Raw genomic sequence first — 55931 nt, forward strand, 5'->3', positions numbered from 1 at the left:
AGGCTTGCAAGCGACCGTGACGGAGGAAGACGCGCCGTTCGAGCCGGAAGCGGGCGCCTACGGCGGCGGCCATGGCCACCACGACGGCCACGGCCAGCATTTGCTGGCACCCGTGCCGCTGCGGCAGAAAATCCACCGCCCCAGTGATACGCCGGGCACCGTCTGATGCAGGCCTCGGCCCTGCTGCATCTGCTGCAGTTCGCCAGCCCGGCCTTGCCGATCGGCGCCTACAGCTATTCGCAGGGGCTGGAAGCGGCGCTGGAGTCCGGCCTGGTGACGGATGCAGCCACGGCGCGCGAATGGATCGCGCAGCATCTGGCGCAGGTAGTGGCGCGCTGGGAAGCGCCTTTGTGCTGGCGCTTGATGCAGGCGTTTGCAGCGCAGGATTTGTGCGCCGTGCAGCGCTGGAGCGAGCGTTTCATCGCTTCGCGCGACACGGCGGAATTTCGCGCCGAAACCATCCAGATGGGGTACTCATTGACCAAATTGCTGGCCGAACTGGGCGTGGCCGACGGCGTCTTGATCGACATGCTGCAGGGCCAGCCGGAGGTGGCGCTGCCCACCGCGTATGCGTGCGCCGTGGCGGCGCTGGCGATTCCGCGCGAAGAGGCGCTGCTGGCCATGCTGTTCGCCTGGGCGGAAAACCAGGTGCTCGTCTGCGTGAAATCCGTGCCGCTGGGGCAGGTGGCGGGCCAGCGTTTGCTGCTGTCGCTGCGGCCCGACCTGGAAGCGGCAGCCCTGACGGCGCAAACCTTGGCAGACGACGAGATGGGCAACTGGGCGCCGGGCCTGTCGCTGCTGTCGATGCGCCACGAAGTGCAGTACAGCCGACTGTACCGCTCCTGAACACTACCACGAGAGACTACAACATGACATCGATTACCTCAAACCCCCTGCGCGTAGGCATCGGCGGCCCCGTCGGCTCGGGCAAGACGGCCCTGTGCGAAATGTTGTGCAAGGGCATGCGCGAACGCTACGACATGGCCGTCATCACGAACGACATCTACACCAAGGAAGACATGGAAATCCTGCTGCGCGCCGACGCCTTGCCGGCCGAGCGCCTGATGGGCGTGGAAACGGGCGGCTGCCCGCACACGGCCATCCGCGAGGATGCGTCCATCAACCTGGAAGCGATCGCGCGCATGCAGGCCGATTTCCCGAATCTCGACCTGATCCTGGTCGAGTCGGGCGGGGACAATCTGGCCGCCACCTTCAGCCCGGAACTGTCGGACTTGACCATTTACGTGATCGACGTGGCCGGCGGCGAAAAAATCCCGCGCAAGGGCGGACCCGGCATCACGCGCTCCGATTTGCTCATTATCAACAAGACGGACCTGGCGCCGTACGTGGGTGCCAACCTCGACGTGATGGCGCAGGACGCCAGGCGCATGCGCGGCGAACGCCCCTTCGTATTCACCAACCTGCGCAGCGGCGATGGCGTGCAGGTGGTCATCGATTTTATCCGCGAGCAAGGTTTGCTCGATCAACCAGGCAAGGAGCTGCAATGAGTGCAAGACTGATGACAAAAACGGCCGCCGTGGCGGCCTTGTGCTTGCTGGCCTTGCCGGCCATGGCCCACCCCGGCCATGGCGACAGCGTGGGCTTCCTGGCCGGTTTTGCCCATCCATTCACGGGTATCGACCATTTGCTGGCCATGCTGGGCGTGGGTCTCTGGGGCGGCCAGCAGCGCCTCAGCCTGGCACAGCCCGCCACGTTTGTCGGCATGATGCTGCTGGGCGCGCTGGCCGGCATGGTCGGATTGACGGTGCCTGGGCTGGAAACCGGCATCGCCGCCACGGTGGCGCTGGCGGGACTTGCCATCGCGCTGGCGCTGGCCTTGCCGAACTGGCTCGGTATGTTGCTCGTGGGTATGTTTGCGCTGGCGCATGGCAATGCGCATGGACAGGAATTGCCGGCCGCCTCGGCCGCGTGCGGCTTCCTGCTGGCCTCGGCCGTGCTGCTGTGGGCGGGACGCTGCATCGGCCAGGTACTGGCCGAGCGCCTGTTGCGCGTGGCCGGCGTGGCCTTGACGGCCGCCGGCGTGGTGCTGATGGGGGTTGCTTGAGCGGCTTAAGCGCCGGGGCGCTTGTCGGACAGCACGATGGGCGCCGCCTTTTCCGGATGTAAACCCTGGTGGCCCGCATACACGGCGGCAATCGCCGCCATGTCGGCGTCCTTGTCGCCCGTCAAATACAGATGGTCGACGACGCCCAGCACCTTGTTCGGGTAATCGATGTAGACGAGCAACAACGGCACCTTGGCGGCCAGCGCCAGGTGATAAAAGCCGCTTTTCCAGTTCGGACGGTAGCTGCGCGTCGCTTCCGGCGTGATCGCCAGCCAGTACCAGTCGGCGGCCAGCATGCGTTCGGCCTGGCGCTGTATCGTGCCGCTGGTGGTGCTGCGGTCGACGGGTTCGCCGCCCAGGTAGCGCAGCACCTTGCCCATGGGGCCGCGGAACAGCGAATCCTTGGCCAGCCAGCGGAACGGCAGCGACAGTGCCCATTTGCCGAACAGGCCCACCATGAAATCCCAGTTGGATGTGTGCGGGTAGACGACGGCGATGCCGCGCGGCCCCGGCAGGGGACGGAAGCGCATGCGCCAGCCAAACAGGTGCAGCACGCGCAGCGCGCTGCGCTGGTGCCAGGTTGGCAAGTCGCCCGCTTGTACAAATAAATCGTCCATTGATACCCTTCAGTGACACTGTTCTTAATGGGATGGCGCTGGTGGCCATTTTCCTTGAAGCAAAATTCTGCGCAGGCATTCTATACGGGGCTGGCGGTGGCGACAAGCAGCCGAGGCCGCTATTCATGCGGTGTCGGGGCTGGTTGTACTGTCATTTTACCCATGCTTGCCTCCTGTGCCGGGCACTAAATGCACAGTATGTGGTCAAAACTTGACGTAATGTTGATTCATCCGACAGGGAGCCATGGCATGAAAAACAGTGTCAATGATGTACATGGAAACAATGTCCGAACGGACAAAGTGATGGCAGAGCTCGTCGAGCGTGGCGTGGCGTTTCATCACGCCCTGGGCCGCACGGTCGCGATGGCCTACTTGCGCGAGCACGCGGTGCCGGCCGAGGTGATACGCCGTGTTTTCAGCAGCGTACAGGCGCGCCGTCCGGCCCGGCCGGCACGGCGCCGATGGCGCTGAGGGGCAGGCAACAGCGACAAGTGCCGCTGCCACCGCTCAGGGGGCTGCTCAGGATGCCATTTATGTTGTTTAAGCCCGTGCCGCCAGTGCCGGGTAGTCCGTGTAGCCTGCGGCGTCCGGCGCGTACAGGGTGGCCGGGTTCAGCGGATTGAGCGGCGCATCGCTGTGCAGGCGGATGGGCAGGTCGGGGTTGGCAATGAACCACAGGCCGAAGGCCACGGCATCGGCTTCGCCCTTGGCCAGCAAGGCTTCGGCCGCCGCCTTGTCCATTTTCTCGTTGGCAATGTACACGCCGCCAAATTCCTGCTTCAGGTAGGGGCCCAGGCGGTCGTCACCGAGCGCTTCGCGGGCGCAGATGAAGGCGATGCCCCGTTTGCCCAGTTCGCGCGCGACATAGCCGAAGGTGGCGCGCGGGTCGGAGTCGCCCATGTCGTGCGCGTCGCGTCGCGGCGCCAGGTGCATGCCGACTTTGTCCGCGCCCCAGACGGCGATGCACGCGTCCGTCACTTCCAGCATCAAACGGGCGCGGTTTTCAATCGAACCGCCATAGTTGTCGGTGCGCAAGTTGGTGCTGTCTTGCAGAAACTGGTCGAGCAAGTAACCATTGGCGCCGTGGATTTCCACGCCGTCGAAGCCGGCTTTTTTCGCATTTTCTGCGCCCAGGCGATACGCCGCCACGATGCCTGGAATCTCTTCCGTGTCCAGTGCGCGGGGCGTGACGAATTCCTGTTGCGGCCGCACCAGGCTGACATGGCCGGCCGGCTTGACGGCGCTGGGCGCCACGGGCAAGTCGCCATCGAGGAAGAGGGGAGCGGAAATGCGGCCCACATGCCACAGTTGCAGGACGATCAGGCCGCCCGCCTCATGCACGGCGCGGGTGATGTGTTTCCAGCCTTCCACCTGTTCGTCGGACCAGATGCCCGGTGTGTCGGCATAGCCCACGCCCTGCGGCGTGACGGCCGTCGCTTCCGAGATGATCATGCCGGCCGAAGCGCGCTGCGTGTAGTACTCGGCCATCAGGGCGTTGGGCACGCGGCCCGGGTTGCCGGCGCGCGAACGCGTCAGCGGCGCCATGATGATGCGGTTTTTCAGTTGCAAGCTGCCAATGGTGATGGGGTCGAATAAAGTTGCCATGATTGTCCTTGTGAGTGCCGCTCCGGCGGCGTTGAGATGGTGATGCTTACAAACCTTGCTGCATGTGTTCCAGAAAAGCCTCGATGGTGGCTTCATTGCGCTTGAAAAAGCTCCATTGGCCAACTTTCCTGGTGGAAATCAAGCCGGCCTTTTGCAAGGTGGCCAGGTGTGCCGAGACCGTCGATTGCGACAGCCCCAGCCGGCGGTCGATCAGGCCGGCGCAGACGCCGAAGTCGAGCGGATGGTCTTGTTCGCAAAAATACTGTTCCGGCTCTTTCAGCCACTGCAGGATCTGCCGCCGTACGGGATTGGCCAGCGCCTTGTGGATGGCGTCGATGTCCATGCTGTTTCTCCTGGTCGATGTTCGTCTTCAAACGATATATGTATCGTCTTTTGTGAATTTCAATATCGGTATATTACGATATAAGTAAAAAACGTGCTGGCCAGTGGATTTTTCAGGCAGGGCTCAGGCGAAGTGGAACAGCAGCAAGGCGATGACGGCGGGCACGGTTTGCAGGTAAAGGATGCGCGTCATGACGGTGGCGGCGCCCCATACGCCTGCCACGGCGATGCATGCCAGGCCGAAGACGGTGAATGCCTGGGCGATGGCCGCGTCCGGGTGGAAAAAGCCCAGCGCCAGGGCGGCCACGAGAAAGCCGTTGTAGCAGCCCTGATTCGACATGGCGGGGCGCACGATCTCCGCTTTTTCCTTGCTCAGGCCAAACACCTTGCGTCCGCGCGCATCGAACAGCACGGTTTCCAGCAGCACGATGTAGACGTGCAGCAGCAGGATGAGGGCAGTAAGGATTTGGGCCAGCAGTAGCATCATTTTTCCCGAGAGTGAGTGGATGCCCAATTATGCTTCTATCAGCATATTTTTTGGCAACAGCGGCAGAAAAATGTTCTGGCGGCAAGAGTTTTCACCCAATGGTATACTTTTCCCTTTGCTCCTGTGGGGACGACCCCGCTCGATGTGGGGGCTGTATGGCGGGGACGACCCCGCCGCCTCGGGAGAAATAGATGGCGTGGATCATTCTGGTATTGGCGGGTTTGCTGGAAATCGGCTGGGCCATCGGCCTCAAATATAGCGCCGGTTTTACGCGCCTCGTGCCCTCCGTCTTGACGGCGGTGTCCATGCTGGGCAGCGTGGTGATGCTGGGCCTGGCCTTGCGCACCTTGCCGCTGGGCACGGCCTACGCCATCTGGACCGGCATCGGCACCGTGGGCACGGCCATCTTCGGCATCATGGTGCTGGGCGAACCGGCCAGCGCCGCGCGCATCGCCTGCATCGCCCTGATCGTGTCGGGCATCCTGGGCTTAAAACTGCTCAGCCCACAATAAAGGATGCCCGCATGAGTCTCGCCATGACGTATTTCTACCTGGCTATCGCCATCATCGCCGAAGTCATCGCCACCAGCGCCTTGAAGGCGTCTGAAGGCTTCAGCCGCCTGTGGCCCAGCGTCATCACCGTGATCGGCTACAGCATCGCCTTCTGGTGCTTGTCGCTGACCCTGAAGGTCATTCCTACCGGCATCGTCTACGCGATCTGGTCCGGCGTGGGCATCGTGCTCATTTCCGCCGTGGGCTGGTTCTGGTTCAAGCAAAGCCTCGATACGCCGGCCTTGATCGGCCTGGGGCTGATCATTGCCGGCGTGCTCGTCATCAACCTGTTTTCCAAGTCCGTCGGCCACTAATTAAAAGCTGCTGGCCACCCGCGCCAGGTAATACCACTCGGCATTGGCTTGCGCGTTGACGTCCGGGAACAGGATGTAGGCGTCGAATTCGGCCGTCACGGGCGTGCCGTCCGCGCGCACGCCGATCTGCTCGCCCTGTTTTACCTTGTCAAAACTGGACCAGGTCTTGATGAAGCGGTCGTTTGCATGCAGCTTGTCGTGCACGACGACCATGTTCAGCGCTTCCATGTCGGCGTCGGCGATGGGTTCCGGTTGCGGTGCATCAATGAAGCCTAAAAAGGCCAGGGTATTCTTGATGGCGCGGTAGGCGACGTCCGGCGCGGCCGGGTCGGCGTGCTGGCCGCATTCCAGGGTCAGGGCGTAGCCGCCCGTCGAGCGCATGTATTCGGTCGTGCCCACGCCATAGCGCAAGACTAGGCCCACCTGGTCGCTATTGCCCAGGCGGCGCTGCACGCCCTGGCCATACGCATGCAGCCAGCCGTCGACAAAGCGGCGCACGCCCAGGCGGCGCGCCAGCGCGCGTTCCTTGTCTTCATGCTGGAACGGTTGCAGCGGGCCATCGTTGTTGCGCGGCCCCACCATGACGAAGGGCTGGCTGTCGGCATTGAACGAGTGCAAGTCGAGCAGCACGTCGTGCTGGCCCAGCAATGGGCACAGCCAGTTGGCGATGCGGTCTTCGAAATCCTGCGGATTGTCGTTCGGAAACAGATTGCGGTTCAGGTTGCGGTCGCCGCTGCGCACGCCCTTGGCGTAGGCCAGCGGGTTGGTGATGGGCACGAAGGTGACGCTGCCGGCCACGATGGAGAGGGCGCCGCTGTCGAGTTCAGCCATCACGCGGTGGATGCCCTTGGTGCCGCAGGTTTCATTGCCGTGCACGGCGCCCGTGACGATCAGGCGCGGGCCGCTGCCCTGGCCCGTGTAGTTGATGGACTTGAAGTGGAGTGCGCTGCTCATGCTGGACATATCCTATGCTGTTGCGGGAAGGGAAAGCGGGGTCGGCATATTTTAGCGGGATTCGCCGTGCACGCCTGCAAAAATGTGGCCATGGTGCACTCTGGCGTGGCATGATCGGCGCCACCGTTGTTTCCCTTGCCGATTCCATGTCCAGTACGTCCCATCCTTCCCGCCTGTATGGCCTCGACACCTTGCGCGCGCTGGCCATCGTGCTCGTCTTCATGAACCATTATTTGCTGTTCGTCAGCGAGGGCGGGGCGTTTGGTTTCTGGGGAGAAATCGGCTGGGTGGGCGTGGACTTGTTCTTTGCCCTCAGCGGCTATCTGATCGGCGACCAGATCTTTGTCGCCTTGCGCAGCGAGCATGGATTTTCCTTGCCCCGCTTCTATGCGCGGCGCTTCCTGCGTACCTTGCCCAATTTCTATGTCGTGCTGGCCCTGTACTATTTGTGGCCCGCGTTCCGTGGCGACAGCGCGTTATTGCCCCTTTGGAAATTCCTGACGTTTACGCAAAACATCAACCTGACGCCGGGCACGGCGTTTTCCCATGCGTGGTCGCTGTGCGTGGAAGAGCAGTTTTATGTGCTGTTGCCGGCCGTGGCGCTGGCGATCGCCGCCTGCCGCAAGTCCTTGCTGTGGGCGTGGCTGGCCGTGGCCGCCAGCTTGATTTTCGGCATGCTGGTGCGCGCGTATCTGTGGGAGGAGTACGTACAAGTGCCGCGTGGCGGCCTCGGCTATTACAAGTATATTTATTACGCGTCGTGGTGCCGCTTCGACGAGCTGGTGGCGGGCGTGGCGCTGGCGCTGCTGAAAAACCACCATCCTGCCGCCTGGGTGCGCCTGACCGCCTACGGCAACCGCACCTTGCTGGCGGGAATCGCGGGCACGGCGCTGATGTTTTACGTGTTTCTCACCGATCACTATGGTTATGCGGTGACGGTGTTCGGCTATCCGGCCCTGGCCGCCAGTTTTACCTTGCTGCTGATCGCCGCGCTCAGTCCCGGCAGTGCGCTATATCAACTGCGCGTGCCTGGCACGGCCAGTCTGGCGTTGTGGTCATATGCGATTTATCTGTTGCACAAGCAACTGTGCATCCTGCTGCGCCCGGTCTTGCAGGAGATGGGGTATGGCCCGGACGGCGCGCCGGCGATACTGATCAGTATCGTCGTCAGTATCTTTACGGGCTGGCTCCTGTATACATTGGTGGAAACGCCGTTCATGCGTTTGCGGGCGCGTTATGTGCCGGCTAATCACCGCTGAGGTACGGCGTTTCCCGCAGTGGACTTTGCCAAGGCTGCATCATGCATGTTTAACGCCGGCCCAAGCCCGAGCCAACCCTCGTGCCAGCGCAGCAAAATATATCGTCGAATTTTTTAACGGATTTCATTTTTTCAAGCAAGCTGGTCTTGAGTATTTCTCCCTTTTCTTTATCGCTTTTGCTCATGTGAGATAGTGCCTCATTGATTTGTGGCCAATCGCAAAAGGTGTCATGTGGCGCGCAAAAAGAGTGCCATGCATAGGCCTCGGCAATATCGTAGACCTTGGACTTCTTGTCTACGTAGTACAGGAGTACGTTCATCTCTGCCTTTGCAAATCCCCGTTCCGCAGCGCCGCGAAATAATTGCAGCAAGTCCGCATCGCGCGCGCCTCCGCGGAGCTGCAAGACGCTGGCAAGGTGGAACATGGATGGCGGGAAAAATTTCGCGGCGGATTTTGATAGGTAGAACACCGCTGCGTCGAGGTCGCGATCCTCGCAAGCGCCGAGGTAGGCCTTGATACCCATCAAGTGCTGAGCCTGCGTATCACCGCTGTCGGCGCGCGTCTTGACGAGTGTGTGTGATTCAGTGCTGCAATCTTGCGGTAATGCCTCTACGATACGCTGGCTCGCAGGTGTCTGCACATCTTCTGCGCCGGCTACGCCTGGACCAGCCATGGCGGCAATCAAGAGGGTAGATTGCAGCCACATGGCGATCTTGCTTGAACGTTTTTTCATTGTCTCTCCTGGCCTGCTGGTCATTTCAAATGGCGTGCTGCCGGTGTTGTCGGCAGGCATCATTGTTCTTGGAATGTACAGGAACCTGCTACGACGAAATTGACGTGGCGCATATGACAGGCAAGTTCGCAGGAGTAAGTTACATATCGATCACATCGAGCCCCCGCGGCGTGCCCACCAGTAACTCCAGGATCGCATGTACGCGCAGGTTCGTGTCTTCCTGTTCCGTGTTGTGGATCAGGGCGCGCAGGCCGGGCACGGCTTCCGCGATGTGGGGACTGGCATAGGCATTGATCAATAACAAGACCAGGTCCGTGGCGCCCGCGCCCGGCTGGCGGCGCAGCCGGTCGTGGATCACGTTCAGCAGCGCGCGCTGCATGCGCGGCGTGGGATTGCTGATGTAGGCGAAGACGCTAGGCGTGTTGGCGATGGCCGCGCACAGACGCCGCTCCATCTCGTCGGGCTTCACGTCGGAAGCGATATCGAAATACGCGGCATTCCAGCGCGTGCGCGCATATGGGTGGTTGGGAGGGAAGGAGTCGGCCGTTTCAAAACCGCAGATGCGGCTCAGGGTTTTCAGCCAGGCTAATATGGTGGAGTTCATGCCCCGATTCTAGCGGCATTCCGCGTGCCCCGGGCCGTCTCTATATAAAGGAGGCTGACGCCCGGGAAGCGGATGAAAAAGAGATTAAAGTTTCCTGTAAAACAGCCCTTGTCATTCTGGGAAAGCCTCTCTATAATGCTGGTCTTCGGGGCGGTTAGTTCAGCTGGTTAGAATACTTGGTCGACATCCAAGGGGTCGGGGATTCGAATTCCTCACCGCCCACCAGAATGCAGTTAGAGAGAAAGGTAAAACCGGTTATGACACCGCGAACTACTACCAAGCTTTGGGAGTGACGCTAGTCGAACGGGTTTCCTTTGTCTCAAGAAAGTGAAAAACGCGGCTAGTCCGCGTTTTTTTGCGTCTGCGTTTTCCTTTCAGTATTTTACCCATCACATTGCAGTTTTACCTGGCGCCAGCGCCGATATGGAGATCAATATGCTTACAATCCGACTTCCCGATGGTTCCGCCCGTCAATTCGACGGCCCGGTCACCGTGGCCCAGGTTGCGGCCAATATTGGTACCGGCCTGGCCAAGGCTGCCCTGGCGGGCAAGGTCGATGGCAAGCTGGTCGATACCTCCTATCTGATCGAGCAAGACGCGGAACTGGCGATCGTCACGGACAAGGACGCCGACGGCCTGGAAGTGATCCGCCACTCGACGGCCCACTTGCTGGCGTATGCCGTCAAGGAATTGTTCCCGGACGCGCAAGTGACCATCGGTCCCGTGATCGACAACGGCTTTTATTATGACTTCGCCTACAAGCGTCCGTTCACGCCGGAGGATCTGCTGGCGATCGAAAAGAAAATGACGGAGCTGGCCAAGAAGGATGAGCAAGTCACGCGCAAGGTTGTCGCGCGCGACGAAGCGATTGAATACTTCAACAGTATCGGCGAAGCCTACAAGGCTGAACTGATCGGCTCGATCCCGGCCGACCAGGAAGTGTCGCTGTATTCCGAAGGCAAGTTCACGGACTTGTGCCGCGGCCCCCACGTGCCATCGACGGGCAAGCTGAAAGTGTTCAAGCTGATGAAGCTGGCCGGTGCCTACTGGCGCGGCGACTCGAAAAACGAGATGCTGCAGCGCATCTATGGCACGGCCTGGGCCAAGAAGGAAGACCAGGAACTGTACCTGCACAATCTGGAAGAGGCGGAAAAGCGCGATCACCGCAAACTGGGCAAGCAGCTCGATTTCTTCCATTTCCAGGAAGAAGCGCCGGGCCTGATCTTCTGGCACCCGAAAGGCTGGTCGATCTGGCAGCAGGTCGAGCAATACATGCGCAATGTGTACCAGGTCAACGGCTATCAGGAAGTCAAGGCGCCGCAAATCCTCGACCGTGGCCTGTGGGAAAAAACCGGTCACTGGGACAACTACCGTGAAAACATGTTCATCACGGAATCGGAAAACCGCGCCTATGCGCTGAAGCCGATGAATTGCCCCGGCCACATCCAGATTTTCAACAATGGCATGCGCAGCTACCGCGACTTGCCATTGCGCTACGGCGAATTCGGTCAATGCCACCGCAACGAGCCGTCGGGCGCCTTGCACGGCATGATGCGCGTGCGCGGCTTTACGCAGGACGATGGCCACATCTTCTGCCTGGAAGAGCAGATCGCCGGCGAAGTGACGGCTTTCCACCAGCAGGCGATGGATGTGTACACGGCGTTCGGCTTCACGAATATCGACGTGAAGCTGGCCTTGCGTCCCGATAACCGCATCGGCACGGAAGAATCGTGGGATTTCGCCGAGGAATCCCTGCGTTCGGCCCTGCGCGCCTGCGGCGTGGAGTGGACGGAGTTGCCGGGCGAGGGCGCGTTCTACGGTCCGAAGATCGAATACCACCTGAAAGACAGCCTGGGCCGCGCATGGCAAGTGGGCACAGTGCAGATCGATCCGTCGATGCCGGGCCGCCTGGGTGCCGAATACGTGGCCGTGGACAACACGCGTCAGGTGCCCATCATGCTGCACCGCGCAATCGTGGGTTCGCTGGAACGTTTCATCGGCATCCTGATCGAACACTATGCGGGTGCCATGCCGTTGTGGTTGTCGCCGGTGCAGGTGTCGGTGTTGAATATTTCCGACGCTCAAGCCGATTATGTACAGGAAGTTACAACAAAACTGCGCAAAGCGGGGCTGCGCGTGCAGGCTGATTTGCGTAACGAGAAAATTACCTATAAAATACGTGAACATTCCGTACAAAAATTGCCTTACATCTTAGTAATTGGCGACAAAGAGCGGGATGCGAATACAGTGGCCGTGCGGGCGCGGGGCAATGTCGATCTGGGCGTCATGTCCGTCGATGCCCTGATTGAGCGACTCAAACATGAAGTCGACACCAAGGCCTGACGAGGAAACTCGCTGCACGACCGTCTTACAAGATTTTTAAAGGAAATTACAATAGCTACTGACAAGTCACATCGCATCAATGGCGAAATCACTGCCCCTGAAATGCGTTTAAGCGGGGTCGATAACGAGCCACTCGGTATCGTAAGTTTGGCTGAAGCCTTCCGCCTGGCGGAAGAGGCAAACGTCGACCTGGTGGAAATTGCGCCTACCGCGCAGCCACCGGTGTGCCGTTTGATGGACTACGGCAAATTTAAGTATTCGGAGCAGAAGAAAGCTCACGAAGCCAAATTGAAGCAAAAGATCATCCTCGTGAAGGAAGTCAAATTCCGTCCGGGGACTGATGATGGTGACTACAATATCAAGTTGCGTAATCTCATCAAGTTCCTTGAAGACGGCGATAAAACCAAGATCACCTTGCGTTTCCGCGGTCGCGAGATGGCGCACCAGGATATTGGCTTCCGCATGCTGGAACGTCTGAAAGCCGATCTGGAGCCGTACGGCCAGGTCGAGCAGTTCCCGAAGATGGAAGGCCGCCAAATGATCATGGTTCTTTCGCCTAAGAAGAAGAAGTAAGCTACAATAGCGTTTTACGGCACCTGGCAAAACCGTAGCGAGCGGAAGGAAGTTGTGGTTGAGAAGCGCAACTGTACGAAGGTACAGTGAGCATCGCAAGCCGCAGATTTCGACGCGTAGTAGATTTTGATAGGTGCCTTACTGTGGATCGATGTGGTTTGTGCCTGCATTGGTGCGACACCAGATTCCAGGCAGAATTTGCGCGGCCCGCTCAGCAATGTGCGGGCCGCGTGAACTGTAGCGGACTCGCATCCGCTGCACAACATGTGAAAGCAGGCATCTAAGCGCAGCGTCGTGTTGCCACCTGCAATCCTGTTATAAATGGAGCTGTCCGTAAGAGGACAGATTGCTATGCCTAAAATGAAGACCAAAAGCTCCGCGAAAAAACGTTTTCGCGTGCGTCCAGGTGGAACAGTCAAGTCGGGTCACGCGTTCAAACGCCACATCCTGACCAAGAAAACCACCAAAAACAAACGTCAGTTGCGCGGTACCCGTAACATCAACGCATCGGATGTCACATCCGTCATGCGCATGATGCCGACTGCTTAATCTCACACTCAATTTAAGGAGTTACTATGCCTAGAGTAAAACGTGGGGTTACAGCTCGTGCCCGTCATAAGAAGATTCTTGTTCAAGCTAAAGGCTACCGTGGTCGCCGCAGCCGTGTATACCGTGTTGCCAAGCAAGCAGTTATGCGCGCTGGCCAATACGCTTACCGCGATCGCCGCAACAAGAAGCGCGTTTTCCGCCGCCTGTGGATCGCCCGTATCAACGCCGCTTCCCGTGAGCATGGCGTAACGTACAGCGTATTCATGAACGGCTTGAAAAAAGCAAATATCGAACTGGACCGTAAAGTCCTGGCCGATATGGCTGTGATGGACAAGCCAGCATTCGCTGCGATTGTCAACGCAGTGAAAGCAAAAATCGCTGCGTAAGCATCGGTCATTGCACAACGTCATCCGTAGGGTGACGTTATAAAGAGCGGGGCAGGGGTGTGAACCTTATGCCCCGTTTCCGTTTTTGATTGTTGGGTTCTAGATTACTAAATCCAGGATTGATTTCCAAAACAGGAAAAGCCGCATGAACTCCCTAGAAGAACTCGTCGTCTCGGCCCAGGCTGACTTTATCGCCGCCGCAGACGCTGCCGCACTTGAAAACGCCAAAGCCCGCTACCTGGGCAAGACTGGCCAGATTACTGAAATGATGAAGGGCCTGGGCAAGCTGGACCCGGACGCGCGCAAGGCGCAGGGCGCCCTGATCAACGCCGTCAAAGTGCAGATCGAGGACGCGCTGACGGCGCGCCGCGATGCGCTGGCCGATGCCCAAATGCAAGGCCGCCTGAACGCCGAAGCGATCGACGTGACCCTGCCAGGCCGTGGCCGCATGCCCGGCGGCATCCATCCCGTCATGCGCACGTGGGAACGTGTCGAGGAAATCTTCCGCTCCATCGGCTTCGGCGTGGCCGACGGCCCCGAAATCGAGAACGACTGGACCAACTTCACGGCGCTGAACAGCCCGGAAAACCATCCGGCCCGTTCCATGCACGACACGTTCTACATCGATGGCAACGACACCGATGGCAATCCCTTGCTGCTGCGCACGCATACGAGCCCGATGCAGGTGCGCTATGCGCGCACGCACACGCCGCCGATCAAGGTCATCGCGCCGGGCCGCACCTACCGCGTCGACAGCGACGCCACCCATTCGCCGATGTTCCACCAGGTCGAAGGCCTGTGGATCGCCGAAGACATCAGCTTTGCCGATCTGAAGGGCGTCTACCTGAACTTCGTCAAGGCCTTCTTCGAGACGGATGACTTGCAAGTGCGCTTCCGCCCTTCGTACTTCCCGTTTACGGAACCGTCGGCCGAGATCGACATCGCCTTCGGTTCGGGCCCGCTGAAAGGCCGCTGGCTGGAAGTGTCGGGCGCCGGCCAGGTGCATCCGAGCGTGGTGAAGAACTTTGGCCTCGATCCCGAGAAATTCATCGGTTTTGCTTTCGGCTCCGGCCTGGAACGCTTGACGATGCTGCGCTATGGCATCAACGACCTGCGTCTGTTTTACGAGGGTGATTTGCGCTTCCTCAAGCAGTTTAACTAAGGCGTTTCATTATTCCATGTCACTCGATGCGCTGGAGCGTGCCCTTGCATGCTCGCGCATTGAACATTTGAAAGCTTGATTATGCAATTTTCCGAAAACTGGCTCCGTACCATGGTCGATCCGAAGATGACTTCGGACGAACTGGCCCATCTGCTGACCATGTCCGGTCTCGAAGTCGAGGACGTCGATCCCGTCGCCCCGCCGTTCTCGAACGTGGTGGTGGGCCTGGTCCTGGAGATGGAAAAACATCCGAACGCGGACCGCCTGAACGTGTGCCAGGTCGATGTCGGCACGGGCACCATGCTCAACATCGTGTGCGGCGCGCCGAACGTGCGCCCGGGCTTGAAGGTCGTCTGCGCGATGGCGGGCGCCGTATTGCCGCCTGGCGCCGATGGCAAGCCGTTTGAAATCAAGGTAGGCCAGCTGCGCGGCGTCGAGTCGCAAGGCATGCTGTGCTCCGCGCGCGAATTGAAATTGTCGGAAGAAAACGCCGGCTTGATGGAATTGCCGGACGACGCGCCGATCGGCCAGAATTTCCGCGATTACTTTGCGCTCAACGACTTGAAATTCACCATCAAGTTGACGCCGAACAAGGCGGACTGCCTGTCCGTGCTGGGCGTGGCGCGCGAAGTGTCGGCCCTGACCGGCGTACCGCTGAATGCGCCGCAGTTCCGCACCGTGCCGGTTTCCAGCGATGAAATCCTGCCCGTGAAAATCAGCGCGCCGGACCTGTGCGGCCGTTTCACGGGCCGCGTCATCCGCGGCTTGAACGCCAAGGCTGCCACGCCGGACTGGATGAAGCAGCGCCTCGAGCGCAGCGGCCAGCGTCCGCTGTCGGCCCTGGTCGATATTTCCAACTATGTCATGCTGGAACTGGGCCGTCCCAGCCACGTGTTTGACCTGGCAAAGATCCATGGCAGCCTCGACGTGCGTTGGGGCAAGGCGGGCGAATCCGTCAAGCTGTTGAATGGCAACACCATCGCCGTCGACGAGTGGCTCGGCGTCATTGCCGATGAGCAGGAAATCGAATCGCTGGCCGGCATCATGGGCGGCGACGCCAGCTCGGTGTCGGACGATACGGACAGCATCTACCTGGAAGCGGCATTCTGGTGGCCGAACGCGATTCAAGGCCGCGCCCGCCGTTTGAATTTCTCGACCGATGCGGCGCACCGCTTCGAGCGCGGCGTCGATTTCGCCACCACCGTCGAGCACATCGAGCGCATCACGGCCCTGATCGTGGAAATCTGCGGCACGCCAGCCACCACCGTCGGCCCCGTCGACGACCACGTGGTGAACTTGCCGCAACGCCAGCCCGTGTCGATGCGCACGGCGCGCGCGCAAAAAGTCATCGGCGTGCCGCTCACCGATGAGCTGATCGCCGATATCTTCACGCGCCTGGCCCTGCCATTCACCCTGGCCGACGGCGTGTTTTCCGTGACCTCGCCCAGCTACCGTTTCGACATCGAGATCGAGGAAGACTTGATCGAGGAAGTGGCGCGCGTGTACGGCTTTGAAAACATCCCGACCTTGCCGCCCGTGGCCGCGAACGTGATGCAGATTGCACCGGAAAATACCCGCTCCTTGTTTGCGGTACGTCATGTGCTGGCCGACCTGGGTTTCCAGGAAGTGGTTAACATGAGCTTTGTCGATGCGGCTTGGGAGCGCGATTTCTCGGGCAACACGAATCCGATCAAATTGCAGAACCCGATCGCCAGCCAGATGAGCGTGATGCGTTCCTCGCTGATCGGCAGCCTGATCGCCAACGTGCGCTACAACCTGAACCGCAAGACGAACCGCGTGCGCATCTTCGAAGTGGGCGCCATCTACCAGCGCGACGACAGCGTGGAAAACGGCCCCCTGTCGGTGGCTGGCTACGCCCAGCCGAAGCGCGTGGCGGCCATGGCGTATGGCGCGGTGGCGGACGAGCAATGGGGCCAGCCGTCCCGCACGGTCGATTTCTTCGACGTGAAGGCGGACCTGGAAGCGCTGTTCGCGCCGCTGGTCTTGCGTTTCAGCAAGGCGGAACACCCGGCCCTGCATCCGGGCCGCTCGGCGAATGTGGAACTCGACGGCAAGGTCATCGGTTTCATCGGCGAATTGCACCCGCGCTGGATGCAAAAGTACGACTTGCCGCTGGCGCCCGTGCTGTTCGAAGTCGACGCCGCCGCCCTGACGCAGCGCGTCGTGCCCGCGTACCAGGAAATCTCGAAATTCCCTGGCGCCAGCCGCGACCTGGCCGTGGTCGTCAAGCAATCGGTGGCAGTGCAGGATCTGCTCGACAGCTTCCATGCCGCCGCCAAGGCAAGCCCGGCAGCGCGTATCGTGCAAGCCATTGTTTTATTTGATGAATATCGTGGAAAAGGGCTGGAAACGGATGAAAAAAGCCTTGCTTTCCGGATTAGCTTGCAAGATACTCAAAACACCCTGCAAGACGATGTCGTCGATGGCCTGATGGCTGTCCTGATCGATGCTGCCAAGCAGGGACACGACGCGAAACTGCGTTCGTAATTACCGGACTGGCCGTCGCTTTTTGCGTGACGGCCTTTCCGTCGTCAACCGTAGACGAGCTTGCCATGTGGCGGGCTCGGGCGCACAGAAAAGGCAGGGCAGGAAAATTAATAACAGCGACGTTGATTCCGCCGTACTGCAGTCCGCACTGGCCGCAGATTTACATCGGGCCATGCTGGTTGCCAAAGTGCGCCAGGAAGCGGAAAAAGATTTACCCACCTTGACCAAGGCGGAGCTGGCCGAACTGTTGTTCGAGCAAGTGGGCCTGAACAAGCGCGAAGCGAAGGATATGGTCGAGACCTTTTTCGACGAGATCCGCAATGCGCTCGAGCGGGGCGAAGCCGTCAAATTGTCCGGTTTCGGCAATTTCCAGTTGCGCGACAAGCCGCAGCGGCCGGGCCGCAATCCGAAGACGGGTGAAGAGATTCCCATCACGGCGCGCCGTGTCGTGACCTTTCATGCCAGCCAGAAGCTGAAAAGCATGGTCGAAGAGACCAGTCCGCTGGCACGTGCTGCCTGAGTGAGTGGCGATGAACGAGCGCATCAGTAAAACCGAGTTGATCGCATTGCCGCCCATTCCGGCGAAGCGCTATTTCACGATCGGCGAGGTGAGCGAGTTGTGCGGCGTCAAACCGCACGTATTGCGCTACTGGGAGCAGGAGTTTTCCCAGCTCAAGCCGGTCAAACGACGTGGCAACCGCCGCTATTATCAGCACCATGAAGTGCTGCTGATACGCCGCATCCGCGAATTGCTGTATGAACAGGGCTTTACCATCAGCGGCGCGCGTAACAAACTCGACAGCCGTGGCGCATCGCATGTCATCGCCGATGAGCTGCCAGTGCTGCCGGCCGTGCCCGTCGTGCCGCAGGAAGCGCCGCTGGACCGCGTGTGGATACGCAATGAATTAATTGCGATTTTAAACTTGCTAAAATAAGATTTGTACCAATATAGGTCGGGTTGTCCGATACCGCTTGACTATACTGCATGGTACAAGCCCTGGCGCTGCCGGTATCGTACGGCACGCCATGTTTTGAATATAATGTTAATGTTGCGTTTTTGTTAGTGACGCTAGGCCGGAGCAGCGTTCAGGTTCCGGTAGTCTTTCCCAGGCCAGGAAAATTTAAGGGGAAACAATGATACGCGTTGCCATTTGTGATGATCACCAAATAGTACGAGCTGGATTCAAACAGATTTTTTCGTCGTCAAGCGATTTCAGTGTGGTGGCGGAAGCCGGTACGGGGCGCGAAGCGCTCGATATCGCCCGCCGCGAAATTTGCGATGTCTTGCTGCTCGATATCGCCATGCCCGATCAGAGCGGCATCGATACCTTGCGCACGATCCGCCAGGGCCAGCCGGAATTGCCCGTGCTGATCCTCAGCGGCTATCCTGCGCAGCAATACGCGCTGAACCTGTTCAAGATGGGCGCGAATGGCTATCTGAACAAGGAATGCGAAGCGGACGAGCTGATGACGGCCGTGCGCACCGTGTTCCAGGGACGCCGCTACGTCAGCTCCACCGTGGGCGAATTGCTGGCGCAGTCGTTCGACCGCGATACGAATGCCGCACTGCACACGGAATTGTCGGACCGCGAATTCCAGGTCTTCCTGCGCCTGGCGCGCGGCGCCACCGTGTCCGATATCGGCGTGGCCTTGTCGCTGAGCATCAAGACGGTGAGTACTTACCGTACGCGCATCATGGAAAAAATGGGCTTGCAATCCAACAGCGACTTGACCTATTACGCAATGAAAAACAATTTGCTTGACTAGCGTTGCGGTGCGATCATGGAAACATGATCGCTCAGCCAGCTGGCCAGCACGACTTGTGCAGTGCAGCAGTCTGTGGCGAGGACTATAATTGGCCGGCGCCGGCGTCTTCTCCCGCGCCGAACCTTGCTAAGGATGCACATCAGGATGTATTTCACCGCTGAACCGGCCCCGAATCACCGCCTGCCCCTGTACAAGACGATCCTGTGCGTCACTTGTGCCCTGCTGCTTGTACTCAATGGTTTCAGTCTCTTCCATAACTTGCAGTCGCTGAAGGGCACGAACGCCTTGCTCAGCCAGAGCGCCCGCGTGGCCGACCGCCTGCAGTACTTGAACGTGCTCGTGCTCGACGCGGAAAGCAGCTTGCGCGGCTATTTCATTTCCGGCTCCGAAACCTATCTGGGACCGTCGAAGACGGCATCCACGGAAATCGAAAACGAATTCAACGAGCTGCAAACCTTGCTTGCAGGCAGTCCCACCCAGCTGAAGAACCTGGGCCAATTAAAGAGCTTGATCCGTCGCAAGATGTCGATGCTGCAACAGTCTATCGATGTCTACAAGCAGGGCGGGCTGGCTGAAATCGTCAACATCTCCCGTGTCACCGATGACCGCGCCACCATGGACGAGATCCGCCTGCAGGTGGTGATCATGACGCGCGAGCAGAACGAGGCACTGTCGACCGGCAGCGCCGCCTTTTACCATGAGTACCAGAAAGCCGTGCTGCTCGGCATCGGCATCAATGCCCTGGCCATCCTCGTGCTGATCATGTTTTACCAGCTGGTGCGGCGCAGCTTCCAGAACCGCGCGGCCGTCGAGTATGCATTGCAAAATGCCAATGACACCCTGGAATCGACGGTCAGCAAGCGTACCGAGCAGTTATCCGTACTGTCGCGCCATTTGATCAGCGTCAATGAAGTGGAAAAGGCGCGCCTGGCACGCGAACTGCACGATGAGCTGGGCGCCAACTTGACCTCGATCAGCATGGACCTGGGTGCCGTCACGCAGCAACTGGCACATACGCAGCCGGAACTGGCCGCGCAATTGCGCCGCGCCAAGGCCACTTTGCTGGAAACGGTGGAACTGAAGCGCCGCATCGTCGAAGACCTGCGCCCGAGCCTGCTGGACAATTTGGGTTTGTGCGCCGCCATCGAAAGCTATTGCGAGGATTTTGCGCGCATGAGCTCGGTTCGCTGCGAAACGGACGTGGCCATCAATATCGACAACCGCGAAGCGACCTTGACGATTGCCCTGTTCCGTATCGTGCAGGAATCGCTGACGAATATCCTCAAATACGCGCGGGCCGGCATGGTCAGCGTGACCTTGAAGCGCAACGAGCACGGCCTCGTGCTGCGCGTCATCGACGACGGCATCGGCATCACGGACGATGCGCTGCAAAAACCCATGTCGCACGGTTTGCTGGGCATGCGCGAGCGGGCCTTGCTGCTGGGCGGCACGCTCACGGTGCGCCAGGGGCCGGAAGGCAAGGGGACGTGCGTGGAAGCCGTGATTCCGCTGCCGCTGACGCCGGAGCCGGAAGACATCGATGCGGATGCCGAGGCGTAGTTTTCCTTGAGACAAAAAAAGGCCGGGCATGCAGCCCGGCCATTTTTTATTTATCTTGCCTGATCAGCAGCGTGAAACGTCGCGCAGCAAACGGTCGTATTCCGTCTTGGCAACTTTATAGCACTCGCCCGCATAGCATTCCAGGCCGGCGCGGTCCAGCACCGTGATATTGCCGCGGCGGTAATGAATCAAGCCTTCTTCCTGCAGCTTGCCGGCGGCGGCCGTGATGCTTTCGCGGCGCACGCCCAGCATGATGGAGATCAGCTCTTGCGTGACTTTCAATTCATTCGATGGCGAACGGTCCAGGCGGTCCAGCAGCCAGCGGCACAGCTTTTGCTCGATCGAGCTGTGGCGGCCGCCGACGGCGTTCTGCGCCATTTGCGCAAACAGGGCGTTGGTGTAGCGCATCAGCAGCTGGGGCAGGGCGCCGCCCTGGTTGAAGGCGTCGCGCAAGCTCTGCGTTTTGAGGCGGTAGCCGTAGCCGGCGCTTTGCACGACAGCCGTGCACATGGCGCGCTCGCCAGCCAGCAGCGAGGCACCGGCCACGCCTTCATGGCCGACGACGGCGATTTCCGTCGTGGCGCCGTCTTCCATGACATACAGCAGGGAAATGATGGCGGTGGTGGGGAAGTAGCTGTATTCCAGGTTATTGCCGTAGGCATACAGTTCCTTGCCGAAAGGCAGTTCCACCAGTTCCAGGTCTTCGAACAGCGATTCGAGCGCGGCGCGCGGCAGGGCGGCCAGCAATTCATTCTGTTGGGCACTGCTGAGGCTGACCCGCGACGCAAGCTTGATTTCCCGTCCGGCCGCCGGCATGGCGCGCGGCAGCAACTGGCTTTTCTGGACCGGGGTGCTAAGTTGAGTATGGTTCATGGTATTTCCTCACAGGCTTTTTACATCGGAGTGCGATTGCCGCGTTGCAGGTCAAAGAAGCGGCTGTCTCCATTTGGTGACAGCGTTTTTTTCGACCGCGCGGTGCAGATCGCGATGTAGCTACTTTAAAAGCTTATGTAAGTGGCGAACATAAGATTAGCAGTCGCCACTTTGTAGTCTCATTTGAGGCGAAATTGTAGTCCTTGTCCTACGTGCACACTTTTGACTAGCTAGCCTTGCGCCGTTCTGCGCGATTTTGTGATATGACGCGCGGCTTGTTGGCGCTCCACAGGCCAGCTGGACGCACGCTGGGCAAGCCGCCGCGCACGGTCGCCGCGGGTGCCTGGCGCGTGGCTGGCGCCTCGTGTCCGCCCAGGCGGAAGCGGCTGACGGCCTGCGTCAGGGCCTCGCCTTCCTGGTGCAGGCGCTGCGAACCGGCGCGCGCCTCGTCGACCAGGCCCGCGTTCTGGCGCGTCATGTCGTCGATCTGCGCCAGCGCCTGGTTGATGCGGGCGATCTCGCCATTCTGCTCGGCACCGGCGCTGCTGATGCGTCCGATCACCACGGCAACTTGCTGCACGGCATCGACGACTTGCCGCATGGTGCTGCCGGCGGCATTGACCAGGTCGCCGCCCGCATCCACGGTGGCGACGGAATCGCCGATCAGGCGCTTGATTTCCAGCGCCGCCTCGTTCGAGCGCTGCGCCAGGCTGCGCACCTCGGCCGCCACGACGGCAAAGCCGCGCCCTTGTTCGCCCGCGCGCGCCGCTTCCACGGCCGCGTTCAGGGCCAGGATATTCGTCTGGAAGGCGATGCCGTTGATGACGCCGATGATGTCGACGATCTTGTGCGAGCTGGCCTTGATCGAGGCCATGGTCTCGACCACGGCGCCCACGGTGTGCCCGCCGCGCAGGGCCACGTCGGCCGCCGTCGCCACCAAGGTGCGTCCCTGTCCTACGTGGGCTTCGTTGCGGCCCACGGTGGCCGTCAGCTCGCGCATCGAGTCCACGGTGGCCCCCAGCGCGTCCGCTTGCGTGGCCGTGTGGCCGGACAGGGCCGCGTTGCCCTGGGCGATATCGGCGCCGGCGGCGGCGATGACGGCCGCGCCGCCGCGGATTTCCTGCACCAGGGTGGCCAGGCCGTGCGTCATGGCGCCGAAGTCGCGCACCAGGTCGCCGATTTCATCGTGCGCCTGCGAGGTGATGCGCTGCGACAGGTCGCCCGCCGCCGCCGCACCGACGGCCACGCGCAATTGCGTCACGTCGCGCACGAAGGCGGCATAAAAGCCCGCGCACAGGTAGGCGGCGGCCAGCAGCACCAGCAGCATGGCGGCCAGGATCAGGCCGCGGCGCGCCTCGTCGCGCGCGATGCGCTGCGCCAGCAGGCTGTCCAGGGCCGTCGCGGAGGCGCCGGACAGTGCGTGCAGGGCGTCGATCGCCTGCATGCCGGCCGCGTGGAATTGCGCGCCCGACGTCTGGTCGTAGGAATTCGTCACTTCATTCTTCGTGCGTTCCAGGAAGGCGAGAGCTGCCGGCACGGCTTTCAGGGCCGGCTGCAGACTGGCGCGCAATGCCGGCTTGGCGGCGAGGATTTCGTCGTAGCGGGCCGGCAGGCGTTCCAGTTCGTGGCGCGCGATCAGGGCGTTGGCGTTGACGAGCTGGTCTTCATTCGCTTCGAACAAGCCCGTGTCGATGTAGGCGGCGCCGCGCCCGCCGATGTCGGACAGGCTCTCGGCCAGGTCGGGCAGGGTGGCGGTAAATACGGCGCTCAGGTGGTTGGCGCCCGCGTCCGGGTCCAGGCTCAGGTGCGAACGGTCGGCCACCAGCTGGCCCAGCTTGGCCGCCTGGCGCAGCAGCGCCGTATGCGCTGCATAGCTGTCGCGCGCCGCGAGGCCCGCCTGGCGGCCCAGCAGGGCTTGCCACTGCTTCGTCAGTTCGGCCGCCTGCGGCAGGCCGGCGCCGGCCGGCAGGCGCGCCAGGGCCGCCAGCGCGGCCGTGACGCGCGCATTGACGGCCGTGTTGTCCATGCCCGCCTTGCCGCTCAGGCGCAGGTGCTCGAGGCCGCGCCGCTGCTGCAGCAGGCGCGTGCCTTCCTGCAGCTGGCGCACATAGGCCACGCCCCGTTGCGCATCCTGCGCCTGGGCCAGCGATTTGCCCAGTTCCGAGATCAGCAGGGTGGTCGCCAGCGCCAGCGGCAGCAGGAAGACCAGGCAGACAAGCATGAATTTGGGCAGCAGGCGCAAGCGCTGCATGAGTCGGACGGCGGGGGTGAGGAGCATTTTCATCGGGTTTCCAGGGTAGGGTGACAACATTTCTGCAGTGCAATGTTGCCTGCGGATTGTGACCCCTTGATGAACTGCGCGGCTGCTTGGCCAATTCGCGCAGCCGATTTTGCCGTTCGCCAGAGTGAAGCAGTTCACACGGAAGGCCGATCCTTCTGTAAAATCGAGGGTTTTTTGCGAGGGCCATATTATGGTCACCAATATGGCCAACGAGAACGACATCAACATCCCCGATTCCACCGACAGCGCGGACAATGCCGCGGCGCCAGCCAGCAGCAAGGCGCCGGCCGTGATCGCGCGCGAAGTGCAGCGCCGCCGCACCTTCGGCATCATTTCCCACCCGGATGCGGGTAAAACCACGCTGACGGAAAAACTGCTGCTGTTCTCGGGCGCGATCCAGATGGCCGGTACCGTCAAGGCGCGTAAATCGGGCCGCCACGCGACGTCGGACTGGATGGAGATCGAGAAGCAGCGCGGCATTTCCGTCGCTTCCTCGGTGATGCAGTTCGAATTCCGCGACCACGTCGTCAACCTGCTCGACACCCCGGGCCACCAGGACTTCTCGGAAGATACCTACCGCGTGCTGACGGCCGTCGACTCGGCGCTGATGGTGATCGATGCGGCCAAGGGCGTGGAAGCGCAGACGATCAAGCTGCTGGCCGTCTGCCGCATGCGCAATACGCCCATCGTCACGTTCATGAACAAGATGGACCGCGAGACGCGCGATCCGCTGGACCTGCTCGACGAACTCGAATCGGTGCTGAAGATCCAGTGCGCGCCCGTCACCTGGCCTATCGGCATGGGCAAGAACTTCCGCGGCGTGTACCACCTGCTGAACGACGAGATCATGCTGTTCAAGGCGGGCGAGGAAAAGGCCGACGGCGCCTTCGAAATCATCAAGGGCATCGACAACCCGCGCCTGCAGGAGATGTTCCCGCTGGAGATGGATCAATTGCGCATGGAAGTCGAATTGGTGCACGGCGCCTCGAACCCGTTCAACCTGGAAGAATTCCTCTCCGGCGTGCAGACGCCCGTGTTCTTCGGTTCGGCCATCAACAACTTCGGCGTGCGCGAGATTCTCTCCGCGCTGGTCGACTGGGCGCCGGCGCCGCGCCCGCGCGACGCGACCGTGCGTTCCGTCGATCCGACCGAGCAGCCATTCACCGGTTTCGTCTTCAAGATCCAGGCGAATATGGACCCGGCCCACCGCGACCGCATCGCCTTCCTGCGCGTGTGCTCGGGACGTTTCGAGCGCGGCATGAAGGTCAAGCACTTGCGCCTGGGGCGCGAGATCAAGGTGTCGAACGTGGTGACCTTCATGGCGTCCTCGCGCGAACAGGTGGAAGAAGCGTACGCTGGCGACATCATCGGCTTGCCGAACCATGGCAACATGCAGATCGGCGACAGTTTTTCCGAAGGCGAGATGCTGACGTTTACGGGCATTCCGTACTTCGCGCCCGACTTCTTCCGCTCAGTGCGCATCCGTAATCCCTTGAAAATCAAGCAGTTGCACAAGGGCTTGCAGCAGCTGGGCGAAGAGGGCGCGGTACAGGTCTTCAAGCCGGTGCAGGGCGGCGAACTGGTACTGGGCGCCGTCGGCGTGCTGCAGTTCGAAGTGGTGGCCAGCCGTTTGCTCAACGAATACGGCGTCGACGCCGTGTTCGAAGGCACCAGCATCAGCAGCGCGCGCTGGGTCAGCTGCGACGACAAGCGCATCCTGCAGGATTTCGAAAACGCGCTGGGCCACAACGTGGCCTACGATGCGGCCGGCAACATGGCCTATTTGGCCACGTCGGGCGTCAACCTGCGCCTGACGGAAGAGCGCTGGCCGAAGCTGACGTTCCACGCCACGCGCGAACATTCGGCCAAGCTGGCTTGATGAATATCAAGTAGGTGCCAGGGGCAGAACCAGCGGTTCTGCCCTTTTTTTACGCCGGCAAGATCGTGCGCGTGCTCCAGTCGCGCCGCTCCAGCAGCAATGCCGTCAGCTGCGCCGCCGTCATCGGGCGCGCAAAGAAAAAGCCCTGCACGTTGTCGCAGCCCGCCGTTCTCAAAAACTCCACCTGCTGCAGCGTTTCCACGCCTTCGGCCACCACTTTCAGGTGCAGGCTGTGCGCCATGGCGATGATGGCCGTGACGATGGCTTCGCCCTCGCCGGGCAGGTCGTGCACGAAGCTGCGGTCGATCTTCAATTGGTCGATCGGCAGGCGTTTTAAATACGACATCGACGAATAGCCGGTGCCGAAATCGTCGATCGACAGGTGGATGCCCGTTTCCTGCAGGCGCCGCATCAGTTCCACGTTGGCGTGGACGTTGTCCATCAGAACCCCTTCCGTGATTTCCAGCTCCAGCAAGCCATGCGGCAGCTGCGTTTCATGCAGGATGGCGCGGATATCGTCCATCAGTCCCGGGTCGCGCGCCTGGCAGGCTGACAGGTTGACGGCCACGTGTTCCAGCGAATCGAGCAGGCCCGCCTTGCACCAGCTGGCAGCCTGGCGGCAGGCGCTTTGCAGCACCCAGCGTCCCAGGTCGACGATGATGCCGCTTTCCTCGGCCACGGGGATGAATTCGGCGGGACTGAGCTGGCCCATCTCGCGGCAGTTCCAGCGTATCAGCGCTTCCACGCCGACGATGCGCCCGCTGCGCAGGTCGATCTGCGGCTGGTAGTGCAGATACAGTTCCTCGTTCTGCAGCGCGCGGCGCAGGTTCGCTTCCATGCGCAGGCGGCGCTGGGCGCGCAGCTCCATTTCAGCTTTGAAGACGGCGTAGCGGTTCTTGCCCTGGTGCTTGGCGTGGTACATGGCCGTATCGGCATTGCGCGTCAGGGTGGCCACGTCCTGCGCATCGAACGGATACAGGCTCACGCCGATGCTGGCGCTGACATACAGCTGGTGGCCTTCGAGGTCGAACGGCGCGGCCAGCACGGCGAGGATCTTGCGCGCCACGCTGGCCATTTCCGAAGCGTCGTCGGCCGGTTCGACGATGACGACGAATTCATCGCCGCCGATGCGGCAGATGATGTCGGTGCCGCGCAGGATGGCCACCAGGCGTTCGGAGACGAGCTTGAGCAGCTGGTCGCCGCAGTGGTGGCCCAGGGTGTCGTTGACGACCTTGAAGTTGTCCAGGTCCAGCAGCAGCAGGCCCACGCTGCTGTCCTGGCGGTCGGCGCGCGCCAGCGCATAGGCCAGGGCGTCGTTGAATTCATGGCGGTTCGGCAGCTGCGTGACGGGATCGACGTGGGCCAGGTAGTGCAAATGGTTTTCCGCATGCTGGGCGGCGGTGCGCGTGCGGCGCACCATCAGGAACGTCAGGCCGAACGCGCACAGGCAGACCAGCAGGGTGAAGGCGGCAAATTGCCCCAGGCTGGCGTACAGCGGCGCCAGGCTGGCGCGCAGGTATAGCGCGCCGCCGCCGGGCAAGGCCTTCAGGATGGCGGCGCTGCCGTCCAGGTAATCGGTGTGCATGCCGCTGCGCGGCGCCGCGGGCACGGCATCGCTGCTGCTGCGCGCATAGCGGACAATCGGCGTGCCATAGGCGTTGTAGAGCAGTGCTTGCCGCAGATGCGGGGCGGCGGGGAGGGAAGCGAGAAGTTGCTGCGCTGGAAGACGATTGTCCTGGCGCAAGGCCTGGGTGGCGGCGGGCGCCAGCATGTCGGCCTGGATGCGCAAATCGCGCTGGAAAGATGCCTGGAGGGAAAACAACTGGAAGAGGATCAGCAGCAGGCTGGCCATGGCCAGCATGGCCGCCGCAGCCAGCAAGTTCAGCCGGGCTATTCGGTCGCCGCGCAACTGCACGGAAGGCAGCATCAAGGGCGCCATCATGACGCTGTCTCCTGCCGGCCCCGCTTGCCGCCGCCCCGTGTGATCCCGCCTCGCCCTGCCATACTTTACGTTCCAGTCTGATGAAAACCGAAGTGAGCCGGAACTCTCAACGTGTTGCTAAGTGTTGCTAAGGCCGACATATTGTCATTTTGCCGCGTGAAAGTACAGGGCGCGCGGCAATTTAATGTCCATGCCACACGCCGGTGGCGGCAATGAAGGCGACAAGATCAGCGGAAAAGGCGGGGCGTGTCTTTCTAATAATAATGCAAGCTGAATTTTAATCCTTTTTTTGGCGGCAGGTTTTTTTCCCTAAAAACATGCTGCCGGTAAACAAAATGTCATGAAGAATAACTTGAGTACCCCCGGCCATCCCGGCGCGGATTAACTTTTTGTCCGTATGGGTCATTGCAAGTCATTGATTTTAATAAATTTTAATGAAGAATGCGAGAACGCTATGGCCTTGCTCCGCGAGTTCGTCCATAATCCGCTGATGATGGACGTTCTGATGCTGTTTATTTTGTCTGCCGCGGCCAAGCAAGCTGCCGCCAGCAAAACCGGACGTCGCCCTAATGATCAATAGTGAGGATATCTTGGAAAAAAAACCAAAAATTATTTTGTCGTCACAGGACCTGGAACGACTGGAAGCGTTGTTGTATGCCTTGGGCAATAACTTGTCGCCGGACAAGGCCGCCTTGCTCGATGAGCTGGGCCGTGCCGAAGTGCTCGAGCCGCAGGAGATTCCGCCCACCGTCGTGACGATGAATTCCACCGTGCGCTTCACGGTGGAAAACAAGGAGGAATTCTGCCTGACGCTCGTGTATCCGAAGGATGTGGAAGGCCAGGCCGACCGCATTTCCGTGCTGGCGCCCGTCGGCAGCGCGCTGCTGGGCCTGTCCGTCGGCGACAGCATCGCCTGGCCCATGCCGGGCGGCGTGGTAAAGGTGAAGATCGAGGAAATCGTCTACCAGCCCGAGCGGGCCGGCGAATACCACCGCTGAGCGCGGCAAGCAGTGATGGCGGACGGCGCCTGCCGTTCGCCTGCCAGGCCGTGTTTCCAATAATCAACTATTGCGTTGCACGCGCACCACCAGCCATCCCGCCACGACGGTAAATGTGACGATGATGGCGACGATGATCCAGAAGCCCTGCGGGTGCTGGGCCAGCGGAATTCCCCCCACATTCATGCCCAGCATGCCCGCGATGATATTGATCGGCAAGGCCAGCACGGTGACGATGGTCAGCACGAACAGGCTGCGGCTGTTTTCCTCGTTGACGCTGGCGGCGATCTCTTCCTGCAGCAGCTTGATGCGTTCCTGCAGCGAGGACATATCGCTGAGCACCACCGAAAATTCCTCCGTCGACTGGCGCAATTCCAGGCTGTCCAGCTCCGACACCCATGCGGGCGGGCGCTGCAGCAGGCGGAACAGGGCTGCCGGCTCCGGCGCCAGCAGGCGCTGCAGCCGCACCAGCACGCGCCGCATGCCGCCCAGGTCTGCGCGTTTCGGTACCAGGCGTCCTGCCAGCAAGTGGTCCTCGATATCGTCGACCCGCGCCACGGCATCGCGCACGATGTTGACCAGCACGTCGGCCTGGTCGCGCAGCAGGTGGATCAGCAGTTCCACCGACGAGCGGATCGGCTCGTGGTTCTTGATGACGGCCTGGCGCAGGCGCTCGATCGACTGCAGCGGGGCGCGGCGCGCCGTGATGACGAGGTTTTGCGCCACGCTGGCCCACATGGTGGAAATGTCGGACGCCTCGAACGAGAAATTGTGCACCACATCGTTGACTACGGCGATCAGAGTGTTTTCCGCCTGTTCGATGCGCGTCGAGCGCGAGCCCTGGTGCAGGGTTTCATAGAATTCACCGGCCAGCTGCGTATGCGCCATCAGCCATTTTTCGCTGGCCGCATGCGACAAATTAAAGTGCAGCCAGACGAATTCCTGCGCCGGCCGCGCCGCGCCGTCGGCCAGCCAGGCCAGTGCGGCCGTCGAGTCGAGCGCCAGCGGCGGCCCGTCGCGGCCAAACAGGAAGCCCCAGACCAGGCCCGAGGTGTCCGAGCCGTAGGTAAAACCGGCAGTTTCCATCGCCATCGTGAATCTTTCTCGCGCAGTGTGATTGTTCGTCGCGCGATTTTAATGGACGGATATGTCGGGAGAATGACAAGGCCACCGCGATGGGTGGCCTTGGCGGGGACTACAGTCGCGTATTAATTGCGGCGCGGATTATCGGGCCGGCGGTCGTCGCGGTTCGGTATGCCGTCGCCGTCACGGTCGTGGCGGTTGCCATTGTCGCGGTCATAGCGGTTGGGGATGCCGTCGCGGTCGCGGTCGCCGTTCGGGCCGCGTGGCGACCAGCGGCCTTGCTCCATCTGCCAGCGGCCGTCGCGCTGGTTCCAGGCGGGCGGCGCATACACGTAGCCGGGGCGTTCGGCGATCCACACGCCTGGCGTCCAGGCGTAGCGCTGGCTGCGCCATTCCCAGTGGCCGGGTGCCCAGATGTAGCCGTGGCGGGCGCGCGGGATGGCTTCGCGGCGCGGCGGCGGCGGGGCGATGCGGATCTCGTCATAGCGCACGGGCTGCACCTGTGCGGCGACCCAGCCGCCACGGTCCAGGCGCCAGCGGTTGTTCTCTTGTATCCAGGCGGCGCGGCGGTACTGGTTGCCGCCCCGTTCGCGCAGCCATTCGCCATTGTTCCAGACATGGCGCTGGCCATCCCAGTTCCAGTAGCCGGGCGCCCAGACATAGCCGGCGCGCGGCGCGGGCACGCTTTCAAACCGTGGCGGAGGCGGGGCGTTGCCGACGACAATGCTGACGCCGAGCTGATTCTGTGCCATGGCCTGCGCGGGCAGGAAGGCCGCGGTGCTGATGGCAAGCATGGCTGCTGCGTAGAGTGCGATGGGTTTCATGATGTGCTCCATTTCGGTGATTGCGTGAAATGGACTATAGGCGCTTGCTGGAGTGCTGATCGCCTTTGATTCAACTTATTACAATTGACACAATGCTGTGTGTCCGTGTATCCGTGGCGGATACAAATGGCGGCCTGGCGCGGCGGTCTTCAAACTGGCGCCAGGCGGCGTGGGGTCGTCATGCGTGGCTCACAGGGTGCTGGCGGTGGCGTTGCCCAGCAAGGCTTGCCGTTCTTCGATCAGCGAGATTTTCTTTTCCTGTTCCGTCAGGCGCTTGGCGCTCACCACCACGACGGGGATGGCGCTCGCCTGTGCTACATCGGCCGTTTTGGCAACCGATGGCTGCATGAAGCTGACGTAGCTGGCGCCGCAGGCGATGGCGACGGCGACGGTGAAGATGGCTTCCATGTTTTTCAGGGCGTTTTTTTGCGTGTTCATGATGGTTCCTTTCGGGTGGCGGGTGGGTATGCATGCACTGTAGCCAAGGGCGCGCCTGCCCGCCATGCGCATGCGACCAGCCGTGGTTTTGGCGGGATGGCCTGCAAAAAAACGGCGCTGAAATGCCGGCGAGGGCGGCCCGTGATCCGACGGCTGGAATTGAGGGCTAAATAGCCCTGTATCCGGGCAAATGAATGCAATTGCCACATGGCATTATTTGACACTGCGCGATGTGGCGTGCGCCGCCGGCGCTCCTGCTAGAATCGCTACGGTAGCCAGCGCGCGCAATCATTCTCATCAGGAGTCACATATGTTCCAATTGTTTGGTTTTGGCGGCGCCCGCTGCCCGCGCTGCGAGCACAAGAACGGCGCTGCCGCCGGCTATTGCGCGCAATGCGGCTTGTCGCTGGGCGCCCCCGACAGCGACGCGGTGCTGCATGCCAATCAATGGCATCTTGCTGATGGGCAACTGGCCCTGTTCTTCGGCGTGCGCGAGCTGTCCTCGCTGTTCGGCAGCGCCGCGCGCCGCCTGCAGGTGCCCGCCGAGTCGCGCGCCTGGATCGTGCAATCGGACGCTTTCACCTTGATACCGGCCGGCGACTACGACAGCGCCGCCTTCTTCGCCCGCCTGCCCGCGCTGCTGCCGGCGCGCCCGGCCGAAGTGCTGATCGCCCGCGCCGGTGCCGTCAGCCTGGAATTCGATCTGCCCGGGCTGGCCAGCACGGAACTGCTCAACGTCGCCGCGTCTTTGCGTATCGATATCGCGCTGGGCCAGCCCGATGCGTTCGCGCGCCAGTTCATGCGCGCACCGGGCGCCGTCACGCGCGCCCACCTGCACGCCTTGCTGCTGCCGTCCGTGCGCCAGATTGCGCTGGAATTCATCGGCAGCCGCGCGCTGCGCGAGATGGACGCGAATGCCGACCTGCGCCCGGAATTGAACGAACGCCTGCAATCGGCCCTGACGCAGCGCCTGGCGCCTTCCGGCCTGGCCGTGGCGCGTGTGGAAACGCTGAGTTTGCGCCACGACAAACGCGACGGCAACGGCGATGCCGCTATCGGCACCTTGTGGCTGGGCGGCTTGCCGGCGCAGGCGCTGGAACAGCACAGCCTGGAGCGCATGAAGCAGCTCGACCAGCTGTATGACGAGGAAGAATGGCAGCGCATCCGCCGCGAAGAACTGGCGGCGCGCCATGCGCACCGGCGCGCCGAACTGACGCAGGATGCGACGCTGGAAAAGGCCGAGCTGGGCCACCAGGAAGCGGAGCGCCTGCAAGCACTGCGCGGACGCCAGATCGACCTGTATGGCCGCATCCTGGAAGCGAAATCGCGGCGCCAGGCGCTCGACCACGGCGCCGCGCTGGCGCTGGGCGAGCTGGAACGGGAGCTGGCGCAGAAGGGCGCGCAGCGCGCCGATGAAGCGGCCAACTGGGAGCACGTGCGGGCGCTGGCCGCCATCAAGATGCGCAGCGAGCTGGAATTGTCGCAGCTGCATGGGCGCGAACAGATCCAGCTGGCGCAGCAGCGCTTTACGCACCAGGTGCACTTGCAGTCGATCGCGCAGCAGGTGGAAAGCGCGCTGCTGATCGACGACGAGACGGGCCGCCGCACCCAGCTGGCGCGCCTGCGCCAGGCGGAGGCGGATGCTGCCCAGCGCGAGGCGCAGCTGGAGGCGGAGCAGCACCAGGCGGCCTGGCAGGGCCTGATGCTGGCGAATGCGGCGCGCAAGCGCGAGGCCGAGCGGGTGCAGGAGTGGGAAGATCAGATGCAGCTGGCGCGCCAGCGCGAATTGCTGCGCGCCGAGGCGCACAAGGACGAGGCGGCCCAGGTGCAGGCGGCGGAAATCGCGGAAAAGGTCGCGGCGCTGCGGCGCGGCGGCGCGCGCGAAGAGGCCATCGCGCAGCAGGAAAAGCTGCTGCGCACCATCGAGGCGGACGGCGTGCACGCGCGCCAGCTGCAGCAGCAAACGCAACTGGCGCAGCTCGACGCGCTGGCCATCGAGGAGCAGCGCCAGCAGCTGCGCCAGCTGGAACAGGAAGCGCAATGGCAGCGCGACTTGCTGGCCATGGCGCAGCAGCGCGAAAGCGATTACGCGCGCTGGAAGGGAGAGTATGAAGCCCTGCTGGCGCAGCAGGCGCATGCGGCCGAACTGGCGCGCATCGACATCGACCGCATCGAGAAAATCGGCTCGCTGAGCGACACGGGCAAGGTGGCCATGGCCGCCGGGCAGAATGCGGCCGCGCTGGCGCAAGTGCTGAAAGTGCAGCTGCAGGCGGGCATGAGCGCCGAGCAGATCCACGCGCTGGCGGCGCTGGCGGCGGCCGAGAACAGCGTCGCGCCGCTGGACGCCATGCGCATGGCGCAGGACAGCGTGGCGCAGGAGCGCAGCTACCTGGAAGGCCAGGCGGAGCGCGAACGGCGCCAGCAGCTCGACCTGATCAACCTGCAGAACGCGGCGCACGCGCACGGGCTGTCGGCGCAGGCGCAGCTGGGCGTGGCCGTGGCGCAGGCGCTGCAGCCGGTGGCTGCCGCTGCCGCGCCGGCGCGCTGCAAGAATGGCCATGCGCAGCGCGCGGGCCACCCGGAAGATAAATTCTGCGCCGCCTGCGGTGTCGCCCTGCAGCCTTGATGGAAGCGTTTCACCCCAGATGATGCAAAAAGCACGAGACAAACTGCGGGAACTGCGCGCCCTCCACGACGACGGGCTGCTCAGCGAGCAGGAATTTGAACGCCGCAAGAACGCCATTCTCGACGCCGAGTACGCGCCGCCCGGCGCGGCTCCCGCGGCCGCGCCGTTGCCCGTACGCCAGGGCACGGAGCTGGGCTTCATGACGGGCCAGGAAATCGGCCCGCAAAACCGCCGCTACCGGCTCGAACGGCTGATCGGCACGGGCGGCATGGGGCAGGTGTGGCAAGCGACCGACCTGGCCACGCACGCGGAGCTGGGCAGCAGCGAAATGGTGGCGCTGAAGATCCTGCCGCCGCAGCTGACGCAGAGCGCCACGCATGCCAAGCTGCTGATCGAGGAAGCGACGCAGGCGCGCAAACTCGCGCATGAAAACATCGTGCGCGTCTACGAGTGGGCGCAGGACCCGGCCACGGCCAGCTATTTCATCATCATGGAATGCCTTGATGGCGAAGACCTCGAGCATTACCTGGGGCGCCAGGGCGCGCTGCCCCTGTCCACCGTGCAGCAATTGCTGCAGCCGGTGGCGGACGCGCTGTCGTATGCGTGGGAAAAGCACAAGCTGGTGCACCGCGATATCAAGCCTGGCAATGTCTTCCTGACGGCGAAGGGCGACGTCAAATTGCTCGACTATGGCATCGCATCGCGCGTGCGCAATGCGGACAGCAGTCTGGCGCTGGAGATGCCGAATGCGGGCACGCACGGCTACCGGGCGCCCGAGGCCGGCGCCAACCAGCGCCAGCCCAGCCCGCGCCTGGACGTGTATGCGGTGGCCGTGATGATTTACCAGATGCTCGAAGGGCGCATGCCGTTCGACGACACGCGCAGCGCCAGCCATCTGCCGTCGGCACCGCAAGCGCTGAACGCGCAACAGTGGCAAGTGCTGCAGAACGGCTTTTCGCTGACGCCGGAATTGCGCCCGCAATCCGTGCAAGCCTTGCTGGAAAACCTGGACCGCGCGGCCGGGCCGTCGCCGGAAGAACTGGCGGAGCAGGCGCGCCAGCAGCAGGCGCGCGCGGCGCAGCAGCAAAAGGAGGCGGCGCTGGCCGCCGAGCAGGCCCGCGAGGAAGAGATCAAGCGGGCCCGGATACGCCAGGAAGAACTGGACCAGCGCCGCAAGGCGGAAATCCAGGCCGCCGCGCTGGAAAAGCAGCGGCAGGATAAACTGCGCCGCGAGCAGGAAGCGCAGCGCCATTTCGAGGCGGAAGAGGCGCGCAAGCTGCGCAAGGAGGCACTGCGCGGCCAGCTGCGCGCGCGCCGCGAAGCCGATGCGGCGATGGCGCTGCAGGAGCACCAGGAATTGCAGCGCAAGGCCATCGTCGCCAAGGCGGAAGCTGCCTACCGCGCGGAGCAGGAACGGGCGCGCCGCGAGGAGGCCAGCCGCGCCGCCGCCGTCCCCGCGCCGGCATCGGCGCCAGTGCCAGAGCAGGAGCACGCGGAACCGGTGGCCAATGCGGAAGGCATCCTGCGCGACGATTTCCTCGATGGTTCGGGACAGGGGCCGGAACTGGTGCTCATTCCCAGCGGCCGTTTCCAGATGGGCGCGCACGAGACGGAACACAAGGCCGCCATCCAGGCCGGCTCGCAGCAGGCCTGGCTGGAGCGCGAAATGCCGCAGCACTGGGTCGGCATCGAACGCCCGTTCGCGCTGGCCCGGCATCCCGTCAGCGTGGGCGAATGGCGCGCCTTCGTCAAGGCGACCGGCTGGGCGGGCGGTTCCGAGACGGACTGGGACAATCCCGGCTTCGTGCAGAACGACCAGCATCCGGTGGTGGGCGTGAGCTGGAATGACGCGCAGCTGTACCTGGCGTGGATGAGCGAGCGCACCGGGCGGCAGTACCGCCTGCCCAGCGAAGCGGAATGGGAGTACGCCTGCCGCGCCGGCACGCGCACGGCCTTCAACGTGGGCGACACCATCAGCACCGAGCAAGCCAACTATGATGGCCTGTATGTGTACAACGGCGGCCCGCGCGGCGTGTACCGGGGCGGCACCACGCCGCTGGGCACCTTCGCGCCGAATTCCTGGGGCCTGTTCGACATGCATGGCAATGTGTGGGAATGGGTACAGGACGTGGTGCACGACAATTACGCAGGCGCGCCCGTCGACGGCAGCGCATGGGAAGAGGGCAGCGACAGCAGCCGGCGCATCCTGCGCGGCGGCTCCTGGCTGTACCACCCGCGCTACCTGCGCTCGGCCCTGCGCAACGGTTTTTCCACCGTGCTGTCGAACGATATCGTCGGCTTCAGGGTGGCGCGCACGCTCGATTAGGCAAGTTGGCAGGGAGCGGGCTGCGCCAAGCGGCCAAACGGTGTAAATTGTGGCTTTCCAAACGCACCAAGGAACGCCATGACCATCAAAGCCATCCGCGACCAGTCGCAAGCCATGCGCCACATCGTGCACGTGCGCGATCACATCATTTCTGCCGACGCCTCGGTGGAGGAGGGCGGCGGCGATGCCGGCCCGTCGCCGCACGACCTGTACGACGCGGCCCTGTCGGCCTGCAAGGCGCTCACCGTCGTCTGGTACGCCAGACACAAGGGCATCCCGCTGGAACACGTGGAAGTGTCGACCGAGCGCGATGCCAGCGAAGAGCGCAAGGGCGTGTACCGCCTGGCCGCTACCTTGCACCTGACGGGCGAGCTGACGGATGCGCAGCGCCAGGAATTGCTGGCCGTGGCCGGCAAATGCCCGATCCACAAGCTGATGACGGCCGTCACCACGGAAATCACGACGGTGCTGGCATGAGCGCGGCCATCCTGAAAAGCCACGAAAAGGACCTGGGCGGCGGCTTCGTCGTGCGGCGCCTGCTGCCTTCCGCCGTCAAACAGGCCGTCGGCCCCTTCATCTTCTTCGACCATTTCGGCCCCATCGACGTGGCGCCCGACGCCGACCACGACGTGCGCCCCCATCCGCATATCGGCCTGGCCACCGTCACCTATCTGTTCGAGGGCGCGATCGACCACCGCGACAGCATCGGCTCGTACCAGCGCATCGAACCGGGCGCCATCAACTGGATGACGGCCGGGCGCGGCATCGTGCATTCCGAGCGCACGCCGCACGACCTGGCCGGCCAGCCGCACCGCACGCACGGCTTGCAGCTGTGGGCCGCGCTGCCGAAGGCGCACGAAGAGGATGAACCGAGTTTCACGCACACGCCGCAGGCCGACATTCCCGTCGTGGCGCTCGATGGCGCCGTCGTCAAGGTGTTGATCGGCACGGCGTTTGGCCAGACCTCGCCCGTGCGCACCTACATGCAGACCTTGTACCTGGACGTGGCGCTGCAGGCGGGGCGCACGTTGCGGCTGGAGGGCTTGCCGGCGGAAGCGGCGATTTACCCGGTTAGCGGGGAGGTGCTGGTCGATGGCGTGGCGCTCGTGCCGCATACCATGGCCTTGCTGGAGGAGGGTAAGGTGCCTGTCGTGACGGCAGGCGGCGGCCCGGTGCAGTTCGTCGTGATCGGCGGCGAGCCGCTGGACGGCCACCGCTTCCTGTTCTGGAACTTCGTCTCGTCGAGCAAGGAGCGCCTGTCGCAGGCGGCTGACGACTGGAGCGCCCAGCGCATGGGACAAGTGCCGGGCGAGACGGAATTCATCCCGCTGCCGAAGGCGCCATTGCGTCCTCCGGCATAAGCTGGCTTAGAAACGCGCGCGCAAGGTCAGTTGCGCCTTGCGCGGCTCGCCGTAGAAATTGCCCCATGCGGGCGCGCTTACCGTCTGGTAGTAGCGCTTGTCGAGCAAGTTCGTCACGGACAGCGACGCCGTCCAGTTGCGGTCGATCTGGTACGCGGCACGTGCGCTCCACAAAGCATACGCGCCCTGCGCCACGGTCACGTCGCGCGTGGTGCGCGAGCTCTCCGTCTGGAAGTTCACGCCGCCGCCCACGCTCCACTTCTGCAAGGCGCCCGGCAGGCGGTAGTCGCTCCACGCGCGCAGCATGTGGCGCGGCGAGTAAGTGCTGGCGAACATCACGCCCACAATCGAGGTCTGCTCCAGATATTTAAAATTGTTCAGGGTGTAGCCGGCGAACAGCTGCCAGCCCGGCGCCACTTCGCCGCTGATTTCCGCGTCGACGCCTTCGCTGCGCACCTTGCCCGCCGAGAAATAGCACTCCGTGCCGCTGGAGCAGGTATTGACCAGATCGGTCTCGGCGCGGTTGCGCTGCTCGATGCGGAACAGCGCCAGCGAGGTATTGACCTTGCCGTCGAACAGTTCACCCTTGACACCCACTTCCAGGTTGCGGCCTTTCAGCGGATCGAGCAGGGCGCCTTCGGCCGTGCGCTGGTTTTGCGGCTGGAAGATGTCGGAGACGCTGGCGTAGCCGGACCAGCGCTTGTCGAATGCGTAAATGACGCCGCCATACGGCGTGACGACGCCGTTTTCGCGGTACGGGTCGATGTACACCTCGCCCGTGTCGCGGTACACGCTGCTCCATTTGTAGTTCGACACGCGCGCGCCCGCCACCACGGTGAGCGGGTCGCTGAGGCTGAAACGGGCCACGCCATACGCGCCCGTCTGCGTCATGGTCGTCAGGCTGTGAGCGCCGCCATACTTTTCCTTGCGTATCCATGCATCGCTCGGTTCTGCCACGCCGTGATTCGGTTGCAGCGCGCCATTGGGCAGCTTCATCATGGCCAGGCTGTAATCGCTGTCGCTTTCCAGCCGGTTCGTGCTGACGCCGGCGCTGAAGCCGTGGCGTCGGCCGAAGGCGTTGAATTTGCCATCGAGCGACAGGTCGATGCCCTTGTTGGTGCTGCCGTAGTCGAACACGCCGGTGTACATCATCATGCCGGCCAGGGTGGCGGGATTGAGCGCGCCCAGGCTGAACATGTATTTCACGTCATGCTGTTCGCGCGTGTAGTTGGCACTGGCCTTGAGCGACCAGTCGGCATCGAAGCGGTGTTCGAATTCGGCAAAGGCGGCCGTCTGGCGGCTGTCCCAGCGGTTCCAGTCGGCGCCGAGGTAGGTCGAGCGGGGCAGTTTCGGGTCGCTGCCATCGAGGTAGCGGGGCATGCCGGAGAAGAATGGCGTCGACTTCAGCTTTTCGTAGCTGGCGCCCGTCGTCAGTTTGCTGCCCGGCGCCAGGTCGAATTCCAGCACGCCATACAGCACGTCCGTGCGGCTGTCGGCCACATCATAGAAATAATCGCGCTGCTCGCTCGCGGCCACGGCCCGGCCGCGGATGCTGCCCGACTCGTTCAGGGGGCCGGTGACGTCGACTTCGCCGCGCACGTCGTTCCAGCGGCCCGCGCTGAGTGCCAGCTGCACCTGCTTTTCCGCCAGCGGGCGCTTGCGCACCATGTTGATGGCCGCGCCCGGCGAGCCCGTGCCTTGCAGCAGGCCCGTGGCGCCGCGCACGATTTCCACGCGATCGAGCATGGCCGTATTACTGGTAAAGCTGTTCGCCTGCGGGTAAAACATGGCGCGGTTGACGCCGTCGAACTGGTACGTTTCGACCATGAAGCCGCGCGAATACACATAGCGTCCGCCCATCGGGCTGTCGTACATGGTGATGCCGGTGGTATTGGCCAGCACGGCGTCGATGGTGTTGAGGTTCTGGTCATCCATCTTCTGGCGCGTGACGACGCTGACCGATTGGGGAATCTCGCGCAGCGTTTGCACGCCCTTGCCGACGGTGACGGCGCGCGCCGCGTACGAGTTGCTGTGTTCACTGACGGGGTCGCGCTCCATGCTGGCGTTCACGACCACGGGGGCCATGGTCTTTTCCGTGCCCGCCGCCGGGGCGGACGCTGGCGCCGCCTGGCGCAGCACCCAGGCGCCGTTCGGCAATTGCACCGCTTCCAGGCCGCTGCCGGCCAGTACCTGGGCAAAGCCCTGGGCCACGTTGAAGCTGCCGCGCACGCCGGACGAGCGCAAGCCGCGCGTCTGCGCGGGATCGGTCGACAGGCTGACGCCGGCGGCGACGGCAAAATCGTTGAGGGCGGTGGCCAGCGGGCCGGCTGGCACGGCGTAGGCTTGCGGCGCCGTGGCGGCGGCGGCCTGGCCTTGCGCCAGGGCGGGCGCGGCGATGGAGGCGGCGGGGGCGGCGCAAGCCATGGCGATGACGGCCAGGCGGATGGCGCGCGCGGCGGGATGGAGGACGGGGGTGGTCAGCTGCATGCTCGGTCTTTCTGCTCAGAGGGATAAGAAAATGGCCAATGAATCGGCTTCTTACTTGTGAAGCCGAAGCAGCCGGGCAAAACACCAACCCCTGGCGCAAAAAAACTGAAAATAGTTACGTTGAACGGGCCGCCACCGTGGCCCAGTAGCGCGTGAAGTACGTCACTTGCAGCCCGTGCGAGGCGCACAGGCTTTCCAGCACGGCGTCGATATCGTCGAGCCGGTAAGTGCCCGTGACGGGGCGCCGCGCCACGCCGGCGTCGCAGACGAGACGACCGCGCCGGTAGCGCGCCAGTTCCTGCACCAGCTGTTGCAGTGGCCAGTCGGCCGCCACCAGCATGCCGCGCAGCCAGCTGTCCTGGTGCGCTTGCGTGGCCTGCACACTATCCGCGCCAGTGGCGCTGAAACGCAGCTGCTGTCCCGCTTCCAGGCGCCGCACGGCGTCCGGGCGCGCCGCGCAGCGCACTTCCACGGCGTGCTCGAAGACGCTGACGGTGCTGTCATCGCCGTCGCAGCGTATGCCGAAGCGCGTGCCCAGCGCGCGGATCACGCCGTGCGGCGTATCGACGAGGAAGGGGCGCGCATCGGGCGCCGTCGTGATCATGATTTCGCCATGGTGCAGGCGGATACGGCGCTGCGTGGCGCTGTAAGCGACATCCAGGGCGCTATCCGTATTGACTTCCAGGCGCCCGCCATCGGCCAGCGCCACATGGCGGCGCTGGCCCGGCGCCGTGCGCAAGGACGCCGTCAATGCCTGCCAGGGGGCGGACTGCAAGCCCGCCTGGCCCAGCGCGATGCCGCCGCCGGCCGCGACCAGCACGGCGAGTATCCTGGCGGCCGCGCGCCGGCGCTGCTGCGCCGCCTGCAGGGCCGGAATCGCCAGCGCTGCCGGTATCGCGCCCAGCTGGCCGTCCATGCGCTGCAGCAGCTCCCAGGCCCGTTCATGCTCGGCGCTGGCGTCGCGCCATGCCTGCAGGGCGGCCGGGTCGGCGCTGCCGCACTGGCGCTCCACATGCCAGTGGGCGGCAGCGGCCAGCACCTTGCGGGGGATGGTTGACGCAGCGGAGGCGGATGAGGCGAACATCAGGCGGCCGCCAGCATCAGACATTCCGTGTAGGCGCGCACCAGGTGCTTTTTCACGGTCGGCAGGGAGACGCCGAGGCGCCGGCTGATGTCCACGTAACTCAGTTCTTCGATTTGCGCCAGCAGGAAGATGGTCCGCGTGCGCGCGCCCAGGCGGTCGAGCAGGCGGTCGACGGCGAGCAGGGTTTCGATGATGATGGCATGCGTTTCGGCGCACATCGATGTTGGTTCTGCCTGCAGCGCCAGCGCTTCCAGGTAGGCCTGCTCCAGCGCCTGGCGCCGGTAGCGGTCGATCAGCAAGCCGCGCGCGATGGTCGCCAGGTAGCCGCGCGGCTCGCGCAGGGGCGCCAGCGGTGTCACCTCGCGCTTGCCCAGCAGGCGCAAGAACGTGTCCTGCGCCAGGTCGGCCGCCTCGGCGCGGTTGCCCAGCTTGCCGCGCAGCCAGCCATACAGCCAGCCGTGGTGCTCGCTGTACAGGGTCTTCAGGTGGATGGCATCGACGGTACTGACGGTACTCACTGCGTTCTCCAGGCAAAGGAAGAGCTGGGCTGACGGAACGCGGGGTGCCGGCTGGCTGGGCTGTTTGAGAATGATACTCATTATCACATTGCCATGCGGGCGGCGTCAATTACTGTCCGCCGCCCAGGCGCCAGCGCTCCTGCCAGTGTTGCAGATCCGCCCAGGCTTGCTGCAGGGCCGTGGCGGACCAGTGCAGCAGGCTGTCCAGCGCCAGCACGCTGCGCTGCCAGTGGATGCCGTCGAAAAACACGTGGTCGGCCACGATGGTGGCGGCCAGCCAGGCGGCGATGATGACGATGATGTCGTGGCGGCCGCTTTTCCACCAGCGCAGCGAGTGGCGGCGAAAGATCCACGGCACGCCCAGGGGATTGGGCCAGTCTGCCAGCAGATGCATGATGCCGCCCGCGGCAAAGCCGAACAGGGGCGGCGCCCAGACATGATGCGGCAATTGCAGGTAGGTGTAGACGAGCAGGGCGATCCAGGCCAGGCCCCAGTGCGTCCACGTACGGTGCGTGATCCACAGCCGGTGCGTGCGCGCCCACCAGGCCACTTCCAGCCAGTCCGGCGCCGTGCCGCCAAGTGCCCCCATGACAAAGGCGAGCATGCTCAGCACTTGATAGGGGCCACCGGCGCCAGCGTGCGCGACCAGGGCCGCGGCGATCACGCCGGCAGCCCAACCGGTCGCATGATGCGCTTTGTTGGAAGCCATAGGAAATGTAAAACGCCCTCTGGGCGCTTTGTGAAATGTCATGGATATTAACTGGATGAATATACAGTACGCAAGGGCGTCGCTGTGGGCTATTTGCGGAATATCTGTCGATAATTTGTTAAATTATGTTTCGGGATGGACGTGATGGCGAACTCGGCGCCTGATGCCGGCCGGCCAAGTGTGTTGTGCGGCTGATAATGTATTTGGCGCAGGACGCGCTATGCTGAAAGCAGACTTACGTTTTAAGAGGTGTCGCCATGAAAATCCCGCGCGAATTGCAGATTCCGGCCATCGTGTTTACGCTGGAAGCGGTGTTTATTCTGGGCCTGTCGATGATTTTTCTCGTACTGATACCACGCTAGTACCGTGCGGATAACTGCAGATTTACAACAGTGTTCTTATGCAGTTTGCATGGTGCTATCGCACAGCGCCGCGCCTTCGGTACGGATGATCCAGCATTCCGGATACGGTTCGCTGGCGAAGCGGTTATGCCGCGCGAAGCCGCTCAGTTTATCGAGCGCGGTGGCGGGGGCCAGCGCGGTTTCCTTGCCGCTGGCCGTGTCCAGGTGCCAGAATCCGCCATTGCGGTGGAACAGCACGGGAAGGCAGCCGGCTTGCGGCGTGGCCAGGTGGCTGGACGGAGTGGGCTGGGTGTCGGGCAGCAGCAGGTAAAAACACTCGGCGCGGGCGCCGTGGTCGAGGCGGTGCAGGATCACGCCGTGCGCGAGCAGGGCCGTGACGCTGAGCACGACGATGCCCTTGATGCTGGCGGACAATTCAATGCGCATGCCCAGGCGCAGGGCGACGGGCTTGTGCTTGCCGGGCCACACGCCGTCGAGCAGCATGCCGTAGCGCGATACATCCTCGATTTCAAAGCCTTGCTGGCCGCGCCGGATGAGGGCGTGGCGGCCCGACAGGCGGCGCGTCAAGCCATTGTTGTCCTGGCCGTCGGGGCTGAAATGGCTGAGCAGCACATCGGCTTCCGGGTCCACCAGCTCGAAACGCCCCAGCATGCATTCTTCCAGCGCGAACAGGCGGATCTGGCGCTGTTCGCCCGCTTCCGGCGCCGCATTGACGAGGCAAGCGGCCTGGCTCGGGTGCGGGTGGCAGTGGCTGGCGGCGGGCAGGTCGACTTCGATCAGCTCTTCGTCCCAGGCGATGGTGGTAAAACCCATGTCGATCTTGCCTTGCGGGGAAGATAAATCCACGTGGGCGATGCCGGCATTGCGCGCGGTGACGTCGAGGTTGCAGCCATCGCCGCCCGTCACGCGGGCGATCGAGGCATCGTCGGCCATCACGCGCACGTTCTTGTGCGTGCTGAGGAAGATCTGGTGGATTTCCGTCAGGGTGGCGTCGCGGCGCGGCACGAGGATGACGAAGGTGCATACCCATTTCTGCGCCACGGCGCCATCGACTTGGCTATGTACTTCCACCTCGATCTGGTATTGCCCGTGTTCCTTGTTGCGTGAGGAAAACTCGACAAACACGGGACGCCAGTCGCCGCGCGTGGCGCGCACGAAATCATGCTGGACAAAGCCACGGGGGATCAGGTCCGAGCGCAGGCGCAAGGTCAGCTGCGGCGCGCAGGTGGCGCTCATGCCGCGCAACTCCATTTTCAGGGTTTGCCGTCCGCCTGCCGCGCGGGGATCGAAGCCGCTGATGTGCAGGTGGGCATGAATCGGCTGGTAGGCCGGCGCAGTGGCCGGCTGTGCGGCGGGCACTGGGGTAAATGCCGGCAGGCCGGCGGGGGCCGAGGCTGGCGCAGGGCTGGTCACCGCTTGAGCGGCATCGCGTATCACCGCATCGCGCAGCCCGGCATCATGCGCACGGGCGTGCGGAAGCGCCGTTGCCGATGGCTCGGAACGGGCGCTGCGCAGTGCGGTCAACAGGTCGTAGCTGCTGGGATCAGTCGCCGCTTGCAGGTGGTTGCCCGCGCAGACTGTTTCCCCAGGCAAGACCCAGAACGTACAGTGCGGGTGCTCCGGGTTGCTGCATTTTTTCATGACATTCTGACTCGAATCGAGCGGGGACGTTTTGCCCTCTGTTATACATGAGAGCTTACGCGCTTTTGCGCCTGCTTGGCAACTTTCGCCGCACCGGAATGCGCTCTTTTTGTCCAAATTCATCCCCTTGGTCACACCTTGCCATGCATGCCATGGAAACTATTGCTCAAAAACACATTTTATATCTTTCTGGATATGTTGTTTTGGCATGTATTTCACCCGCGCCGTTTGTCGATGATGACTTCCAGATACTCGCCCGGCACCACCAGCGAGTGGGCGCCTGCCGTATTCAGCCGTTCGAGCAGGGCGAACAGTTCCTGCTCCAGCGCCTCGGCGCCAGCCGTGTCGAGCGCGGCAAAGGCCTTGTGGACGGGGCCGTAATAATCGCGGAAGACCTGCACCCAGTGGTGAGCGGAGGCATAGCGGAAATTGAAGACCTTGCGCTGGCTGTGCACTTGCTCGGCCGCGTGGCCGAACAGGTCGCGCACATACGCTTCTTCGCCCCAGCGGGCCGGCGACACCACGCCTGCCGGGGGCGGCACATACTTGCCGATGGTCTTGAACAGCTGTCCGATAAAGCCGTCCGGCGTCCAGTTGGCCATGCCGATGCGCCCGCCAGGACGCAGCACGCGCAGCATTTCGCCGGCCGCGCGCCGGTGGTCGGGCGTAAACATGGCGCCAAAGGTCGACAAGGCCGCGTCGAAACTGGCATCGGCGAAGGGCAGGGCTTCCGCGTCGGCCACGCGGAAGGTCACGGCCAGCCCTTCCGCCTCGGCGCGCGCGCGGCCCTTGTCCAGCAGCGCCGGCACATAATCGGTGGAGACGACGCGGGCAAAGCGGCGCGCCGCCGCCAGGGTGGCGTTGCCGTTGCCGGCGGCGATGTCGATGACGTCTTCGTTGGCGCGGATGTCGGCCGCTTCGGCCAGCGATTCGCCGACCGGCTGCAGGGTCACGCCGATGACGGCGAAGTCGCCGCTGGCCCAGCCTGCTTGCTGGCGCTGCTTGATGGCGGCGTAGTCGGGCGCGCCGGCTGCGCCGGCCTGCGGTGTAGCGGTGTTGTTGCTCATGGCATGCTCCTGGTGACGTTGGGAGAGATTCTTCCGTCAGACCGCGCGCCACGGCCATGGTTCACGGGCATGCGCCATTTATGCGGCCCGTTGCGATTCGCGTCACGATGCCGCCTTGCGCGGCTGGCCGCTAGCCGCCCGGGACGGTGAATGCCGCATCGAAGCGCAGCGCCAGCACGGTAATGTTGTCGCTATGCAAGCCTTTGGGCGGATGCGAGAGGAAATCGTCGAACAGGGCGCTGACGGCCTGTGCCGCGGTCTTGCCGGCACACAAGGCGGGCCAGCGGGCCGTGAGAGCCAGCGGATCGTCGCAGGCCCAGAAACCGTCGCTGGCCAGCAGATAGTGGGCGCCGGGGCGCACGCGCAGCACGCGGCGGTCGCCCAGGTGGGCCAGGAACGGCGGCAAGGCGGCCGCATCGAGGCCGCGCAGCGGCTTGTCGAGCTGCAAGCTGTCGCTGATGGCGTTGCCTAAAATAAAGGCCTGCGAGATTTGCGGATGGTGTTCGCCGTGCACGGCGGCGCGCCAGCGCGTCTCGTCGAGGGCGCCGCGCATGGCGTACACGGTGGCCGGCACATGGTCGACGGTGAGGATGCTGGCCTTCCCGTCGGCAATTTCATACAGGCGCGAGTCGCCCACGTGATACAGCAGCGGGGCTTCGCCGGGCGGCACTTCCAGCAAGGTCAGGGTGGTGCCGGGCGGGCGCGCCTGGGCGGGCGCCGTCCTGGCGAAGGTGTCCTGCAGCCGCGTGTGCAACTCGTCGAGCCTGGCTGCCAGGCTGGCCGTATCGAGGCAGGCGGGTACGGCCAGCAAGCCTTGCACGGCCGCTTCCGCCGCTTCACGCCCCAGGCCGTGGCCGCCCATGCCGTCGAGCACGGCGGCGCGCACGTGGCCGCGCGGCCAGCCCGGCACCTGGCAATGAAACGGCGCCTGGCGCGACAGGCAGACGGCATGGCCGCTGGCATCGATCAGCAGGAAGTTGTCCTGGTTTTCGCGCCGTGGCAGGGGGCCGGCGCCCACGCTGGTGCCGGCGGCGGCATCGAGCCAGGGGCCGAAGTCAAGCGCGTCTTTGATTAAATGCATCGGTCGGTGCGGTCCAGGCGGGCGCAATGTTGATCATAGGACACAGCTTAGCCGATATTGTGCGGTGGCGATACCTTGCCTATCCTGCAAAAAAAACCTGCGGCAGCAGGCTGGCGCAGGTTTTGGCGGATGGTGGGTGCCGATCAGCGACGATGGCCCCAGCCATGCCCGTGGCCGTGGCCGCGGTCATAGTAGTCGCGGCGGCCATGGTCGCGGTAGTAGCCGCGGCCCGGTTGCACGTAGACGACGGCCGGCGGGCCGTAGTAGCGCGGAGGCGGCGCGTAATACACGGGCTGCGGGGCCGGGGCGTAGTACACCGGTTGCGGCGCAGGCGCGTAATAGGTTTCGCGGTAGCCGCCGCGATAGCCGCCACGGTCGTAATAGCGGTCATTCGTGCTGATGCTGTTGCCGACGGCGGCGCCCAGCACGCCACCGACGATCGCGCCATTGCGTCCGCCGGTGCTGTTGCCAATGGCCGCCCCGACAACGGCGCCTGCAACGGTATTGAAGTCGCGGTCACCGGCGACTGCGGCCGAAGACACAGCCACTGCCGCTACCATTACCGCACCCAGGAGTTTCTTGTTCAACATGGCATTTCCTTCCATTCCGGCGAGATCACAATGATCTGCATGCACTGGACTATATCTGCTGCCGCAAGCTTGTTCCACGTCTAATACAACTTATTACAATCGGGGCGGAGCGGTAACAAGTCAGCGCAGGCGCGCCTGCCATTCGGGCCGCAGCAGGCTGTACATTTTGACATCGCGCATCACGCCGTTGATAAAGAAGGCCTGGCGCATCAAGCCCTCCTGGGTAAAGCCGTTCTTTTGCGCGATGCGCTCGGAGCCGATGTTCAGCGGGTCCATCAGCAGCTCCAGCCGGTGATACGGATAGGCGCTGAACAGATAGTCGACCACCAGGCGCGTCGCTTCGCTGATGTAGCCCTGCCCATCCCGCTGCCGGTCGAACAGGCGGTAGCCGATCTCGCGCGAGGCGGGCGTGCGGCTCTTGAAATGCGTGATCGTGCCGATGATGTGCTGGGCCTTGTCTTCGATGAGGAACAATTCGCTGTCCTCGGTGACGAAGCCCGATTGCAGGAAGTCGCGCCGCATGGCCTCGGGCGATTTGAACTGCATCGAGAAAAACTCGCCGCGCGAGGGCAGGTCGTTGACGAGGGAAATATAGGTATTCAGGTCGGCGGCCTGCAAATGCCGGACGGTACAGAGTGTTCCCTTGAGCATGGCGGTATCCGGTAGCGATCACGATCCTGATGGTAATCGACTCTGGGGGAAAGAAGCAATCGCTCCCGCAAAAGTTGCTGCAATGACAGAATAAATACGCTATCGTAGAAAGCCGCGCCTTGCCCCTGGCCACGGCGTACCCGCTTCGACCTTGTTGACTGGAATTGACATTACATGCATACCATCCTGACTGGCGCGCCACTGCGCCGTTCCGTTTTATCCATCGCCCTGGGCTGCATCGTCAGCGCCGGCGCCTTTGCCGCCGCGCCAGGCAATACGCCGCAAGCGCTGGCGCAGGTGCGCGACACGGCGCTGCACAGCGACTGGGCCTACGCCCGCCTGGCCGACATGACGGACCTGATCGGTCCGCGCCTGTCCGGTTCCGCCGGCGCGGCCGCCGCCGTGCGGCAGGTGGCCGACACCATGCGCCAGCTGGGCGCCACCGTTACCTTGCAGCCCGTGAAAGTGCCGCACTGGGTGCGCGGCGTGGAAACGGCGGAAATCGTCGATTATGCGGGCCGTCCGCAGGGCGTGTCGCAGCGCGTGGTGCTGACCGCCCTGGGCGGTTCGGGCGCCACGCCGGCCGCCGGCCTGACGGCACCCTTGATCATCGTCAGGAGCCTGGACGAACTCAAGGCGCGCGCGCCGGAAGTGAAGGGCGCCATTGTGCTGATCGACACGCCGTTCGACCAGGAAATGGCCGAGCGGGGCTTGGCCGGCGTGACTTACGGCCAGGGGTCGCGCGCGCGCTTCCTCGGCCCGAAGGCAGCGGCGGACCTGGGCGCGGCCGCCGCGCTGGTGCGCTCGGTCGGCGGCGCCGATTTCCGCATCCCGCACGCGGGCGCCACGGGTCTCGACGACAACAAGCGCATTCCGGCTGCCGCCGTCACCGTGGAAGACGCCTTGCTGATCGGCCGCCTGGCCGCGCGCGGCGCGCTGAAAATGCACCTGACCCTGACGCCGCAAAACCTGCCGGAAGCGGACAGCTACAACGTCATCGCCGACTGGCCGGCCACGGACAAGGCGGACGAAGTGGTGGTGGTCTCGGGCCACCTCGATTCGTGGGACCTGGCGACGGGCGCGCACGACGATGGCGCCGGCGTGGTGGCGGCCATGGGCGTGGTGGAAACCCTGAAAAAGCTCGACTACCGCCCGCGCCGCACCATCCGCGTGATCGCCTGGATGAACGAGGAAAACGGCGGGCGTGGCGGCCAGGCGTATTTCGAGGCCCACAAGCAGGCGCTCGGCAAACAATATGCGGCCATCGAGATGGACAGCGGCGCCGGCCGCCCGTTCGGCATCCTCGCCAGCGTGGGACCGAAGTCGGAAAAACTGTTCGCGCCGCTGCGCGCGGCCCTGTTGCCGATGGGCGCGCACGCCTTCACGCGCCGCGACGCGCTGGGCACGGGCGACCTGCACCGTCTGGAAACGGGCGGCGTGCCCAGTTTCGAGCCGCTGGTCGACAGCCACAGCTATTTCCACTACCACCATACGCCGGCCGATACCCTGGACAAGGTCGATCCGGATAACCTCAAGCGCAACGTGGCGCTGATGTCGTCGCTGGCCTGGTTCCTGGCCAATATCGACGGCGAAATCGGCCGCGCGCCGGAGCAGGGCGAGTAAGCGCCAATGTCGCTACCCGATCTGAACCTGTTGATCACCCTCGATGTCCTGCTGGCCGAAGGCAGCGTCACGCGCGCGGCGCGGCGCTTGCGTCTGAGTCCCTCGGCCATGAGCCGCGCCCTGGCGCGCCTGCGCGAGACGACCGGCGATCCGCTGCTGGTGCGCGCCGGGCGTGAACTGGTGCCCACGCCGCGCGCGCTGGAGTTGCGCGAACGGGTGGGCCACCTGGTGGGCGAGGCGCTGGCCGTGCTGGGACCGGCGGAGCAGCTCGATCCGCGCCAGCTGGAACAGACGTTCACGCTGCGTTCGAGCGACGGCTTCGTGGAAAATTTCGGTCCGGCTCTGCTCGCGCATATCGGCGCGCAGGCCCCCGGCGTGCGCCTGCGCTTCGTGCAAAAGGTCGACCGCGAAAGCGTGCAGCTGCGCGAGGGCAGCATCGACCTGGAAACGGGCGTGATCGGCAGTCTGACCAGCCCGGAAGTGCGCACGCGCAGGCTGTTCGGCGACCGTTTCGTCGGCGTGGTGCGCAGCGGCCATGCGCTGGCGCAAGGCGACATCAGCGCCGAGCGCTATGCGGCCGGCCGGCACGTGCTGGTGGCGCGGCGCGACCAGGATACGGGACCGATGGATGACGCGCTGGCCGCGCTGGGATTGCAGCGCACGATCGCCAGCATCGTCGGCGGCTTCACGGCGGCGCTGGCGCTGGCCGCCGGCTCCGACCTGATCGCCACCGTGCCGGAACGGCATACGGGCAATCTGCGCGCCGGCATGTTCAGTTTTGCGCTGCCGCTAGGCATGCCCGACCTGACCGTATCGCTGATGTGGCATCCGCGCATGGATGCCGACCCCGCCCACCGCTGGCTGCGCGGCTGCGTGGTCGACGCCTGCGCGGCCCGGATCAGCGCCGGCTGATGGCGCCGGCAGCGGCCTGCTGCACGGGCCCGTCGAAGCCGCCGGCCATGGCCGTGTAGCCGCGCGCCGTGGCGATGGCCACGTCGCGGTGCGCCGTCACCAGCTGCTCCTGCGCGGCCAGCGCAATGCGTTCCGCTTCGAGCACGCCCAGCAGGCTTTCCGCGCCTTCCTGGTAGCGCACACGCGCCAGGCGCGCGCTTTCCTGCGCCAGCTGGTGCGCCAGGCGCAGCTGCGCATGGCGGCTGCGCAATTGCACCCATTGCGCGATGGCGCTGTCGGCTTCTTCCAACGCCAGCGCCAGCGCCTTGTCGAAGCCGGCCTGCGCGGCCTGCACCTCGGCGCCAGCCGCGCTTGCGCGGGCGCGGCGCGTGCCGCCGTCGAACAGCGGCAGGGAAAACGCGGCGCCCGCCTGCCAGCGCGCCGCATCGCCGCCATTCCAGTCGCCGGCCACGCCGGAGGCGCCAAACAGCGCGCCCAGGCTGATGCGCGGGAAGCGCTCGGCGATGGCAGCACCTTCGCGCGCGCTGGCCGCCGCCAGCGCGCGTTCGGCCGCGCGCACGTCGGGCCGGCGCAGCAGCAGGTGGGCCGGCTCGTCCGTCAGCAAGGATTGCGGCAGCGCCAGCGGCATCGGCTGGTCGAGCGCCGCCAGTTCCGGCGCATCGAGACGCTGTCCGGTGAGCGTCGCCAGCCGGTTGCGCGCCACGCGTTCTTCGGCGTTCAGGCTGGGCAGGCGGGCGCCGGCCAGGCGCATCTGCGCCTCGGCGCGCATGCGCTCGGCCGGCGCGGCGCGGCCCGCGCTTTCGCGCTCGCGCACCAGTTGCAGGGTGCCGGACTGGTTCGACAGCTGCTCCTGCAGGCTGGCGCGCATCTGCTGCGCGCCGCGCAGCACCAGGTAGGCGTCCACCACCTGCGCCAGGATCAGGCGCCGCACGTCGTCGCGCACGGCGGCGCGTTCGTCCGCCGATGCCTCGGCAGCGGCGATGCTGTGGCGCACGCGGCCGAACAGGTCGAGCTCCCAGCTGAAGACGGCGCTCCACTGCACCGGCGAGGCGATGTGCGGCTGGCCGTCGCCGCCCTCGATCGGCGCCAGGCGCGCGCGTCCGGCCTGGGCGTCGAGATCCACCGTCGGCAGGCGGGCGCCGCGCGCGGCCTGCGCGAACGCGCTGGCGCTGGCCAGGCGCGCGGCGGCGATGCGCACGTCGTAGTTGTCTTGCCAGGCGCGCCGCACCAGCTGCGCCAGCCTGGCATCGCCCAGTTCCTGCCACCACAGCGCCGGCGGCGCGCCGGCCTGCAGTTCCGGGCCGCCCGCCGAGGGAAGGACCGGCAGTTGCGCCGGATCGAGCGCCCGCGTCGCCGTGGGCGTGCCGGCGCTGCAGCCGGCCAGGGCCAGCATGGCCGCCGCCAGCAGCGGCGCGGCGCGGCGCGTGTTCAGGGTTGTCATGCGGCTCATGCGGCTTCTCCCAGTGCGACCGTGCGCGTGGCCGGCGCCGCGCGGCGGCGGCTCAGCAAGGTAAAAAACAAGGGTGTAAACAACAGGCCGGACAAGGTCACGCCCAGCATGCCGGCGAAGACGGCCGTGCCCATTGACTGGCGCATTTCCGCGCCCGCACCGGAAGACAGCATCAGCGGTATCGCGCCCAGCAGGAAAGCCAGCGACGTCATCAGGATGGGCCGCAAGCGTGTGCGGGCGGCGCCGATGGCCGCTGCGCGCGCATCGGCGCCGGCCGCCATCGCCTGGCGCGCGAATTCGACGATCAGGATGGCGTTCTTGGCCGCCAGGCCGATCAGCACCACGATGCTGATCTGCGTCAGCACGTTGTTGTCCAGGCCGCGCCACGACACGCCGATCAGCGTGGCCAGCACGCAGCTGGGCACGATCAGCACGACGGACAGGGGCAGCAGCCAGCTTTCAAACAGGGCCGCCAGCAGCAAATACACCAGCAGCACGGCCAGTCCCAGCACCATGCCGGTGCTGGCGCCCGCGTGTTTTTCCTGCAGCGCCAGTTCCGTCCACTCGTAGTCGAAGCCGGCCGGCAGGCGCGCCTTGAGCAGTTCTTCCATCGCGGCGATGGTCTGCCCCGTCGAGTAGCCAGGCCTGGTGCTGCCCTGGATTTCGGCGGCGGGATACAGGTTGTAGCGCGGCACGCGGAACGGCGCCGTGCCTTCGCTGAAGGTGGCCACGCTGCCCAGCGGGACCATGTCGCCGCTGGCGGCGCGCGTCTTGAGCGCGGCCAGGTCGGCCACGCTGCGCCGGTAGGGCGCGTCCGCCTGCGCGGTGACGCGCCAGACCCGGCCCATCAGGTTCATGTCGTTGACGAACACGGGCGCCAGGTAGCTTTGCAGGGTCTCGTTGACGCGCAGCAGCGGCAGGCCCAGGTATTCGGCCTTGGTGCGGTCCAGTTCAACCTTGATCTGCGGGCTCATGGCGTTGAACGGCGTGAAGGCGCCCGTCACCGAGGGCAGCCTGGCCGCTTCCTCGGCGATGCCGCGCGCGGCCGCCTGCAAGGCTTGCGGTCCCAGGCCGCCCGTGTCGCGCAGCATCAGCTTGAAGCCGCCGCCGGTGCCGATGCCGCGCACGGAAGGCGGCGGTATCACCATCACGCGCGCCGCGCTGATGGGCGCCAGCTTGCCGCGCAGGGCGCCCAGCATGGCCGGCCCGTCCAGGCCAGCGCTGGCGCGCGCGCCGAAGTCCTTGAACATGGTGAAGATGACGGCCGTGTTGGGCGCCGACGTAAACGTGGCGCCGTCGGTGCCGACGAAGGCGGCCGTGTGGGCCACGCCGGGGTGGCTCATCAGGCGTGCCGTGGCGTCCTGCACCACTGCGCTGGTGCGCGCCAGGGTCGAGCCGGCCGGCAGCTGGATCGAGACGATGGCATAGCCGCGGTCCAGCTGCGGCACGAAACCGCGCGGCGTGACGTCCAGGCGCCACAGGGTCAGGCCCGCCAGCACGAGGTACACGGGCAGCATCAGCCAGCGCCGCGAAAGGATGCGCCCGGTCAGTTGCACGTAGCCGCCCGTCAGGCGGGAAAAGCCGCGGTTGAAGATGGCCATCCAGCGCGCGCCCAGGCTGTTGGCATTGAGCTGCGGCTTGAGCAGCAGCGCGGCCAGGGCCGGCGACAGCGTCAGCGAGACCAGCGCCGAGATCACGGTGGAGGCGGCGATGGTGACGGCGAACTGGCGGTAGAACATGCCGGAGATGCCATCGATGAAGGCCGTCGGCACGAACACGGCCACCAGCACCAGCGCGATGGCGATCAGCGCGAAACCCACCTCGTTCATGCTGCGCTGCGCCGCGGCGACGGGGCTCATGCCTTCCTCCATGTGGCGCTCGACGTTTTCCACCACGACGATGGCGTCATCGACGACGATGCCGATGGCCAGCACCAGGCCGAACAGCGACAGGGTATTGAGGGTATAGCCCATCGCGGCCAGCACCGTGAAGGTACCGACCAGGGACACGGGAATGGCCAGGATGGGAATGATGGCGGCGCGCCACGAACCGAGGAACAGCAGCATGGCCAGGCACACCAGCAGCGCCGCCTCGAAGATGGTGTCGCGCACCTTGTCGATCGAGGAACGGATGAATTCGGTCGGATTGTAGTAGGTGTGATAGGCGACGTCCTGCGGGAAATCGGCTTCCATCTTGGCCAGCTGCGCCAGCACGCGGTCGCCGGTGGCCAGCGCGTTCGAGCCGGGCAGCAGGCTGATGCTCAGCGCGATGGCCGTGCGGTTGTCGACGAAGCCGCTTTCCGCGTAATCCTGCGCGCCCATCTCGACACGCGCCACGTCGCGCAGGCGCACCACGCCACCGTCGCCATGGGCGGCCACGATGATGGCCTCGAATTCGGCCACGTCGCGCAAGCGGCTTTGCGCCTGTACCTGCACCTGGTAGGCGCCATCGCTGCCGCCGGGCGGCTGGTTCAATACTCCGGCAGCGACCTGCGAGTTGGCTTGCCGTACCGCCGCGATCACTTCCGGCGCGCTCAGGCCCAGCGAGGCGACGCGCGCCGGATCGAGCCAGATGCGCATCGAGAAATCGCGCGCGCCGCGCGTGTAGATGTCGCCGACGCCTTCGATGCGGGCCAGCTGGTCCTTGACGGCGGTGCCGATGAAGTTGGAGATGTACTGCTGGTCGCGCGTGCCTTTCGGCGAATCGAACAGCACCACCATCAGCTGGTCGGGCGAGGCTTTCTTGACGGCCAGACCCAGCCGGCGCACGGCGTCGGGCAGGCGCGCTTCGGCCGCCGCCACGCGGTTCTGCACCAGCGACTGCGCCTGTTCGATGTTGGTGCCCGGCTTGAACACCACGCTGATGGTCAGCTTGCCGTCGCCCACCGATTGCGAGGACATGTAGAGCATGCCGTCGACGCCGTTCATTTCCTGTTCGATCGGCGCGGCGACCGTATCGGCGATTTCCTGCGCCGAGGCGCCAGGATAGCTGGCCTTCACCGTCACCGTGGGCGGCACGATCTCGGGAAATTCCGAGATCGGCAGGCGCATGGCCGACACCGCGCCCACCAGGGTGATGAGGATCGACAGTACGATGGCAAACACGGGACGACGGATGAAAAATTGTGAAAAACGCATGCTTGCTCCTTATGCGCCGCTGGCGCGGGGAGCGGCCACCAGGACCTGGTCGCCCGGGCGCACCTTGGCCACGCCGGAGACGATGACCCGCTCCTGCGGTCCGAGGCCGGACAGCACGATCTGCTTGTCGCCCTGCAGGCCGCCCAGTTCCACCTTGCGCGGCGCCACCTTGCCCGCCGCGTCCACGACGAACACCATCTTTTTATTCTGGTCGCTGAGGATGGCGGCGTCGGGCACCAGCAGGCGCTCTTGCGCCGCGCCGACGGGAATGCGCACGCGCGCAAAGCTGCCCGGCATGACGGCGCGGTCGGCGTTGGCCAGGCTGGCGCGCAGGCGCACCGTGCCCGAGCGGGCGCTGATCTCGTTGTCGACAAAGTCGACGCTGGCTTCCTGGGCGGGGCCGCCGCCATCGAGCGCCAGCTGCACCTTGCCCGGCAGCCTGCTTTGCTGGCGCAGGCGCTGGAAATCCGCTTCCGACAGGTCGACCATGGCGCGCACGGGATCGTGCGCAACGATGGTGGTCAGCACGCCGCTCTGCGCCGCGCCGCCGGCCACGTAGTTGCCGATATCGACGCGGCGGTCCGAGACGGTGCCGGCGATGGGGGCGCGCATGGTGGTGAAGGACAGTTCCAGCTCGGCGCTGCGCAATTCCGCCTGGCTCAGCATGACGGCCGCCTGCGCGCCTTCCAGCTCGCCGCGCGCCCGTTCCAGCTCCTCGGTGCTGGCCGCGCCCGTCTGCTGCAGCCGGCTGCTGCGCTCGAACTGGGCCGTGGCCAGCTTGCTGCGCGCATGGGCCTGGGCCAGGCTGGCCTGGGCGCGGTCGCGCGCCGCCGCGAAGGGGCGCGGGTCGATGACGAACAGCGCATCGCCGGCCTTGACCTGCTGGCCATCGCGAAAAGCGATCTGCTGCAAGTAGCCCGATACGCGCGAGCGCACTTCCACGCGCTGCGACGGCTCGATGCGGCCCGTGTAGTCGAGGCTTGCCTGCACCATCGACGTTTCCGGCAGCGCCACGGAAACGGTGGGCTTGGGCGGCAGACCGCCAGGCGCGGCCTGGGAGCGGCCGCAGCCTGACAAGGTGGCGCTGCAGGCCAGGGCCAGCAGCAGTAACAGCGGGACGGGCAGGGACGGGATCGGACGGGGGCGCATCATGCGGGGTCTCCAGAAGACGTAGGGGGCTTGGCCAGGGCGCGGCCGAGCGCGAAAATGGCCAGCGCGGCGAGTATCAGCGCGCTGGCGACGGCAAAGGTGGCGTGCATGCCACGGATCATGGCGGCTGGCTGGGCGCCGGCGATATCGCCGGCGCCGGCGGCGAAGACGGCGCCCATCACGGAGGCACCCGTGACGAGGCCCAGATTGCGCGACAGATTAAGCATGCCGGAGATGACGCCGCGCTGGTCGGCAGCGATGTCGCCCATCACGGCGGTATTGTTGGCTGCCTGGAACAGCGCGTAGCTGGCCGTGAGCAGCATGATCGGGGCGACATAGCCGGGGATGCCCAGGCTGGCGGGCAGCAGGGCCAACGCCAGGCAGGCGCCGGCCGCGCCGCACAGGCCCGCGCCGCCCACGCGCTGCGCGCCGTAGCGGTCCACCAGCCAGCCGGACGGCA

53 protein-coding genes and 1 tRNA gene (2 of these 54 only partly in view) are annotated in these 55931 nt (G+C 64.2%); 28 read left to right on the plus strand and 26 right to left on the minus strand.

The window, feature by feature from the left end:
* The 4 genes in view from ureE to AC07X6_RS12195 are tightly spaced (at most 23 nt apart) and all read left to right on the plus strand, a layout consistent with a single transcriptional unit that may run on beyond the window.
* A protein-coding gene (gene ureE, locus AC07X6_RS12180) for an urease accessory protein UreE (protein WP_230539326.1) crosses the window boundary here: on the plus strand, positions 1 to 166 show its 3' end. The gene continues 359 nt to the left of window position 1, outside the view; 166 of the gene's 525 nt are visible here — the last part of the coding sequence; its start codon lies off the left edge, out of view; it ends in the stop codon at positions 164 to 166.
* Positions 166 to 846: an urease accessory protein UreF gene (locus tag AC07X6_RS12185; RefSeq protein ID WP_494791127.1), complete on the plus strand. Its 681-nt coding sequence runs from the start codon at positions 166 to 168 to the stop codon at positions 844 to 846. The genes ureE and AC07X6_RS12185 overlap by 1 nt, the downstream gene beginning before the upstream one ends.
* 23 nt (positions 847 to 869) lie before the next feature.
* Positions 870 to 1508, plus strand: a complete 639-nt coding sequence (gene ureG, locus AC07X6_RS12190; protein ID WP_086144768.1) for an urease accessory protein UreG — start codon at positions 870 to 872, stop codon at positions 1506 to 1508.
* Entirely contained in the window at positions 1505 to 2065 is a 561-nt protein-coding gene (locus AC07X6_RS12195) for a HupE/UreJ family protein (RefSeq protein WP_494791128.1), read from the plus strand. Before ureG ends, AC07X6_RS12195 begins: the two co-directional genes overlap by 4 nt.
* Positions 2066 to 2070: 5 nt before the next feature.
* Here the strand turns inward: AC07X6_RS12195 and AC07X6_RS12200 are convergent, their stop codons facing one another.
* On the minus strand, positions 2071 to 2682 hold the full coding sequence (locus AC07X6_RS12200; RefSeq protein ID WP_230539329.1) for a 1-acyl-sn-glycerol-3-phosphate acyltransferase: 612 nt from the start codon (positions 2680 to 2682) through the stop codon (positions 2071 to 2073).
* Positions 2683 to 2931: 249 nt separating this feature from the next.
* On the opposite strand from AC07X6_RS12200, the gene AC07X6_RS12205 reads away from it, so the two are divergent.
* Positions 2932 to 3153, plus strand: coding sequence for a hypothetical protein (locus AC07X6_RS12205; RefSeq protein ID WP_494791129.1), 222 nt, complete (start codon positions 2932 to 2934; stop codon positions 3151 to 3153).
* Positions 3154 to 3222: 69 nt separating this feature from the next.
* On the opposite strand, the gene AC07X6_RS12210 is transcribed toward AC07X6_RS12205, so the two are convergent.
* From AC07X6_RS12210 to AC07X6_RS12220, 3 genes are all read right to left on the minus strand, one after another.
* Positions 3223 to 4287 (minus strand): alkene reductase, encoded by a 1065-nt coding sequence (locus AC07X6_RS12210; RefSeq protein ID WP_494791130.1) that lies wholly within the window; start codon positions 4285 to 4287, stop codon positions 3223 to 3225.
* A gap of 46 nt (positions 4288 to 4333) precedes the next feature.
* The gene (locus AC07X6_RS12215; RefSeq protein ID WP_230539332.1) at positions 4334 to 4630 is read right to left on the minus strand and encodes an ArsR/SmtB family transcription factor; all 297 of its coding nucleotides are present in this window, start codon (positions 4628 to 4630) and stop codon (positions 4334 to 4336) included.
* 123 nt (positions 4631 to 4753) lie between these two features.
* Positions 4754 to 5116 carry a DUF1304 domain-containing protein gene (locus tag AC07X6_RS12220; RefSeq protein WP_426055239.1) on the minus strand — a complete coding sequence of 121 codons (363 nt, stop codon included), beginning with the start codon at positions 5114 to 5116 and terminating at the stop codon, positions 4754 to 4756.
* A 191-nt stretch (positions 5117 to 5307) separates the two neighbouring features.
* Here AC07X6_RS12220 and sugE point away from each other — a divergent pair, with 191 nt between their 5' ends.
* Both sugE and AC07X6_RS12230 read left to right on the plus strand, forming a co-directional pair.
* Positions 5308 to 5628, plus strand: a complete 321-nt coding sequence (gene sugE / locus AC07X6_RS12225) for a quaternary ammonium compound efflux SMR transporter SugE (protein WP_070217981.1) — start codon at positions 5308 to 5310, stop codon at positions 5626 to 5628.
* A 23-nt stretch (positions 5629 to 5651) separates the two neighbouring features.
* The gene (locus AC07X6_RS12230) at positions 5652 to 5981 is read left to right on the plus strand and encodes an SMR family transporter (protein ID WP_070280339.1); all 330 of its coding nucleotides are present in this window, start codon (positions 5652 to 5654) and stop codon (positions 5979 to 5981) included.
* On the opposite strand, the gene AC07X6_RS12235 is transcribed toward AC07X6_RS12230, so the two are convergent.
* Positions 5982 to 6944, minus strand: a complete 963-nt coding sequence (locus tag AC07X6_RS12235; protein ID WP_442908046.1) for a M14 family metallopeptidase — start codon at positions 6942 to 6944, stop codon at positions 5982 to 5984.
* A gap of 137 nt (positions 6945 to 7081) precedes the next feature.
* On the opposite strand from AC07X6_RS12235, the gene AC07X6_RS12240 reads away from it, so the two are divergent.
* On the plus strand, positions 7082 to 8194 hold the full coding sequence (locus AC07X6_RS12240) for an acyltransferase family protein (protein ID WP_494791131.1): 1113 nt from the start codon (positions 7082 to 7084) through the stop codon (positions 8192 to 8194).
* Between the two features lie 49 nt (positions 8195 to 8243).
* Here the strand turns inward: AC07X6_RS12240 and AC07X6_RS12245 are convergent, their stop codons facing one another.
* Positions 8244 to 8927, minus strand: coding sequence for a tetratricopeptide repeat protein (locus AC07X6_RS12245; protein ID WP_494791132.1), 684 nt, complete (start codon positions 8925 to 8927; stop codon positions 8244 to 8246).
* A gap of 139 nt (positions 8928 to 9066) precedes the next feature.
* Entirely contained in the window at positions 9067 to 9531 is a 465-nt protein-coding gene (locus AC07X6_RS12250; RefSeq protein ID WP_494791133.1) for a hypothetical protein, read from the minus strand.
* 148 nt (positions 9532 to 9679) lie between these two features.
* Here AC07X6_RS12250 and AC07X6_RS12255 point away from each other — a divergent pair.
* The 11 genes from AC07X6_RS12255 to AC07X6_RS12305 all read left to right on the plus strand — a co-directional run bounded on the left by AC07X6_RS12255 (position 9680) and on the right by AC07X6_RS12305 (position 20379).
* A tRNA-Val gene (locus tag AC07X6_RS12255) sits at positions 9680 to 9756 on the plus strand.
* A 210-nt stretch (positions 9757 to 9966) separates the two neighbouring features.
* Complete coding sequence (gene thrS, locus AC07X6_RS12260) at positions 9967 to 11874, plus strand: threonine--tRNA ligase (protein ID WP_494791134.1); 1908 nt, start codon at positions 9967 to 9969, stop codon at positions 11872 to 11874.
* A gap of 12 nt (positions 11875 to 11886) precedes the next feature.
* The gene (infC, locus tag AC07X6_RS12265; RefSeq protein WP_205711303.1) at positions 11887 to 12447 is read left to right on the plus strand and encodes a translation initiation factor IF-3; all 561 of its coding nucleotides are present in this window, start codon (positions 11887 to 11889) and stop codon (positions 12445 to 12447) included.
* 351 nt (positions 12448 to 12798) lie between these two features.
* On the plus strand, positions 12799 to 12996 hold the full coding sequence (gene rpmI / locus AC07X6_RS12270) for a 50S ribosomal protein L35 (RefSeq protein ID WP_038493025.1): 198 nt from the start codon (positions 12799 to 12801) through the stop codon (positions 12994 to 12996).
* Positions 12997 to 13022: 26 nt separating this feature from the next.
* Positions 13023 to 13382 (plus strand): 50S ribosomal protein L20, encoded by a 360-nt coding sequence (gene rplT / locus AC07X6_RS12275; RefSeq protein ID WP_010399214.1) that lies wholly within the window; start codon positions 13023 to 13025, stop codon positions 13380 to 13382.
* A 145-nt stretch (positions 13383 to 13527) separates the two neighbouring features.
* A complete protein-coding gene (gene pheS, locus AC07X6_RS12280) occupies positions 13528 to 14544 on the plus strand; it encodes a phenylalanine--tRNA ligase subunit alpha (protein WP_494791135.1) in 1017 nt (338 codons plus the stop codon).
* An 81-nt stretch (positions 14545 to 14625) separates the two neighbouring features.
* Complete coding sequence (gene pheT, locus AC07X6_RS12285; protein WP_494791136.1) at positions 14626 to 17052, plus strand: phenylalanine--tRNA ligase subunit beta; 2427 nt, start codon at positions 14626 to 14628, stop codon at positions 17050 to 17052.
* Between the two features lie 172 nt (positions 17053 to 17224).
* The gene (locus AC07X6_RS12290; protein ID WP_010399205.1) at positions 17225 to 17572 is read left to right on the plus strand and encodes an integration host factor subunit alpha; all 348 of its coding nucleotides are present in this window, start codon (positions 17225 to 17227) and stop codon (positions 17570 to 17572) included.
* A 10-nt stretch (positions 17573 to 17582) separates the two neighbouring features.
* Complete coding sequence (locus AC07X6_RS12295; RefSeq protein ID WP_230539340.1) at positions 17583 to 17987, plus strand: MerR family transcriptional regulator; 405 nt, start codon at positions 17583 to 17585, stop codon at positions 17985 to 17987.
* 199 nt (positions 17988 to 18186) lie between these two features.
* Positions 18187 to 18819: a response regulator gene (locus AC07X6_RS12300; RefSeq protein WP_034783185.1), complete on the plus strand. Its 633-nt coding sequence runs from the start codon at positions 18187 to 18189 to the stop codon at positions 18817 to 18819.
* 144 nt (positions 18820 to 18963) lie between these two features.
* Complete coding sequence (locus AC07X6_RS12305; protein ID WP_230539341.1) at positions 18964 to 20379, plus strand: sensor histidine kinase; 1416 nt, start codon at positions 18964 to 18966, stop codon at positions 20377 to 20379.
* Between the two features lie 63 nt (positions 20380 to 20442).
* Here the strand turns inward: AC07X6_RS12305 and AC07X6_RS12310 are convergent, their stop codons facing one another.
* Both AC07X6_RS12310 and AC07X6_RS12315 read right to left on the minus strand, forming a co-directional pair.
* Positions 20443 to 21252: a Crp/Fnr family transcriptional regulator gene (locus tag AC07X6_RS12310; RefSeq protein ID WP_230539342.1), complete on the minus strand. Its 810-nt coding sequence runs from the start codon at positions 21250 to 21252 to the stop codon at positions 20443 to 20445.
* A 226-nt stretch (positions 21253 to 21478) separates the two neighbouring features.
* Positions 21479 to 23536 (minus strand): methyl-accepting chemotaxis protein, encoded by a 2058-nt coding sequence (locus AC07X6_RS12315; RefSeq protein WP_494791137.1) that lies wholly within the window; start codon positions 23534 to 23536, stop codon positions 21479 to 21481.
* Positions 23537 to 23723: 187 nt separating this feature from the next.
* On the opposite strand from AC07X6_RS12315, the gene AC07X6_RS12320 reads away from it, so the two are divergent.
* Positions 23724 to 25412, plus strand: a complete 1689-nt coding sequence (locus AC07X6_RS12320; RefSeq protein WP_494791138.1) for a peptide chain release factor 3 — start codon at positions 23724 to 23726, stop codon at positions 25410 to 25412.
* 49 nt (positions 25413 to 25461) lie between these two features.
* Here the strand turns inward: AC07X6_RS12320 and AC07X6_RS12325 are convergent, their stop codons facing one another.
* Positions 25462 to 27354: a putative bifunctional diguanylate cyclase/phosphodiesterase gene (locus AC07X6_RS12325; RefSeq protein ID WP_494791139.1), complete on the minus strand. Its 1893-nt coding sequence runs from the start codon at positions 27352 to 27354 to the stop codon at positions 25462 to 25464.
* A 454-nt stretch (positions 27355 to 27808) separates the two neighbouring features.
* On the opposite strand from AC07X6_RS12325, the gene AC07X6_RS12330 reads away from it, so the two are divergent.
* Together AC07X6_RS12330 and rnk are read left to right on the plus strand one after the other, a co-directional pair.
* Complete coding sequence (locus tag AC07X6_RS12330) at positions 27809 to 27934, plus strand: hypothetical protein (protein ID WP_474291839.1); 126 nt, start codon at positions 27809 to 27811, stop codon at positions 27932 to 27934.
* A 10-nt stretch (positions 27935 to 27944) separates the two neighbouring features.
* Complete coding sequence (gene rnk, locus AC07X6_RS12335) at positions 27945 to 28352, plus strand: nucleoside diphosphate kinase regulator (protein WP_162835757.1); 408 nt, start codon at positions 27945 to 27947, stop codon at positions 28350 to 28352.
* A gap of 63 nt (positions 28353 to 28415) precedes the next feature.
* Here the strand turns inward: rnk and AC07X6_RS12340 are convergent, their stop codons facing one another.
* From AC07X6_RS12340 to AC07X6_RS12350, 3 genes are all read right to left on the minus strand, one after another.
* Positions 28416 to 29444, minus strand: coding sequence for a transporter (locus AC07X6_RS12340; protein WP_494791140.1), 1029 nt, complete (start codon positions 29442 to 29444; stop codon positions 28416 to 28418).
* 116 nt (positions 29445 to 29560) lie between these two features.
* Positions 29561 to 30259: a YXWGXW repeat-containing protein gene (locus tag AC07X6_RS12345; RefSeq protein WP_494791141.1), complete on the minus strand. Its 699-nt coding sequence runs from the start codon at positions 30257 to 30259 to the stop codon at positions 29561 to 29563.
* A gap of 189 nt (positions 30260 to 30448) precedes the next feature.
* Positions 30449 to 30697, minus strand: a complete 249-nt coding sequence (locus AC07X6_RS12350) for a hypothetical protein (protein WP_230539346.1) — start codon at positions 30695 to 30697, stop codon at positions 30449 to 30451.
* Positions 30698 to 31007: 310 nt separating this feature from the next.
* Between AC07X6_RS12350 and AC07X6_RS12355 the strand changes: the two genes are divergently transcribed.
* The 4 genes from AC07X6_RS12355 to AC07X6_RS12370 all read left to right on the plus strand — a co-directional run bounded on the left by AC07X6_RS12355 (position 31008) and on the right by AC07X6_RS12370 (position 37010).
* Positions 31008 to 33323 carry a coiled-coil domain-containing protein gene (locus AC07X6_RS12355; protein ID WP_494791142.1) on the plus strand — a complete coding sequence of 772 codons (2316 nt, stop codon included), beginning with the start codon at positions 31008 to 31010 and terminating at the stop codon, positions 33321 to 33323.
* A 19-nt stretch (positions 33324 to 33342) separates the two neighbouring features.
* Positions 33343 to 35649: an SUMF1/EgtB/PvdO family nonheme iron enzyme gene (locus AC07X6_RS12360; RefSeq protein ID WP_494791143.1), complete on the plus strand. Its 2307-nt coding sequence runs from the start codon at positions 33343 to 33345 to the stop codon at positions 35647 to 35649.
* Positions 35650 to 35727: 78 nt separating this feature from the next.
* Positions 35728 to 36126, plus strand: coding sequence for an OsmC family protein (locus tag AC07X6_RS12365; protein WP_230539349.1), 399 nt, complete (start codon positions 35728 to 35730; stop codon positions 36124 to 36126).
* Positions 36123 to 37010 (plus strand): pirin family protein, encoded by an 888-nt coding sequence (locus AC07X6_RS12370; RefSeq protein ID WP_494791144.1) that lies wholly within the window; start codon positions 36123 to 36125, stop codon positions 37008 to 37010. Before AC07X6_RS12365 ends, AC07X6_RS12370 begins: the two co-directional genes overlap by 4 nt.
* 6 nt (positions 37011 to 37016) lie before the next feature.
* Here AC07X6_RS12370 and AC07X6_RS12375 read toward each other — a convergent pair whose 3' ends face one another.
* From AC07X6_RS12375 to AC07X6_RS12415, 9 genes are all read right to left on the minus strand, one after another.
* Complete coding sequence (locus AC07X6_RS12375; RefSeq protein WP_494791145.1) at positions 37017 to 39497, minus strand: TonB-dependent siderophore receptor; 2481 nt, start codon at positions 39495 to 39497, stop codon at positions 37017 to 37019.
* 115 nt (positions 39498 to 39612) lie between these two features.
* Positions 39613 to 40581, minus strand: a complete 969-nt coding sequence (locus AC07X6_RS12380) for a FecR domain-containing protein (protein ID WP_494791146.1) — start codon at positions 40579 to 40581, stop codon at positions 39613 to 39615.
* A complete protein-coding gene (locus tag AC07X6_RS12385) occupies positions 40581 to 41099 on the minus strand; it encodes a sigma-70 family RNA polymerase sigma factor (RefSeq protein ID WP_494791147.1) in 519 nt (172 codons plus the stop codon). Before AC07X6_RS12385 ends, AC07X6_RS12380 begins: the two co-directional genes overlap by 1 nt.
* A 109-nt stretch (positions 41100 to 41208) precedes the next feature.
* A complete protein-coding gene (locus tag AC07X6_RS12390; protein ID WP_494791148.1) occupies positions 41209 to 41808 on the minus strand; it encodes a metal-dependent hydrolase in 600 nt (199 codons plus the stop codon).
* 398 nt (positions 41809 to 42206) lie between these two features.
* Entirely contained in the window at positions 42207 to 43811 is a 1605-nt protein-coding gene (locus AC07X6_RS12395; protein ID WP_494791149.1) for an FHA domain-containing protein, read from the minus strand.
* A 215-nt stretch (positions 43812 to 44026) separates the two neighbouring features.
* A complete protein-coding gene (locus tag AC07X6_RS12400; protein WP_494791150.1) occupies positions 44027 to 44878 on the minus strand; it encodes a class I SAM-dependent methyltransferase in 852 nt (283 codons plus the stop codon).
* Positions 44879 to 45008: 130 nt separating this feature from the next.
* A complete protein-coding gene (locus AC07X6_RS12405) occupies positions 45009 to 45959 on the minus strand; it encodes a PP2C family protein-serine/threonine phosphatase (protein WP_494791151.1) in 951 nt (316 codons plus the stop codon).
* Positions 45960 to 46102: 143 nt separating this feature from the next.
* Entirely contained in the window at positions 46103 to 46549 is a 447-nt protein-coding gene (locus AC07X6_RS12410; RefSeq protein ID WP_034751896.1) for a glycine zipper 2TM domain-containing protein, read from the minus strand.
* 120 nt (positions 46550 to 46669) lie between these two features.
* Complete coding sequence (locus tag AC07X6_RS12415) at positions 46670 to 47200, minus strand: GNAT family N-acetyltransferase (protein ID WP_494791152.1); 531 nt, start codon at positions 47198 to 47200, stop codon at positions 46670 to 46672.
* Positions 47201 to 47374: 174 nt separating this feature from the next.
* Between AC07X6_RS12415 and AC07X6_RS12420 the strand changes: the two genes are divergently transcribed.
* Positions 47375 to 48823: a M20/M25/M40 family metallo-hydrolase gene (locus AC07X6_RS12420; protein ID WP_494791153.1), complete on the plus strand. Its 1449-nt coding sequence runs from the start codon at positions 47375 to 47377 to the stop codon at positions 48821 to 48823.
* Positions 48824 to 48829: 6 nt separating this feature from the next.
* Positions 48830 to 49735, plus strand: a complete 906-nt coding sequence (locus tag AC07X6_RS12425; protein ID WP_494791154.1) for a LysR family transcriptional regulator — start codon at positions 48830 to 48832, stop codon at positions 49733 to 49735.
* Here AC07X6_RS12425 and AC07X6_RS12430 read toward each other — a convergent pair.
* The 4 genes in view from AC07X6_RS12430 to AC07X6_RS12445 are tightly spaced (at most 9 nt apart) and all read right to left on the minus strand, a layout consistent with a single transcriptional unit that may run on beyond the window.
* Positions 49722 to 51185: an efflux transporter outer membrane subunit gene (locus tag AC07X6_RS12430; protein ID WP_494791155.1), complete on the minus strand. Its 1464-nt coding sequence runs from the start codon at positions 51183 to 51185 to the stop codon at positions 49722 to 49724. The genes AC07X6_RS12425 and AC07X6_RS12430 overlap by 14 nt on opposite strands.
* Complete coding sequence (locus tag AC07X6_RS12435; RefSeq protein ID WP_494791156.1) at positions 51182 to 54322, minus strand: efflux RND transporter permease subunit; 3141 nt, start codon at positions 54320 to 54322, stop codon at positions 51182 to 51184. The genes AC07X6_RS12430 and AC07X6_RS12435 overlap by 4 nt, the downstream gene beginning before the upstream one ends.
* A 9-nt stretch (positions 54323 to 54331) precedes the next feature.
* Positions 54332 to 55474 (minus strand): efflux RND transporter periplasmic adaptor subunit, encoded by a 1143-nt coding sequence (locus AC07X6_RS12440; RefSeq protein ID WP_494791157.1) that lies wholly within the window; start codon positions 55472 to 55474, stop codon positions 54332 to 54334.
* Positions 55471 to 55931, minus strand: partial view of an MFS transporter gene (locus AC07X6_RS12445; RefSeq protein ID WP_494791158.1) — the end only. 997 nt of this gene lie beyond the right edge of the window; the window shows 461 of its 1458 coding nt (coding positions 998-1458); its start codon lies beyond the right edge, outside the window; it ends in the stop codon at positions 55471 to 55473. The genes AC07X6_RS12440 and AC07X6_RS12445 overlap by 4 nt, the downstream gene beginning before the upstream one ends.

The sequence above is a fragment of the Janthinobacterium sp. GW460-12-1-14-LB5 genome, assembly GCF_059423585.1.

Coding starts and splice junctions, on each gene's coding strand:
- AC07X6_RS12185 (WP_494791127.1), top strand. CDS start 166: ATGCAGGCCTCGGCCCTGCTGCATCTGCTGCAGTTCGCCAGCCCGGCC.
- ureG (WP_086144768.1), top strand. CDS start 870: ATGACATCGATTACCTCAAACCCCCTGCGCGTAGGCATCGGCGGCCCC.
- AC07X6_RS12195 (WP_494791128.1), top strand. CDS start 1,505: ATGAGTGCAAGACTGATGACAAAAACGGCCGCCGTGGCGGCCTTGTGC.
- AC07X6_RS12200 (WP_230539329.1), bottom strand. CDS start 2,682: ATGGACGATTTATTTGTACAAGCGGGCGACTTGCCAACCTGGCACCAG.
- AC07X6_RS12205 (WP_494791129.1), top strand. CDS start 2,932: ATGAAAAACAGTGTCAATGATGTACATGGAAACAATGTCCGAACGGAC.
- AC07X6_RS12210 (WP_494791130.1), bottom strand. CDS start 4,287: ATGGCAACTTTATTCGACCCCATCACCATTGGCAGCTTGCAACTGAAA.
- AC07X6_RS12215 (WP_230539332.1), bottom strand. CDS start 4,630: ATGGACATCGACGCCATCCACAAGGCGCTGGCCAATCCCGTACGGCGG.
- AC07X6_RS12220 (WP_426055239.1), bottom strand. CDS start 5,116: ATGATGCTACTGCTGGCCCAAATCCTTACTGCCCTCATCCTGCTGCTG.
- sugE (WP_070217981.1), top strand. CDS start 5,308: ATGGCGTGGATCATTCTGGTATTGGCGGGTTTGCTGGAAATCGGCTGG.
- AC07X6_RS12230 (WP_070280339.1), top strand. CDS start 5,652: ATGACGTATTTCTACCTGGCTATCGCCATCATCGCCGAAGTCATCGCC.
- AC07X6_RS12235 (WP_442908046.1), bottom strand. CDS start 6,944: ATGTCCAGCATGAGCAGCGCACTCCACTTCAAGTCCATCAACTACACG.
- AC07X6_RS12240 (WP_494791131.1), top strand. CDS start 7,082: ATGTCCAGTACGTCCCATCCTTCCCGCCTGTATGGCCTCGACACCTTG.
- AC07X6_RS12245 (WP_494791132.1), bottom strand. CDS start 8,927: ATGAAAAAACGTTCAAGCAAGATCGCCATGTGGCTGCAATCTACCCTC.
- AC07X6_RS12250 (WP_494791133.1), bottom strand. CDS start 9,531: ATGAACTCCACCATATTAGCCTGGCTGAAAACCCTGAGCCGCATCTGC.
- thrS (WP_494791134.1), top strand. CDS start 9,967: ATGCTTACAATCCGACTTCCCGATGGTTCCGCCCGTCAATTCGACGGC.
- rpmI (WP_038493025.1), top strand. CDS start 12,799: ATGCCTAAAATGAAGACCAAAAGCTCCGCGAAAAAACGTTTTCGCGTG.
- rplT (WP_010399214.1), top strand. CDS start 13,023: ATGCCTAGAGTAAAACGTGGGGTTACAGCTCGTGCCCGTCATAAGAAG.
- pheS (WP_494791135.1), top strand. CDS start 13,528: ATGAACTCCCTAGAAGAACTCGTCGTCTCGGCCCAGGCTGACTTTATC.
- pheT (WP_494791136.1), top strand. CDS start 14,626: ATGCAATTTTCCGAAAACTGGCTCCGTACCATGGTCGATCCGAAGATG.
- AC07X6_RS12290 (WP_010399205.1), top strand. CDS start 17,225: ATGCTGGTTGCCAAAGTGCGCCAGGAAGCGGAAAAAGATTTACCCACC.
- AC07X6_RS12295 (WP_230539340.1), top strand. CDS start 17,583: ATGAACGAGCGCATCAGTAAAACCGAGTTGATCGCATTGCCGCCCATT.
- AC07X6_RS12300 (WP_034783185.1), top strand. CDS start 18,187: ATGATACGCGTTGCCATTTGTGATGATCACCAAATAGTACGAGCTGGA.
- AC07X6_RS12305 (WP_230539341.1), top strand. CDS start 18,964: ATGTATTTCACCGCTGAACCGGCCCCGAATCACCGCCTGCCCCTGTAC.
- AC07X6_RS12310 (WP_230539342.1), bottom strand. CDS start 21,252: ATGAACCATACTCAACTTAGCACCCCGGTCCAGAAAAGCCAGTTGCTG.
- AC07X6_RS12315 (WP_494791137.1), bottom strand. CDS start 23,536: ATGAAAATGCTCCTCACCCCCGCCGTCCGACTCATGCAGCGCTTGCGC.
- AC07X6_RS12320 (WP_494791138.1), top strand. CDS start 23,724: ATGGTCACCAATATGGCCAACGAGAACGACATCAACATCCCCGATTCC.
- AC07X6_RS12325 (WP_494791139.1), bottom strand. CDS start 27,354: ATGATGGCGCCCTTGATGCTGCCTTCCGTGCAGTTGCGCGGCGACCGA.
- AC07X6_RS12330 (WP_474291839.1), top strand. CDS start 27,809: ATGGCCTTGCTCCGCGAGTTCGTCCATAATCCGCTGATGATGGACGTT.
- AC07X6_RS12340 (WP_494791140.1), bottom strand. CDS start 29,444: ATGGCGATGGAAACTGCCGGTTTTACCTACGGCTCGGACACCTCGGGC.
- AC07X6_RS12345 (WP_494791141.1), bottom strand. CDS start 30,259: ATGAAACCCATCGCACTCTACGCAGCAGCCATGCTTGCCATCAGCACC.
- AC07X6_RS12350 (WP_230539346.1), bottom strand. CDS start 30,697: ATGAACACGCAAAAAAACGCCCTGAAAAACATGGAAGCCATCTTCACC.
- AC07X6_RS12355 (WP_494791142.1), top strand. CDS start 31,008: ATGTTCCAATTGTTTGGTTTTGGCGGCGCCCGCTGCCCGCGCTGCGAG.
- AC07X6_RS12360 (WP_494791143.1), top strand. CDS start 33,343: ATGATGCAAAAAGCACGAGACAAACTGCGGGAACTGCGCGCCCTCCAC.
- AC07X6_RS12365 (WP_230539349.1), top strand. CDS start 35,728: ATGACCATCAAAGCCATCCGCGACCAGTCGCAAGCCATGCGCCACATC.
- AC07X6_RS12370 (WP_494791144.1), top strand. CDS start 36,123: ATGAGCGCGGCCATCCTGAAAAGCCACGAAAAGGACCTGGGCGGCGGC.
- AC07X6_RS12375 (WP_494791145.1), bottom strand. CDS start 39,497: ATGCAGCTGACCACCCCCGTCCTCCATCCCGCCGCGCGCGCCATCCGC.
- AC07X6_RS12380 (WP_494791146.1), bottom strand. CDS start 40,581: ATGTTCGCCTCATCCGCCTCCGCTGCGTCAACCATCCCCCGCAAGGTG.
- AC07X6_RS12390 (WP_494791148.1), bottom strand. CDS start 41,808: ATGGCTTCCAACAAAGCGCATCATGCGACCGGTTGGGCTGCCGGCGTG.
- AC07X6_RS12395 (WP_494791149.1), bottom strand. CDS start 43,811: ATGAAAAAATGCAGCAACCCGGAGCACCCGCACTGTACGTTCTGGGTC.
- AC07X6_RS12400 (WP_494791150.1), bottom strand. CDS start 44,878: ATGAGCAACAACACCGCTACACCGCAGGCCGGCGCAGCCGGCGCGCCC.
- AC07X6_RS12405 (WP_494791151.1), bottom strand. CDS start 45,959: ATGCATTTAATCAAAGACGCGCTTGACTTCGGCCCCTGGCTCGATGCC.
- AC07X6_RS12410 (WP_034751896.1), bottom strand. CDS start 46,549: ATGTTGAACAAGAAACTCCTGGGTGCGGTAATGGTAGCGGCAGTGGCT.
- AC07X6_RS12415 (WP_494791152.1), bottom strand. CDS start 47,200: ATGCTCAAGGGAACACTCTGTACCGTCCGGCATTTGCAGGCCGCCGAC.
- AC07X6_RS12420 (WP_494791153.1), top strand. CDS start 47,375: ATGCATACCATCCTGACTGGCGCGCCACTGCGCCGTTCCGTTTTATCC.
- AC07X6_RS12425 (WP_494791154.1), top strand. CDS start 48,830: ATGTCGCTACCCGATCTGAACCTGTTGATCACCCTCGATGTCCTGCTG.
- AC07X6_RS12430 (WP_494791155.1), bottom strand. CDS start 51,185: ATGAGCCGCATGACAACCCTGAACACGCGCCGCGCCGCGCCGCTGCTG.
- AC07X6_RS12435 (WP_494791156.1), bottom strand. CDS start 54,322: ATGCGTTTTTCACAATTTTTCATCCGTCGTCCCGTGTTTGCCATCGTA.
- AC07X6_RS12440 (WP_494791157.1), bottom strand. CDS start 55,474: ATGATGCGCCCCCGTCCGATCCCGTCCCTGCCCGTCCCGCTGTTACTG.